The organism is Christiangramia sabulilitoris, from assembly GCF_007050985.1.
Taxonomy (GTDB): domain Bacteria; phylum Bacteroidota; class Bacteroidia; order Flavobacteriales; family Flavobacteriaceae; genus Christiangramia; species Christiangramia sabulilitoris.
In genome coordinates, this window is the sequence record NZ_VHSF01000002.1 from 691,744 (window position 1) to 749,414 (window position 57,671).

Annotated in this window: 60 protein-coding genes (2 of these 60 only partly in view); 16 read left to right on the top strand and 44 right to left on the bottom strand. The window is 39.4% G+C overall.

Annotated features, from left to right (window positions below; all coding sequences use genetic code 11):
* From rplQ to rpsL, 32 genes are all read right to left on the bottom strand, one after another.
* Positions 1–500 carry the 5' portion of a 50S ribosomal protein L17 gene (rplQ, locus tag FGM01_RS09710; protein ID WP_143410977.1) on the bottom strand. The gene continues 46 nt to the left of window position 1, outside the view, so the window shows 500 of its 546 coding nt (coding positions 1–500); its start codon is at positions 498–500; the stop codon falls past the left edge of the window.
* A gap of 104 nt (positions 501–604) precedes the next feature.
* Positions 605–1,597, bottom strand: coding sequence for a DNA-directed RNA polymerase subunit alpha (locus tag FGM01_RS09715; RefSeq protein ID WP_143410978.1), 993 nt, complete (start codon positions 1,595–1,597; stop codon positions 605–607).
* A 22-nt stretch (positions 1,598–1,619) separates the two neighbouring features.
* Entirely contained in the window at positions 1,620–2,225 is a 606-nt protein-coding gene (rpsD, locus tag FGM01_RS09720) for a 30S ribosomal protein S4 (protein WP_143410979.1), read from the bottom strand.
* An 82-nt stretch (positions 2,226–2,307) separates the two neighbouring features.
* Complete coding sequence (gene rpsK / locus FGM01_RS09725; RefSeq protein ID WP_143410980.1) at positions 2,308–2,712, bottom strand: 30S ribosomal protein S11; 405 nt, start codon at positions 2,710–2,712, stop codon at positions 2,308–2,310.
* 8 nt (positions 2,713–2,720) lie between these two features.
* On the bottom strand, positions 2,721–3,095 hold the full coding sequence (gene rpsM, locus FGM01_RS09730; RefSeq protein ID WP_089666516.1) for a 30S ribosomal protein S13: 375 nt from the start codon (positions 3,093–3,095) through the stop codon (positions 2,721–2,723).
* Between the two features lie 2 nt (positions 3,096–3,097).
* The gene (gene ykgO, locus FGM01_RS09735) at positions 3,098–3,214 is read right to left on the bottom strand and encodes a type B 50S ribosomal protein L36 (RefSeq protein ID WP_010519235.1); all 117 of its coding nucleotides are present in this window, start codon (positions 3,212–3,214) and stop codon (positions 3,098–3,100) included.
* Positions 3,215–3,330: 116 nt separating this feature from the next.
* Positions 3,331–3,546 (bottom strand): translation initiation factor IF-1, encoded by a 216-nt coding sequence (gene infA, locus FGM01_RS09740; RefSeq protein ID WP_011710675.1) that lies wholly within the window; start codon positions 3,544–3,546, stop codon positions 3,331–3,333.
* A gap of 2 nt (positions 3,547–3,548) precedes the next feature.
* Complete coding sequence (secY, locus tag FGM01_RS09745) at positions 3,549–4,886, bottom strand: preprotein translocase subunit SecY (RefSeq protein WP_143410981.1); 1,338 nt, start codon at positions 4,884–4,886, stop codon at positions 3,549–3,551.
* A gap of 11 nt (positions 4,887–4,897) precedes the next feature.
* Positions 4,898–5,350, bottom strand: coding sequence for a 50S ribosomal protein L15 (gene rplO, locus FGM01_RS09750; RefSeq protein WP_143410982.1), 453 nt, complete (start codon positions 5,348–5,350; stop codon positions 4,898–4,900).
* A 9-nt stretch (positions 5,351–5,359) separates the two neighbouring features.
* Positions 5,360–5,542: a 50S ribosomal protein L30 gene (rpmD, locus tag FGM01_RS09755; protein WP_208012724.1), complete on the bottom strand. Its 183-nt coding sequence runs from the start codon at positions 5,540–5,542 to the stop codon at positions 5,360–5,362.
* A gap of 13 nt (positions 5,543–5,555) precedes the next feature.
* Positions 5,556–6,080 carry a 30S ribosomal protein S5 gene (rpsE, locus tag FGM01_RS09760; protein ID WP_011710679.1) on the bottom strand — a complete coding sequence of 175 codons (525 nt, stop codon included), beginning with the start codon at positions 6,078–6,080 and terminating at the stop codon, positions 5,556–5,558.
* Positions 6,081–6,086: 6 nt separating this feature from the next.
* The gene (gene rplR / locus FGM01_RS09765; protein ID WP_143410984.1) at positions 6,087–6,443 is read right to left on the bottom strand and encodes a 50S ribosomal protein L18; all 357 of its coding nucleotides are present in this window, start codon (positions 6,441–6,443) and stop codon (positions 6,087–6,089) included.
* A gap of 12 nt (positions 6,444–6,455) precedes the next feature.
* Positions 6,456–6,998 carry a 50S ribosomal protein L6 gene (gene rplF / locus FGM01_RS09770; protein ID WP_143410985.1) on the bottom strand — a complete coding sequence of 181 codons (543 nt, stop codon included), beginning with the start codon at positions 6,996–6,998 and terminating at the stop codon, positions 6,456–6,458.
* Positions 6,999–7,017: 19 nt separating this feature from the next.
* Complete coding sequence (gene rpsH / locus FGM01_RS09775; RefSeq protein WP_143410986.1) at positions 7,018–7,416, bottom strand: 30S ribosomal protein S8; 399 nt, start codon at positions 7,414–7,416, stop codon at positions 7,018–7,020.
* Between the two features lie 57 nt (positions 7,417–7,473).
* The gene (gene rpsN / locus FGM01_RS09780; protein WP_143410987.1) at positions 7,474–7,743 is read right to left on the bottom strand and encodes a 30S ribosomal protein S14; all 270 of its coding nucleotides are present in this window, start codon (positions 7,741–7,743) and stop codon (positions 7,474–7,476) included.
* A gap of 2 nt (positions 7,744–7,745) precedes the next feature.
* Complete coding sequence (gene rplE / locus FGM01_RS09785; RefSeq protein ID WP_143410988.1) at positions 7,746–8,297, bottom strand: 50S ribosomal protein L5; 552 nt, start codon at positions 8,295–8,297, stop codon at positions 7,746–7,748.
* 2 nt (positions 8,298–8,299) lie between these two features.
* The gene (gene rplX, locus FGM01_RS09790) at positions 8,300–8,611 is read right to left on the bottom strand and encodes a 50S ribosomal protein L24 (RefSeq protein WP_026933551.1); all 312 of its coding nucleotides are present in this window, start codon (positions 8,609–8,611) and stop codon (positions 8,300–8,302) included.
* Between the two features lie 12 nt (positions 8,612–8,623).
* A complete protein-coding gene (rplN, locus tag FGM01_RS09795) occupies positions 8,624–8,992 on the bottom strand; it encodes a 50S ribosomal protein L14 (RefSeq protein ID WP_026933550.1) in 369 nt (122 codons plus the stop codon).
* Between the two features lie 2 nt (positions 8,993–8,994).
* Positions 8,995–9,252: a 30S ribosomal protein S17 gene (gene rpsQ, locus FGM01_RS09800; RefSeq protein WP_011710687.1), complete on the bottom strand. Its 258-nt coding sequence runs from the start codon at positions 9,250–9,252 to the stop codon at positions 8,995–8,997.
* 18 nt (positions 9,253–9,270) lie between these two features.
* Positions 9,271–9,462 carry a 50S ribosomal protein L29 gene (rpmC, locus tag FGM01_RS09805; protein ID WP_011710688.1) on the bottom strand — a complete coding sequence of 64 codons (192 nt, stop codon included), beginning with the start codon at positions 9,460–9,462 and terminating at the stop codon, positions 9,271–9,273.
* Positions 9,463–9,472: 10 nt separating this feature from the next.
* A complete protein-coding gene (rplP, locus tag FGM01_RS09810) occupies positions 9,473–9,892 on the bottom strand; it encodes a 50S ribosomal protein L16 (RefSeq protein ID WP_011710689.1) in 420 nt (139 codons plus the stop codon).
* A gap of 20 nt (positions 9,893–9,912) precedes the next feature.
* Complete coding sequence (rpsC, locus tag FGM01_RS09815; protein WP_011710690.1) at positions 9,913–10,632, bottom strand: 30S ribosomal protein S3; 720 nt, start codon at positions 10,630–10,632, stop codon at positions 9,913–9,915.
* An 8-nt stretch (positions 10,633–10,640) separates the two neighbouring features.
* Entirely contained in the window at positions 10,641–11,048 is a 408-nt protein-coding gene (gene rplV / locus FGM01_RS09820; protein WP_011710691.1) for a 50S ribosomal protein L22, read from the bottom strand.
* Positions 11,049–11,056: 8 nt separating this feature from the next.
* Positions 11,057–11,335 (bottom strand): 30S ribosomal protein S19, encoded by a 279-nt coding sequence (gene rpsS, locus FGM01_RS09825; RefSeq protein ID WP_011710692.1) that lies wholly within the window; start codon positions 11,333–11,335, stop codon positions 11,057–11,059.
* A gap of 6 nt (positions 11,336–11,341) precedes the next feature.
* Positions 11,342–12,178 carry a 50S ribosomal protein L2 gene (gene rplB / locus FGM01_RS09830; RefSeq protein ID WP_143410989.1) on the bottom strand — a complete coding sequence of 279 codons (837 nt, stop codon included), beginning with the start codon at positions 12,176–12,178 and terminating at the stop codon, positions 11,342–11,344.
* A gap of 9 nt (positions 12,179–12,187) precedes the next feature.
* Positions 12,188–12,478: a 50S ribosomal protein L23 gene (gene rplW, locus FGM01_RS09835; RefSeq protein WP_143410990.1), complete on the bottom strand. Its 291-nt coding sequence runs from the start codon at positions 12,476–12,478 to the stop codon at positions 12,188–12,190.
* Positions 12,479–12,487: 9 nt separating this feature from the next.
* A complete protein-coding gene (gene rplD / locus FGM01_RS09840) occupies positions 12,488–13,114 on the bottom strand; it encodes a 50S ribosomal protein L4 (RefSeq protein WP_143410991.1) in 627 nt (208 codons plus the stop codon).
* Complete coding sequence (gene rplC / locus FGM01_RS09845; protein ID WP_143410992.1) at positions 13,114–13,725, bottom strand: 50S ribosomal protein L3; 612 nt, start codon at positions 13,723–13,725, stop codon at positions 13,114–13,116. The genes rplD and rplC overlap by 1 nt, the downstream gene beginning before the upstream one ends.
* Positions 13,726–13,871: 146 nt before the next feature.
* Positions 13,872–14,177: a 30S ribosomal protein S10 gene (rpsJ, locus tag FGM01_RS09850; protein ID WP_026915146.1), complete on the bottom strand. Its 306-nt coding sequence runs from the start codon at positions 14,175–14,177 to the stop codon at positions 13,872–13,874.
* 10 nt (positions 14,178–14,187) lie between these two features.
* Positions 14,188–16,299, bottom strand: a complete 2,112-nt coding sequence (gene fusA / locus FGM01_RS09855) for an elongation factor G (protein WP_143410993.1) — start codon at positions 16,297–16,299, stop codon at positions 14,188–14,190.
* A 6-nt stretch (positions 16,300–16,305) separates the two neighbouring features.
* The gene (rpsG, locus tag FGM01_RS09860) at positions 16,306–16,782 is read right to left on the bottom strand and encodes a 30S ribosomal protein S7 (protein ID WP_026915144.1); all 477 of its coding nucleotides are present in this window, start codon (positions 16,780–16,782) and stop codon (positions 16,306–16,308) included.
* A 23-nt stretch (positions 16,783–16,805) separates the two neighbouring features.
* The gene (gene rpsL, locus FGM01_RS09865; protein WP_010230128.1) at positions 16,806–17,180 is read right to left on the bottom strand and encodes a 30S ribosomal protein S12; all 375 of its coding nucleotides are present in this window, start codon (positions 17,178–17,180) and stop codon (positions 16,806–16,808) included.
* Positions 17,181–17,614: 434 nt separating this feature from the next.
* On the opposite strand from rpsL, the gene FGM01_RS09870 reads away from it, so the two are divergent.
* The 9 genes from FGM01_RS09870 to FGM01_RS09910 all read left to right on the top strand — a co-directional run bounded on the left by FGM01_RS09870 (position 17,615) and on the right by FGM01_RS09910 (position 35,315).
* Positions 17,615–20,827: a SusC/RagA family TonB-linked outer membrane protein gene (locus tag FGM01_RS09870; protein WP_143410994.1), complete on the top strand. Its 3,213-nt coding sequence runs from the start codon at positions 17,615–17,617 to the stop codon at positions 20,825–20,827.
* Positions 20,828–20,832: 5 nt separating this feature from the next.
* Positions 20,833–22,422, top strand: a complete 1,590-nt coding sequence (locus FGM01_RS09875) for a SusD/RagB family nutrient-binding outer membrane lipoprotein (RefSeq protein ID WP_143410995.1) — start codon at positions 20,833–20,835, stop codon at positions 22,420–22,422.
* A 294-nt stretch (positions 22,423–22,716) separates the two neighbouring features.
* Positions 22,717–25,923: a SusC/RagA family TonB-linked outer membrane protein gene (locus tag FGM01_RS09880; RefSeq protein ID WP_143410996.1), complete on the top strand. Its 3,207-nt coding sequence runs from the start codon at positions 22,717–22,719 to the stop codon at positions 25,921–25,923.
* A gap of 36 nt (positions 25,924–25,959) precedes the next feature.
* The gene (locus FGM01_RS09885; protein WP_166435209.1) at positions 25,960–27,330 is read left to right on the top strand and encodes a SusD/RagB family nutrient-binding outer membrane lipoprotein; all 1,371 of its coding nucleotides are present in this window, start codon (positions 25,960–25,962) and stop codon (positions 27,328–27,330) included.
* Between the two features lie 18 nt (positions 27,331–27,348).
* The gene (locus FGM01_RS09890) at positions 27,349–28,197 is read left to right on the top strand and encodes a hypothetical protein (RefSeq protein ID WP_143410998.1); all 849 of its coding nucleotides are present in this window, start codon (positions 27,349–27,351) and stop codon (positions 28,195–28,197) included.
* A 164-nt stretch (positions 28,198–28,361) separates the two neighbouring features.
* Entirely contained in the window at positions 28,362–29,612 is a 1,251-nt protein-coding gene (locus tag FGM01_RS09895; protein ID WP_143410999.1) for an aryl-sulfate sulfotransferase, read from the top strand.
* A gap of 55 nt (positions 29,613–29,667) precedes the next feature.
* On the top strand, positions 29,668–30,402 hold the full coding sequence (rlmB, locus tag FGM01_RS09900; protein WP_143411000.1) for a 23S rRNA (guanosine(2251)-2'-O)-methyltransferase RlmB: 735 nt from the start codon (positions 29,668–29,670) through the stop codon (positions 30,400–30,402).
* A 320-nt stretch (positions 30,403–30,722) separates the two neighbouring features.
* Entirely contained in the window at positions 30,723–33,935 is a 3,213-nt protein-coding gene (locus tag FGM01_RS09905; RefSeq protein WP_143411001.1) for a SusC/RagA family TonB-linked outer membrane protein, read from the top strand.
* Between the two features lie 6 nt (positions 33,936–33,941).
* A complete protein-coding gene (locus FGM01_RS09910) occupies positions 33,942–35,315 on the top strand; it encodes a SusD/RagB family nutrient-binding outer membrane lipoprotein (RefSeq protein WP_143411002.1) in 1,374 nt (457 codons plus the stop codon).
* Positions 35,316–35,382: 67 nt separating this feature from the next.
* Here the strand turns inward: FGM01_RS09910 and FGM01_RS09915 are convergent, their stop codons facing one another.
* Positions 35,383–36,129, bottom strand: coding sequence for a rhomboid family intramembrane serine protease (locus FGM01_RS09915; protein ID WP_143411003.1), 747 nt, complete (start codon positions 36,127–36,129; stop codon positions 35,383–35,385).
* 79 nt (positions 36,130–36,208) lie between these two features.
* Between FGM01_RS09915 and FGM01_RS09920 the strand changes: the two genes are divergently transcribed.
* A complete protein-coding gene (locus tag FGM01_RS09920; RefSeq protein ID WP_143411004.1) occupies positions 36,209–37,483 on the top strand; it encodes a replication-associated recombination protein A in 1,275 nt (424 codons plus the stop codon).
* On the opposite strand, the gene FGM01_RS09925 is transcribed toward FGM01_RS09920, so the two are convergent.
* Genes FGM01_RS09925 through FGM01_RS09960 form a run of 8 tightly spaced genes read right to left on the bottom strand, consistent with a single transcriptional unit; the run spans position 37,480 to position 45,319 of the window.
* Positions 37,480–38,304 carry a hypothetical protein gene (locus tag FGM01_RS09925; RefSeq protein WP_143411005.1) on the bottom strand — a complete coding sequence of 275 codons (825 nt, stop codon included), beginning with the start codon at positions 38,302–38,304 and terminating at the stop codon, positions 37,480–37,482. The genes FGM01_RS09920 and FGM01_RS09925 overlap by 4 nt on opposite strands.
* A complete protein-coding gene (locus FGM01_RS09930; RefSeq protein ID WP_143411006.1) occupies positions 38,301–39,710 on the bottom strand; it encodes a DUF5723 family protein in 1,410 nt (469 codons plus the stop codon). Before FGM01_RS09930 ends, FGM01_RS09925 begins: the two co-directional genes overlap by 4 nt.
* Before the next feature lies 1 nt (position 39,711).
* On the bottom strand, positions 39,712–40,263 hold the full coding sequence (locus tag FGM01_RS09935) for a hypothetical protein (protein ID WP_143411007.1): 552 nt from the start codon (positions 40,261–40,263) through the stop codon (positions 39,712–39,714).
* A 39-nt stretch (positions 40,264–40,302) separates the two neighbouring features.
* On the bottom strand, positions 40,303–40,992 hold the full coding sequence (locus tag FGM01_RS09940) for a YjjG family noncanonical pyrimidine nucleotidase (RefSeq protein ID WP_143411008.1): 690 nt from the start codon (positions 40,990–40,992) through the stop codon (positions 40,303–40,305).
* Positions 40,979–42,268, bottom strand: a complete 1,290-nt coding sequence (locus FGM01_RS09945) for a polysaccharide deacetylase family protein (protein WP_143411009.1) — start codon at positions 42,266–42,268, stop codon at positions 40,979–40,981. Before FGM01_RS09945 ends, FGM01_RS09940 begins: the two co-directional genes overlap by 14 nt.
* A gap of 11 nt (positions 42,269–42,279) precedes the next feature.
* Complete coding sequence (radC, locus tag FGM01_RS09950; RefSeq protein ID WP_143411010.1) at positions 42,280–42,978, bottom strand: RadC family protein; 699 nt, start codon at positions 42,976–42,978, stop codon at positions 42,280–42,282.
* A 60-nt stretch (positions 42,979–43,038) separates the two neighbouring features.
* A complete protein-coding gene (locus FGM01_RS09955) occupies positions 43,039–44,391 on the bottom strand; it encodes a UDP-N-acetylmuramate--L-alanine ligase (RefSeq protein ID WP_143411011.1) in 1,353 nt (450 codons plus the stop codon).
* A gap of 49 nt (positions 44,392–44,440) precedes the next feature.
* On the bottom strand, positions 44,441–45,319 hold the full coding sequence (locus FGM01_RS09960) for a tetratricopeptide repeat protein (protein WP_143411012.1): 879 nt from the start codon (positions 45,317–45,319) through the stop codon (positions 44,441–44,443).
* 181 nt (positions 45,320–45,500) lie between these two features.
* Between FGM01_RS09960 and FGM01_RS09965 the strand changes: the two genes are divergently transcribed.
* Genes FGM01_RS09965 through FGM01_RS09975 form a run of 3 tightly spaced genes read left to right on the top strand, consistent with a single transcriptional unit; the run spans position 45,501 to position 52,677 of the window.
* Positions 45,501–50,045, top strand: coding sequence for a T9SS type B sorting domain-containing protein (locus tag FGM01_RS09965; protein ID WP_143411013.1), 4,545 nt, complete (start codon positions 45,501–45,503; stop codon positions 50,043–50,045).
* Positions 50,046–50,067: 22 nt separating this feature from the next.
* Positions 50,068–51,000: a PorP/SprF family type IX secretion system membrane protein gene (locus FGM01_RS09970; protein ID WP_143411014.1), complete on the top strand. Its 933-nt coding sequence runs from the start codon at positions 50,068–50,070 to the stop codon at positions 50,998–51,000.
* Positions 51,001–51,012: 12 nt separating this feature from the next.
* Positions 51,013–52,677, top strand: coding sequence for an OmpA family protein (locus FGM01_RS09975; protein WP_166435210.1), 1,665 nt, complete (start codon positions 51,013–51,015; stop codon positions 52,675–52,677).
* An 80-nt stretch (positions 52,678–52,757) separates the two neighbouring features.
* On the opposite strand, the gene FGM01_RS09980 is transcribed toward FGM01_RS09975, so the two are convergent.
* From FGM01_RS09980 to FGM01_RS09990, 3 genes are read right to left on the bottom strand one after another with little or no spacing between them, the layout of a single operon-like run.
* On the bottom strand, positions 52,758–53,279 hold the full coding sequence (locus FGM01_RS09980) for a DUF4136 domain-containing protein (protein ID WP_143411015.1): 522 nt from the start codon (positions 53,277–53,279) through the stop codon (positions 52,758–52,760).
* Positions 53,280–53,339: 60 nt separating this feature from the next.
* Entirely contained in the window at positions 53,340–54,347 is a 1,008-nt protein-coding gene (gene obgE, locus FGM01_RS09985; RefSeq protein ID WP_143411016.1) for a GTPase ObgE, read from the bottom strand.
* Positions 54,348–54,355: 8 nt separating this feature from the next.
* Complete coding sequence (locus FGM01_RS09990) at positions 54,356–55,468, bottom strand: adenylate kinase (protein WP_143411017.1); 1,113 nt, start codon at positions 55,466–55,468, stop codon at positions 54,356–54,358.
* Positions 55,469–55,590: 122 nt separating this feature from the next.
* On the opposite strand from FGM01_RS09990, the gene FGM01_RS09995 reads away from it, so the two are divergent.
* The 3 genes from FGM01_RS09995 to FGM01_RS10005 all read left to right on the top strand — a co-directional run.
* Complete coding sequence (locus FGM01_RS09995; protein ID WP_143411018.1) at positions 55,591–56,754, top strand: 5-(carboxyamino)imidazole ribonucleotide synthase; 1,164 nt, start codon at positions 55,591–55,593, stop codon at positions 56,752–56,754.
* 1 nt (position 56,755) lies between these two features.
* A complete protein-coding gene (gene purE / locus FGM01_RS10000; RefSeq protein WP_143411019.1) occupies positions 56,756–57,241 on the top strand; it encodes a 5-(carboxyamino)imidazole ribonucleotide mutase in 486 nt (161 codons plus the stop codon).
* Positions 57,242–57,467: 226 nt separating this feature from the next.
* A protein-coding gene (locus FGM01_RS10005; RefSeq protein ID WP_143411020.1) for a M3 family metallopeptidase crosses the window boundary here: on the top strand, positions 57,468–57,671 show its 5' portion. It continues 1,827 nt past the right edge of the window; 204 of the gene's 2,031 nt are visible here — the first part of the coding sequence; its start codon is at positions 57,468–57,470; the stop codon falls past the right edge of the window.

The window sequence follows — 57,671 nt, forward strand, 5'->3', positions numbered from 1 at the left end:
TCAGCCTTTGGCTCTTCTTTTTTAGTTTCTTTTGCAGAAGCATCTTTTGGCTGTGCAGTAGAAGCAGTATCATCTGCTTTCTTCTTACCAGCACGACGAGTAGACTTTTTCTTCTTAGGCTTCTCTCCAACATTGTAAGTTTCATTGAAATCTACAAGTTCTACAAGAGCCATTTCAGCAGCATCACCAAGACGACTACCAAGTTTAATAACCCTGGTATATCCTCCCGGACGATCTCCAACTTTAGGAGCTACCTCACGAAACAGTTCACTCACCGCTTCTTTGCTTCTTAGCTTACTAAACACAAGACGTCTGTTGTGAGTAGTATCGTTTTTACACTTAGTTACTAATGGCTCTACAAATACTTTAAGAGCTTTCGCTTTAGCAACCGTAGTGTTGATACGTTTATGCTCAATTAGGGAACATGCCATATTCGCAAGCATTGCCTTACGATGTGCAGTTTGTCTACCTAAATGGTTTATTTTCTTTCCGTGTCTCATGACATTTTAATTTTCGCCATCTTGCTGCGACTCTTTTTGAGGAGCAAATTATGGCTATTGTTATATTTTAAAATTCCAGTCGTGATTTAAAACTCACTCGATGACTAGTCTTTATCTAATTTATATTTTGAAAGGTCCATTCCAAAGTTCAAACCTTTATTGCTTACAAGCTCTTCAAGTTCAGTAAGTGATTTTTTACCGAAATTTCTGAATTTCATCAAGTCATTCTTGTTGTAAGAAACAAGGTCTCCAAGAGTGTCAACTTCAGCAGCTTTTAGACAGTTAAGAGCTCTAACTGATAGATCTAGATCTACCAACTTCGTTTTAAGAAGTTGTCTCATGTGAAGAGACTCCTCATCATAAGTTTCAGTTTGAGCGATCTCATCAGCCTCCAGAGTAATTCTCTCGTCAGAGAATAACATAAAGTGGTGAATCAATGTCTTGGCAGCCTCGGTTAAAGCATCTTTTGGATGAATAGAACCATCACTGATAATTTCGAATACCAGTTTTTCATAGTCAGTCTTCTGCTCCACACGATAATTCTCGATGCTATATTTTACATTCTTGATTGGAGTGTAAATAGAATCTGTGAATATCGTTCCAAGAGGAGCATTGGCTTTCTTGTTTTCTTCAGCCGGAACGTAACCTCTACCTTTCTCGATAGTAACTTCCATATTCAGACTTACTTTCTTATCCATGTGACAAATCACAAGATCTGGATTAAGAACCTGAAATCCTGAAATGAATTTCTGGAAGTGACCGGCAGTTAACTGCTCTTCTCCGGATACAGAAATGGTAACCGATTCGTTATCGATCTCATCGATCTGCCTTTTAAATCTGATCTGTTTCAGGTTAAGGATTATCTCGGTTACATCTTCCACTACTCCTGCGATGGTAGAGAATTCGTGATCTACACCTTCAATTCTAACTGAAGTGATCGCGAAACCTTCCAAAGAAGATAAAAGCACTCGTCTTAAAGCGTTACCAACGGTTAATCCATATCCAGGTTCCAAAGGGCGAAATTCAAATTTCCCTTCGAAATCGGTTGAATCAATCATTATAACTTTATCGGGCTTCTGAAAATTTAGTATTGCCATATTTCGACTTCTGTGTGAATTATTATTTCGAATATAATTCGACTATAAATTGTTCATTAATGTTTTCAGGAATCTGGACTCTTCCAGGTACTGCAACGAAAGTTCCTTCTTTCTTTTCAGAATTCCAGGTGATCCATTCATAAACACTGCTGTTGTTTGATAATGATTCCTGAATTACAGCAAGTGATTTAGATTTTTCTCTAACACCAACTACATCACCAGCTTTTAAGTGGTATGAAGGGATGTTTACTAATTCACCGTTAACGGTAATGTGACGGTGTCCTACTAATTGACGTGCAGCTCTTCTAGAAGGCGCTACACCCATACGGTACACTACATTATCCAGACGGGATTCACAAAGTTGAAGAAGCACCTCACCAGTAATTCCCTGGGCACGGGTTGCTTTTTCAAACATGTTGCGGAATTGACGCTCAAGAATACCGTAGGTATACTTAGCTTTTTGCTTCTCCATTAACTGGATAGCATATTCTGATTTTTTTCCACGACGACGGTTATTACCGTGCTGTCCTGGAGGATAATTTCTTTTTTCGAAAGATTTGTCGTCTCCAAAAATAGCTTCACCGAACTTACGGGCTATTTTAGTTTTTGGACCAGTATATCTTGCCATTACTATAGTTGTTTTAGAAAGGGATTATGAATTAAGGCATTAGTCCTTCGATAATCTAAATCCTCTCCTATTATTAAATTTATTAAACTCTACGTCTCTTTGGTGGACGACAACCATTGTGTGGAAGCGGAGTAACATCGATGATCTCAGTTACTTCTATACCATTATTATGGATAGATCTTATCGCTGATTCTCTTCCGTTTCCTGGACCTTTTACGTATACTTTCACTTTACGCAATCCAGCTTCGTGAGCTACTTTAGAAGCATCTTCAGCAGCTAGCTGTGCAGCGTAAGGAGTATTTTTTTTAGATCCTCTAAAACCCATTTTTCCTGCAGATGACCATGCAACAACATCTCCCTTTTTATTGGTAAGAGAAATAATGATGTTATTGAAGGAAGCAGTAACGTGTGCTTCACCGTTTGCTTCAACGATTACTTTACGTTTCTTCTGAGTTTTACCGGCTTTTTGATTTGCTTTCTTTGCCATACTACTTACTATTTAGTCGCTTTTTTCTTGTTAGCAACTGTTTTTCTTCTTCCTTTTCTGGTTCTGGAGTTGTTTTTAGTTCTCTGACCTCTTAAAGGTAATCCGGCTCTGTGACGAATACCTCTGTAACATCCAATATCCATTAGACGTTTAATGCTCATTTGAACCTCAGTACGTAATTCTCCTTCGATTGTAAATTGACCAACGGCTTCACGGATCTTTCCGATCTCGTCATCGTCCCAATCTGAGACTTTTTTACTCTCATCTACTTTAGCCTGTGCAAGTATCTCCTGAGCCCTGCTTCTGCCAATTCCGAAGATATAGGTCAATGCTATAACTCCTCGCTTTTGTTTGGGTATATCTACCCCTGCAATTCTTGCCATAATTAGCCTTGTCTTTGTTTAAATCTAGGATTCTTTTTGTTAATCACGTAAAGGCGCCCTTTTCTGCGAACGATCTTGCAGTCGGCACTTCTCTTTTTTATTGATGCTCTAACTTTCATCTTATCTCTTTTTAATTCTCCGGCAGAGGTTTAACCCTGCTGGTGAAATTTTAGCCGTCATAAATTTTTCAGAGTGCAAAAGTATAAAAAATTTATAAAAGGCTGAAAATTACTTTTTAGTATCTGTAAGTTATTCGAGCCTTAGTTAAATCGTAAGGACTCATTTCCAGTTTCACCTTATCTCCAGGTAACAGTTTAATGTAATGCATACGCATCTTCCCAGAGATGTGGGCCGTCACAACGTGACCGTTTTCAAGTTCTACACGAAACATTGCATTAGACAATGCTTCAATAATAGTTCCATCCTGTTCTATTGCTGCTTGCTTTGCCATAATTACGCTACTGCTTTTCTGTTTTTACCTGTTTTCATTAGTCCGTCATAGTGTCTATTCAACAAGTATGAATTTACCTGTTGCATAGTATCTATTGCAACTCCAACCATAATCAACAGCGAGGTACCACCAAAAAATAACGCCCAGCTTTGCTGTACACCCAGCAATGAAAACACTATAGCAGGGAACACTGCGATTAGCGCCAGGAATATAGATCCTGGAAGGGTTATCTGAGACATGATGCGGTCAAGATACTCGGCAGTTTCAGTCCCGGGACGAATCCCTGGAATAAATCCACCACTTCTCTTTAGATCATCTGCCATTTTATTTGTTGGAACGGTGATCGCCGTATAGAAATATGTAAATATGATGATCAATAAAGCGAACACCAGATTATACCAGAATCCGAAAATATTCTGAAATGCAGCAGTCACACCCTGAGCGGTATCTGAGTCTGAAAGACCAGCTACAGCCACAGGAATAAACATAATTGCCTGAGCAAAGATGATTGGCATAACTCCCGAAGCATTCAGTTTTAACGGAATGTATTGTCTTGAACCGAAAACATTCTTTTCATATCCACCTGAAGCAGATCTTCTGGCATACTGCACCGGAATTTGGCGCACTGCCATAACCAGCATAACTGACGCCATAATAATAGCGAACCAGATAACTAATTCTATCAGTATCATAACCAGACCACCATTCGATTCAAATACTCTTGAAGCAAATTCCTGAATGAAGGCTTGCGGCAGGGTGGCAATAATACCAACCATAATCAATAATGAAATACCGTTACCAATACCCTTATCTGTGATCTTCTCACCTAGCCACATCGCGAAAATAGTACCCGTAGTAAGGATGATCACCGATGAGATCACAAATGTTAGGTTATCCCCTAACAAGAACGCTTCTCCCGGTAATGTTGCAAACAGGTTATAAATATAACCCGGCCCCTGTACTAGAGTAATTGCGATGGTAAGCCAACGCGTGATTTGATTAATCTTCTTACGCCCGCTTTCTCCTTCCTTCTGCAATTTCTGAAGATAAGGAATTGCGATTCCCATCAATTGCACCACAATAGAAGCAGAGATATAAGGCATGATCCCTAATGCAAAAACAGAGGCGTTAGAAAACGCACCTCCGGTAAAGGCATTAAGCAAACCTAATAAACCGCTGTCTGTCTGGTTAGCCAGATTAGAAAGCTGAGCGGCATCGATTCCGGGAAGCACTACTTGCGCCCCGAAACGATATACCAAAAGCAAACCGAGGGTTACTAAAATTCTGTTTTTTAGCTCCTCGATTTTCCAAATATTTTTAATCGTATTGATGAATTTCATTTGATTATCTATTATAAAGTAACAACTTCACCTCCGGCAGCTTCGATAGCTTCTTTCGCTGAGGCTGTAAATTTATGAACAGATATTTTCAACTTAGCCTTTAATTCACCTCTACCTAATATCTTAACAAGCTCGTTTCTTCCGGCAAGACCGTTTTCAACCAGCACGTCCATATCTACTGTATCCTTAATTCTTCCTTCATCAACAAGTGACTGAAGAGTATCCAGGTTAATTCCCTGGTATACTTTACGGTTTCTGTTGGTGAATCCAAATTTAGGTACACGTCTTTGAAGTGGCATCTGCCCTCCTTCAAAACCGATCTTCTTGGAATAACCAGAACGTGACTTGGCTCCTTTGTGACCTCTGGTAGAAGTTCCACCTTTACCAGATCCTTCACCACGACCAATACGCTTGCTATTCTTTCTAACTGAACCTTCTGCAGGTTTTAAGTTACTTAAATCCATGAGAGATTATTATTTTGTTTCTTCGACAGAAACTAAGTGTTTAACTTTATTTACCATACCAAGGATGTTTGGCGTATCGTCATGCTCAACCGTCTGCCCGATTCTCTTAAGCCCTAAGGACTCAAGAACAAGCTTTTGATTCTTAGTGCGGTTGATAGCACTTTTTACTTTTGTGACTTTTATCTTTCCCATCTTATTCCTTGATTTATCCTTTAAAAACCTTTTCCAATGAAACACCTCTTTGTTTTGCAACAGTTTCGGCACTTCTTAATTGTAGTAAGGCATCAAAAGTAGCTTTTACAACGTTGTGAGGGTTCGAAGATCCCTGGTTCTTAGAAAGTACATCGTGTACTCCTACAGATTCCAATACCGCACGAATCGCACCACCAGCAATAATACCGGTACCGGCAGCAGCTGGAAGCAACATTACTCTTGCTCCACCATACTTACCTTTTTGTTCGTGAGGTAAAGTTCCCTTATGCAAAGGAATGCGTACCAGATTTTTCTTAGCGTCTTCTACCGCTTTAGAGATAGCGTCTGCAACCTCCTTGGATTTTCCAAGTCCCTGTCCAACGACACCATTCTCATCTCCTACTACAACTATAGCAGAGAATCCAAAGGCTCTACCACCTTTAGTAACCTTAGTAACACGTTGTACTCCAACCAAACGATCTTTCAATTCAAGACCTCCTGGTTTTACATGCTCTACGTTTTTATAATCTTGATACATAATTTTCTAGAATTTTAGTCCTCCTTCGCGAGCACCTTCTGCTAATGATTTAACTCTACCGTGATATAAATACCCACCTCTATCGAAAGAAATAGTATCTATTCCGGCTTTCTTCGCTTTCTCTGCGATGGCTTTACCCACCATCTGAGCCTGCTCTTTTCTATCTGCAGAAGCAGTAGCGATTTCCTTATCTCTTGAAGAAGCTGATGCTAAGGTCTTACCTTCTACGTCGTCGATGATCTGAGCATAAATTTCTTTATTACTTCTAAAAACAGATAATCTAGGACGGCTTGTTGTTCCAACGATATCCTTACGGATACGTTTTCTGATTTTATTTCTTCTATCTTGTTTTGACACTGCCATAACTAAACTTTATTAAGCTGATTTACCTGCTTTTCTTCTCAATTGCTCACCTACAAACTTAATACCTTTTCCTTTGTAAGGTTCAGGCTTTCTGAATGAACGGATTTTCGCCGCAACTTGTCCAACAAGTTGTTTGTCATGAGAAGTAAGCTTCACGATAGGATTCTTACCTTTTTCTGAGACAGTCTCCACTTTTACTTCCGGAGCCAAATCTATCACAATATTATGAGAAAAACCAACGGCCAGATCAAGCTTGTTTCCCTGGTTGCTGGCACGGTATCCAACACCTACAAGTTCAAGTTCTTTTGTGTAACCATTAGTAACACCTTCAATCATATTGTTTATCAAAGCACGGTATAAACCGTGTTTTGCTTTCTGATCACTTTTATCTGAAGAACGCTCGAAAGTAATTACATTATCCTCGATTTTCACGTCGATATCTTCTACCTTCTGTGTAAGCTCTCCTAATTTTCCTTTTACCGTCACAACACCATCTTTGTGCTCTACTGTCACACCATCTGGAATCGTTACCGGGCTTTTACCTATTCTTGACATTTCTTTAGTCTTTTAAGTATTAGTAAACGTAGCACAATACTTCACCACCAACTTTATTCGCTTTCGCCTGCTTCCCGGTCATTACCCCGTGAGAAGTAGAAACGATCGCAATTCCAAGACCATTAAGGATTCTTGGGATCTCAGTTGATCCGGCGTATTTACGTAAACCAGGTTTACTTATTCTTTGAATTTTCTTGATTACCGGCTCTTTAGTAAGTTTATCATACTTAAGAGCGATCTTGATAGTTCCCTGAGCGGTAGTATCCTCGAACTTGTAACTAAGAATATATCCCTGATCGAATAATATCTTTGTGATCTCTTTTTTAACATTGGAAGCAGGAATTTCCACTACTCTGTGGTTGGCCGCGTTAGCGTTCCTGATTCTTGTTAAGTAATCTGCAATAGGATCTGTATTCATTTATCTTTGTTTGCGGATGTGGTTTTCATTTTTAGAACCTTCATCCAATTTATAATATTACCAGCTTGCTTTCTTAACTCCCGGGATAAGACCTTTATTAGCCATTTCTCTGAACATTACACGAGAAAGACCAAATTGTCTCATATAACCCTTAGGTCTTCCGGTTAATTTACATCTGTTATGTAAACGAACTGGAGAAGAGTTCTTTGGTAATTTTTGTAAACCTTCCCAATCACCAGCTTCTTTAAGCGCAGCTCTTTTCTCGGCATACTTCTTTACCAATTTCTGTCTTTTTACCTCACGGGCTTTCATTGATTCTTTAGCCATAATTAGTTCTTTTTAAAAGGTAATCCTAGTTCAGTTAACAATGCTTTAGCTTCCTTATCGGTTTCAGCAGTCGTAACAAAAGTGATATCCATACCAGCAATTCTATTTACTGCATCAATATCGATCTCAGGGAAAATGATCTGCTCAGTGATCCCTAAGTTATAGTTACCTCTACCATCAAATCCGTTAGATTTGATTCCGTTGAAATCACGAACACGCGGTAAAGCGGAAGTGATTAGTCTGTCTAAGAATTCATACATTCTGTATCCACGTAAAGTAACTTTTGCACCAATTGGCATTCCTTTACGCAACTTGAACGATGCAACATCCTTCTTAGAAATAGTAGAAACGGCTTTTTGACCGCTAATAGCAGTAAGTTCGTCTACAGCATGGTCGATAAGCTTCTTATCTGCCACTGCTCCACCAACTCCACGGCTAATTACTATTTTCGTAAGTTTTGGCACCTCCATAATGTTGGAGTAGCTGAATTCTTCCTTAAGAGCATTCTTTACTCTCTCGTTATATTCCTGTCTAAGTCTTGGTACGTATGCCATAACTATATTACTTCATTAGATTTTTTAGAAAATCTCACCTTCTTTCCATCTTCTTCTCTGTACCCAACTCTCGTTGTCTCACCGTTCTTGTCGATAAGTGACAGATTAGAAATATGAATAGGAGCTTCCTTCTCCTTAATTCCACCTTGTGGATTAGAAGCACTAGGCTTCTCATGCTTAGAGATCATATTAACCCCTTCCACAATAGCTTTATTCTTCTCGATAAGTACCTTCTGCACTTTTCCTTCCTGACCTTTATGGTCTCCGGCAATAACGCGAACGGTATCTCCTGATTTTATTTTAAGCTTTGTCATCTTCTTAATGTATTAAAGCACCTCTGGTGCCAATGATACAATTTTCATGAATTGCTTATCACGAAGTTCACGAGCTACAGGTCCAAATACACGGGTTCCGCGCATTTCTCCCTGTGGGCCTAACAACACACAAGCATTGTCATCAAAACGAATATAAGATCCGTCTGGTCTGCGAACTTCTTTCCTGGTACGAACAACAACTGCTGTTGAAACTGCACCCTTCTTGATATTTCCGTTAGGTGTAGCTTCTTTTACACTGACAACTATCTTGTCTCCAACAGATGCGTATCTTTTCTTTGTACCTCCTAATACACGGATAGCTAAAACTTCTTTAGCTCCGGTATTATCTGCTACTTTTAGTCTGGACTCTTGTTGTACCATGGTTATTTAGCTCTTTCAATTATTTCTACTAGTCTCCAAGTCTTGGATTTACTTAAAGGTCGTGTTTCCATGATCTTTACAGTATCACCTTCGTTGCAGTCGTTATTTTCGTCGTGTGCTACGTACTTCTTCGTTTTCAAAACGAATTTTCCATACATAGGATGTTTTACCTTTTTCACTTCAGAAACCACGATAGATTTCTGCATTTTGTTACTTGTAACAACTCCTACACGCTCTTTTCTTAAATTTCTTTTTTCCATCTTTCAGCAGAATAACAATTATTGTTGTTCTCTTTTAGTTAACTCTGTAGCTAATCTCGCCACGTCTCTTCTTACAGTTCTTAACTGTATTGGATTCTCCAACGGCGAAACAGCGTGAGCCATTTTTAAATCTGAATAAGCTTTTCTAGACTTACCAAGCTCTTCTTGCAATTCTGCAACAGACAATTCTTTTACTTCTGATTGTTTCATAATTCCAATATTATTCTTGATAATCTCTAGCTACAACAAATTTAGTTCTCACAGGAAGCTTTTGAGCTGCAAGACGTAACGCCTCTTTAGCCACATCCATTGGTACACCACCAATTTCGAACATGATTCTTCCTGGTTTTACTACAGCTGCCCAATATTCTACAGCACCTTTACCTTTACCCATACGTACTTCAAGAGGTTTCTTTGTGATAGGCTTATCCGGGAAAATTTTGATCCAGATAGATCCTTCTCTTTTCATATAACGGGTAGCGGCGATACGAGCTGCTTCTATTTGACGTGCAGTAACAAAACTAGAATCCATTGATTTGATTCCAAAAGTACCATTAGAAAGTCTGTGTCCTCTCTGAGACAAGCCTTTCATACGGCCTTTTTGTTGCTTACGGTATTTCGTTCTTTTAGGTTGTAACATTTTTTCTTTCCTTTAAAAAATTACTTTCTACGACGTGATTTGTTTCCACCTCGTCCGGCACCGGATTTTTTACCTTGATTTTTCGCAAGACCAACAAGAGGCGAAAGCTCTCGTTTTCCGTATACCTCACCTTTCATGATCCATACTTTCACACCCAATCTACCATAGGTAGTATGAGCTTCAACTAAAGCATAGTCAATATCAGCCCTAAAAGTAGACAATGGAATTCTACCATCTTTGTATGATTCTGAACGTGCCATCTCAGCACCGTTTAAACGTCCGGAGATCTCAATCTTGATCCCTTCTGCATTCATTCTCATTGCAGCCGCGATAGCCATCTTGATTGCACGACGGTAAGAGATACGATTCTCAATTTGTCTGGCAACACTTGCTCCTACTAAATGAGCATCAAGTTCTGGCCTCTTAATCTCAAAGATGTTAATTTGAACTTCCTTGTCGGTAATCTTTTTAAGCTCTTCCTTAAGCTTGTCTACCTCTTGTCCACCTTTCCCGATAATGATACCAGGTCTGGCTGTAGTGATAGTAACGGTTACAAGCTTAAGCGTGCGCTCGATGATTACACGCGATACACTCGCTTTAGAAAGACGAGCATGGATATACTTTCTAATCTTATCGTCTTCGGCTAATTTATCACCGTAGTCATTACCTCCGTACCAGTTGGATTCCCAACCTCTAATGATACCAAGGCGATTTCCGATTGGATTTGTTTTTTGTCCCATACTATCTCTTAGCTTTGTGTATTATTGTTTGCTCCAAGCACTAATGTAACGTGATTGGATCTCTTTCTAATTCGGTGTGCACGACCCTGTGGAGCAGGACGAAGTCTTTTTAACATACTTCCTCCATCTACACGAATCTCTTTCACAAATAATTCAGCTTCTTCAAGATTTGCATCTTCGTTCTTAGCCTGCCAGTTGGCAATCGCAGAAACCAAAAGTTTCTCTAAACGGTTTGATGCTTCTTTCTTGCTGAATTTTAGAATATGAAGCGCTTTTTCTACTTTTTCACCTCTTACTAGATCCGCCATAAGACGCATTTTTCTTGGCGAAGTAGGGCAGTTATTTAACTTTGCAAAAGCTACCTGTTTCTTGGCTTCTTTTATCTGCTCTGCTCTTTCTCTTTTACGAACTCCCATAGCTTCAATTATTTTCTACCTTTATTTTTTGCACCTGCATGTCCTCTGAAAGAACGTGTTGGTGAAAATTCTCCTAGTTTATGACCTACCATGTTCTCAGTTACATAAACAGGAACAAATTGTTTCCCGTTATGCACTGCAATAGTTTGTCCTACGAAATCTGGAGTTATCATAGAAGCTCTAGACCAGGTTTTGATCACGGCTTTCTTTCCTGACTCAACATTCTGAGCCACTTTTTGTTCCAGTTTGTAGTGAACGAAAGGTCCTTTTTTTAATGAACGTGCCATATCTTATTATTTCTTTCTAGTCTTTCTACGTTCTACAATATATTTATTACTCGCTTTGGTTCTTGAGCGGGTCTTGTATCCTTTAGCCGGAAGACCTTTTCTAGAACGTGGGTGACCACCAGAAGCTCTACCTTCACCACCACCCATTGGGTGATCTACAGGGTTCATCGCTACTGGTCTTGTTCTTGGCCTGATTCCTAACCAACGGCTTCTACCGGCTTTACCACCGATTAATAGCTGATGATCACTATTAGAAACAGCTCCTATAGTTGCCATACATAAAGCAAGAACTCTTCTGATCTCACCTGAAGGCAATTTAATAGTTGCATACTTTCCTTCTCTAGCCAATAACTGAGCAAAAGCTCCCGCACTACGCGCCATTACAGCACCCTGTCCAGGTCTTAGCTCGATACAAGAGATCACTGTACCCAGAGGAATGTTAGCCAAAGGCATAGCATTTCCAATCTCAGGACTCACAGCTTCAGTATTTGAAACTACGTTTTGACCTACTTGCAACCCGTTTTGAGCAATAATATACCTTTTCTCTCCATCCTGATAATTCAGTAATGCGATAAAGGCCGTTCTGTTTGGATCGTATTCTATACTAGCAACAGTTGCAGGAATACCCTGCTTGTCACGTTTAAAATCGATAATTCGGTAACGTTTTTTGTGACCACCACCTTTGTAGCGCATGGTCATCTTACCCTGACTGTTTCTACCACCTGATTTTTTTATCGGCGCCAATAGGCTTTTCTCCGGCTTATCAGTAGTAATGGCGTCATACCCATTTACTACTCTAAAACGCTGACCAGGTGTAATTGGTTTTAATTTTCTAACTGACATTGTTTAATCTTAAAGATTACTGTATAAATCAATTGTTTCACCTTCCGCCACCTGTACTACTGCTTTTTTGTAAGCATTAGTTTTACCAGTGATCATACCAGACTTAGTGTACTTGGTTTTGCGATCCGGGCGGACATTCATAGTTCGAACTTTAGTAACAGACACGCCATAAGCAGATTCGATCGCGTCTTTGATCTGAATCTTATTTGCCTTGTTACTTACCACGAAAGTGAAGCGATTATTCATCTCACTATCTGCAGTAGCTTTTTCTGTAATAACAGGTTTAATCAAGATGCTCATAACGGTTTATTAACTTAAATTCGACTCAATTCCTTCTAAAGAACCTTCTAAAAAGACAATGCTTTTCGCATTAAGTATTTTGTAAGTACTTAATTCTGAGCTATTTATCACTTCTGAGGTCTTTAAATTGCGCGACGACAAATATACATTTTTATTTGAGTCACCCAACACTATCAGAGATTTTTTACTTTCAATCCCCAGAGCCTTAAGAACTTCCATGAAGTTTTTAGTCTTTGGTGTATCGAATGAAAAATCTTCAACTACCATAATTGCCTTATCATTTGCTTTGATAGAAAGGGCAGATTTTCTGGCCAGACGCTTAAGGTTTTTATTTAATTTAAAACCGTAATTTCTTGGTCTTGGCCCAAAAACACGTCCACCGCCTTTGAAGATAGGAGACTTGATACTACCTGCTCTCGCAGTACCAGTACCTTTTTGTTTTTTGATCTTACGAGTAGAACCCGAGATCTCTGCTCTTTCCTTAGCTTTATGAGTACCCTGACGTTGGTTAGCCAGGTATTGTTTAACATCTAGATAAACAGCGTGCTCATTAGGCTCTATAGCGAAAACAGAATCAGAAAGCTGAGCTTTTCTGCCTGTTTCTTTTCCTTTTGTATCTAAAACTGCTACTTCCATTACTTACTAATGATTACGTATGAGTTTTTATGTCCTGGCACACATCCTTTTACTACTAAAAGGTTTTTATCTGCCACAACCTTCAAAACTTTAAGGTTTTCAACTTTTACTCTTTCGCCACCCATTCTTCCGGCCATCTTCATTCCCTTGAATACTCTCGCAGGATAAGAAGCTGCACCAATAGAACCAGGAGCTCTCAATCTGTTGTGCTGACCGTGTGTGGCCTGTCCAACTCCTCCAAACCCGTGTCTCTTAACTACACCCTGGAATCCTTTTCCTTTAGATGTACCTGCGATATCCACAAATTCACCTTCTTTGAAATGATCCACGGTAACAGAGTCACCTAATTTGTAATCTTCATTATAACCCTGGAATTCAACGACTTTACGTTTTGCAACGGTTCCTGCTTTTTTAGCGTGCCCTTCAGCAGCTTTATTTACAGTCTTTTTGTCATCGAAACCAAGTTGAAGTGCTTCATACCCGTCAACCTCTTTGGTTCTGACTTGGGTAACCACGCATGGTCCAGCTTCGATCACGGTACATGGGACATTTTTCCCATTCTCGTCGAAGATGCTGGTCATACCGATCTTTTTTCCTATTAACCCAGACATATTTAATTAATTATTAATTGTTTACTTATTTAAAAAACTAAGGGCTGAAAAACACATTCAGCCCTGAATTGTATCTTTCACCGTTTTTCCTTTGCGAAACGCGCCGGACATGTAAACCGCGCACCGAAGTGCGCGGAACTGTTTTATCACACTTTGATCTCTACTTCTACACCACTTGGCAATTCAAGCTTCATCAACGCATCGATCGTCTTTGAAGAAGAGCTATAGATATCAAGTAACCTCTTGTAAGAGCTTAATTGAAACTGCTCTCTGGACTTCTTGTTCACGTGAGGTGAACGAAGAACAGTAAAGATTTTTTTGTTTGTTGGTAACGGAATTGGTCCGGTAACAACAGCTCCCGTAGTCTTTACGGTTTTTACAATCTTTTCTGCAGACTTGTCTACCAGGTTATGATCGTAAGATTTTAGTTTTATTCTGATTTTTTGACTCATTTCCTTAAGATTATTCGTTTGCTGCTCCTTTAGCTGCTTTGATCACTTCTTCAGAAATATTAGAAGGAGTTTCAGCATAGTGAGAGAATTCCATAGTTGAAGTTGCTCTACCAGATGAAAGTGTTCTTAATGTAGTTACATAACCGAACATTTCAGAAAGTGGCACTTCAGCTTTGATTACTTTCGCTCCAGATCTGTCTGACATGTTGTTTACCTGACCTCTTCTTCTGTTAAGGTCACCAACGATATCACCCATGTTTTCTTCTGGAGTTACAACTTCTACCTTCATGATTGGCTCAAGGATAACCGCTCCTGCTTTCTTAGCAGATTCTTTATATCCCATCTTAGCAGCCAATTCGAAAGAAAGTTGATCTGAATCCACAGGGTGGAAAGATCCATCCTTAAGAACAACTTTAAGGCTGTCCATTGTAAATCCTGCAAGAGGACCATTCTTCATAGCCTCTTCAAATCCTTTCTGTACTGAAGGAACAAATTCTTTAGGAATACGTCCACCTTTGATCTCATCTACGAACTGAAGACCAGTTCCTTCGAAATCTTCATCTACAGGTCCTAATTCGAATACGATATCTGCGAATTTACCACGACCACCAGATTGCTTTTTGTAAACCTCTCTGTGATCTGCAGGTCTTCTTACCGCTTCTTTGTACTCTACCTGAGGCTCACCAACGTTTACTTCAACTTTGAATTCACGCTTCATACGATCAATAATGATCTCTAAGTGAAGCTCACCCATACCAGAAATAATAGTCTGACCTGAGTTCTCATCAGTTTTTACTGTAAAAGTTGGATCCTCTTCAGCCAATTTACCAAGAGCCATTCCCATTTTCTCAACATCAGCCTTAGTTTTAGGCTCTACTGCGATACCGATTACCGGTGCAGGGAAAGACATAGATTCAAGGACAATTGGGTGTTTAAGATCTGTAAGAGTATCACCGGTTTTAATATCTTTAAAACCAACAGCAGCTCCAATATCTCCAGCCTCGATACTATCGATAGGCTCTTGTTTGTTAGAGTGCATTTGATATATTCTTGAGATACGCTCTTTCTTACCAGAACGTACGTTCAATACGTAAGAACCAGCATCAAGAGTACCTGAATAAGCACGGAAGAATGCTAAACGACCTACGAAAGGATCGGTAGCAATTTTAAATGCAAGCGCAGAAAATGGAGAATCCACATTTGGCTTACGGCTTTCTTCTTCACCTGTATCAGGGTTAGTACCTACAATCGCATCTACATCTACTGGAGATGGAAGGTAACGCATAACAGCGTCAAGCATTGCCTGAACACCTTTATTCTTAAATGCAGAACCACACATCATCGGGATGATGCTCATATCTATAGTAGCAGCTCTCAAGGCAGCGATGATCTCATCTTCTGTAATTGAAGATTCATCTTCGAAGAATTTCTCCATCAAAGCTTCATCATATTCTGCAACCGCTTCTACTAATTCTGCACGGTATTTATTTACATCTGCTTCTAATTCAGCAGGAATATCGATAGTATCATAGGTCATCCCGTGATCTTCGTCATTCCAGATAATTGCTTTCTTAGAAATAAGATCCACCACACCTTTGAAGTCGATTTCATCACCGATTGGAACCTGAAGAGGCACCGGGTTACCACCAAGCATTTCTCTTACCTGGCGACATACGTTAAAGAAATCTGCTCCCTGACGGTCCATTTTGTTAACGAACCCAAGACGTGGAACTCTATATTTATCTGCCTGTCTCCAAACAGTCTCAGACTGAGGCTCAACCCCGTCTACTGCAGAGAACAATGCAACAACACCATCAAGTACACGTAAAGAACGCTCTACTTCTACCGTAAAGTCAACGTGACCTGGGGTATCGATAATGTTAACTGTATATTCCTGATCTCTATAAGGCCACTTACAGTGAGTCGCTGCAGAAGTAATGGTAATACCACGTTCCTGCTCCTGCTCCATCCAGTCCATAGTAGCTGCGCCATCATGAACTTCACCAATTTTGTGACTTATACCTGTATAATAAAGGATACGCTCTGTTGTCGTGGTTTTACCCGCGTCAATGTGAGCTGCAATTCCAATATTTCTAGTAAATTTTAAATCTCTTTGTGCCATGTTGTTTTAGAATCTAAAGTGAGAGAATGCTTTGTTAGCTTCAGCCATCTTATGCGTATCTACTCTTTTCTTAACAGCAGCTCCTTCTTCTTTTGCAGCCGCAAGAATTTCAGCAGAAAGCTTTCCAGCCATCGACTTCTCGTTTCTCTTGCGCGCAAAGCTTATTAACCACTTCATAGCAGTAGACACCTTACGGTCTGGTCTTATCTGCATTGGGATTTGAAAAGTAGCACCTCCAACACGTCTGCTTCTCACTTCTACGTGAGGCATAACATTAGAAAGAGCATCCTTCCAGATCTCTAATCCAGATTTCTCTTCGTCTTGTTTCTTTTCTTCCACGATCGCGATAGCGTCATAGAAAATTTTAAAGGCAACCGATTTCTTACCATCCCACATCATCATGTTCACAAAACGTGTCACAAGCTGATCATTAAATTTTGGATCTGGTAAAAGAGGTCGTTTTTTCGCCTGTCTTTTTCTCATTTCTTTACATTAAAAGTTTTTAATTACTTCTTAGGGCGTTTAGCTCCGTACTTAGATCTACGCTGAGTTCTACCTTCAACACCGGCAGTATCTAGCGCACCACGAACAATGTGATATCTAACACCAGGCAAATCTTTTACCCTTCCACCTCTAACCAATACTATCGAGTGCTCCTGTAGATTGTGTCCTTCTCCCGGAATGTAGGCATTCACCTCTTTTCCGTTAGTCAACCTTACCCTGGCTACTTTTCTCATAGCCGAGTTTGGTTTCTTAGGAGTTGTTGTGTACACACGTGTACAAACACCTCTCCTTTGAGGGCACGAATCCAAAGCAGCCGATTTACTCTTCTTGGTTATTTTGGCTCTTCCTTTTCGTACTAATTGTGAAATTGTTGGCATAATTTCCTATACACTAATTATTAATAAAATTTACTCCCCTGTTTTTTTAGGGTCTGCAAAGGTAGAAATAAAAAAATACTATTCAAATATCGAATCGTTTATTTTTCAGAAAATTAGAGTTTTATAGGTAGAAAGCTTAAATGTAAGAGAACTGCGATTACTTAATTTTTCGATTCATTATCAGTTTTTAACTTAATAAAGGAATTATTAACACTAAAAAATATCCCGGTCTCGCCTAACAATTATAAATACATCATTTTTTTAACTTTTAAAGGGTATTTATACCCACTGCTGCACCCCAATGTTAAACTCTTTCGCTACTACTCTAAATAACAGATTATTAAAGTGTTAAGGCTTTTTGAAGCTGATTATTAGCTTGGAAAGCACCTTATTTCTAACCAAATTTGGCGCTGGCTAATTCAAATAATTTAAAAATGAAAACAAGGTTTAGTAGTATTTTAACGCTATTGCTGGCGTTCGTGGTGCAAGTAACGTTTGCACAACAACAAACGGTCTCCGGAACGGTGACAGACGATGATGGTCTGCCACTACCAGGAGTAAATGTCATCGTAAAAGGAACTTCTACCGGAGTTCAAACAGACTTCGACGGTAACTATTCTATTGAAGCAGCACAGACAGATGTACTGGTTTTTTCCTTTATAGGAATGAAAACTGCAGAATATCCCGTTAGCAGCACAAATATTGTTGACGTAGTTCTTGAAACAGATACTGCGCAGCTGGATGAAGTTGTAGTAACCGCTTTAGGTATTACAAGGGAGAAAAAATCATTGGGATATGCCTCGCAACAACTTGATGGAGAAGAATTAACGAGATCCAGAAACAGCAATGCTCTTAATTCACTATCTGGTCAGGTAGCTGGTGTGCAAATCACCAATAACAGCGGACAGCTTGGTGGTTCAACCCGAATTGTTCTGCGTGGGGTAGGTTCTATCACCCAGGGAAACAAGCCACTCATCGTGGTTGACGGAATTCCACTGGATAACTCAAACTATAATTCCAACAGCGCCCAGACTGGTAGCGGTGGTTACGATTTTGGTGATACAGGATTTGATATCAACCCTGATGATATCGCCAGCATGAACGTACTTAAAGGTGGTGCGGCAGCAGCATTATATGGTAACCGTGCCAACAATGGTGCAATTATTATTACCACCAAATCTGGTAAAAAAGGTAAAGCTGAAATTACAGTGAATTCTGGCGTTAGCTTTGAAAGCATTAACATTATCCCTCAAGTACAGAAACTGTATGGAGGAGGTGGAGGAGACAACTCTACAATTGGGCAATCTACATTTGACCAGGCTACTATTGACGGTACTACTTATAATATAGTACAATATGGAGTAGATGAGTCATGGGGTCCAAGATACGATCCTAATGCACAGGTACTTCACTGGGATGCTTTTGATCCTGAATTTCCAGATCAATATTTAAATCCAAGACCTTGGGTTTATCCTGAAAATGATAAAGAAGACTTTTTCGATACAGGTGTTAGTGTTAATAACGGGGTAGCCTTTTCGCTTGGTTCAGAGAAATCGACCATGAGATTATCTTTAAATAATACTCAATCTAAAGGTATTGTTCCACAGAGTGAACTTGATAAAACAAGTTTAAACTTCAATGGAAAAACTGAACTTTCAGACAGATTATCTGTAGATGCAGGTATCAACCTTACCGTTACTGACGGATACAACCGTCCTGCTTTTGGATACAGCGGGAACAGTGTTATCCTGCAATTCTTTCAATTTGGTCAAACTCAATTAGACTACGAAAGATTAAAAGATTACAAATTACCTGATGGTACCCAGAGAACATGGAACAGAATTTCTGTAGAAAATGGTACTCCCAGATATACAGATAATCCATACTGGATCATCAATGAGAATTATGCTGAAGACAAAAGAACCAGATGGTTTGGTAATGTTGGAGCAAAATATGATTTCACAGACAATTTTTATGCAACAGCAAAAATGTATGTGGATCAATATGATTTTAGAGTAGCTACAAGAATCGCTGAAGGTTCACAGTCTCAGTCTCAGTATTACGAGGCAGACAGAGATTTCACAGAAATCAACTATGAAGCTATTCTGCACTACGACAAAAGCTTTTTTGATGATAAATTAGATCTTAATGCATTTGCCGGAGGTAACAAGAGAGACACTAAATTCAGAGCACTTATTGGTCAGACTCAGGGTGGACTTGTGGTACCAAACATCTATAACCTGAATAACTCTGTAGCAAACCCACTAATCGATGATTATGATGAAAACAAACAAATTGAATCTGTTTTCGGTTCTGCATCATTTGGTTATGACGATATGCTATATTTAACAGTAACCGGTAGAAATGACTGGTCCTCTACTCTGCCAGAAGGAAACAATTCATTTTTCTATCCTTCGATCAATGGTAGTTTTGTGTTTTCCCAGGTACTTGATGCAGATTGGTTAAGCTTCGGTAAAGTTCGTGGTGGTTATGCAGAAGTAGGATCTGATACAGATCCATACCAGCTAAGGAACACCTACAACAGCCGTGTACCATTTTTCGGAAGCATTAGATACAATCAGCCAGACCAGAACAATAACCCTAACCTGAAACCTGAAAGGAAAAACACCTGGGAAGTAGGATTGGAAATGGGCTTCCTTAAAAACAGATTAAGATTTGATGTAACTTATTACGACGAAATAACTGAAGATCTTATTACTCCGGTACAGGTTGATCCAAGTACAGGCTATAATTCTACAGTAGCCAATGCCGGTAAGCTTTCAAATAAAGGTATCGAGGCTTTAGTGAATATCTCTCCAATTAGAACAGATGATTTTGACTGGAACATTACCTGGAACTTTGCCAAGAATGAGAACGAATTACTGGAATTACTACCAGGTGTAAATTCCCTTGAACTTGCCAGGTTCCCTTTTAACGGGGTAACGCTTAATGCAATCGTTGGGCAGCCATATGGTGTAATACGTGGTACCAACTATGTATTTGACGATTCTGGGAACAGAGTGGTTGGAGATAATGGTTTATACCTTGAGACTCCAAACGTTGAAAATCTTGGTTCTGTTTTACCAGATTACAACATGGGCTTTAGAAACTCATTCAGATATAAGAATTTCGATCTTGGATTCCTTATTGATATGCAGAAAGGTGGCGTTTACCGTTCCCTTACTAATATCTGGGGCCACTATTCTGGTATCCTTGAATCTACTGCTGCCAATAACATTCGTGAAGACGGTGTAGTAGTATCTGGTGTTACAGGTGATGTTAGTTTTAATGATGATGGCACATATACCGTTACCAATACAGCTGAAAACACTACCGTTGTGCCGGCACAAAGATGGGGACAGGACTTTTTCTTCGGAAATGACAATCAAAACGTTTTTGCCGCAGATTACTGGAAATTACGTGAGGTTACTTTTGGGTATACTTTACCACAGGAATGGTTAGGAAAAACCGGGGTTAATTCTGTAAGATTTAGCGCCTTTGGAAGAAACCTATTGGTTTGGGGATTAGATAACGACAATTTTGATCCTGAAGTAGCAACCGGAGGAAGTGGAAACATCCAGGGTTCTGAAGGTGGATCACTACCAAGCACAAGAACTTACGGTCTTAATGTTGAAATTAAATTATAAGAAAAATGAAAAACATAAATAAATATATAGGGCTTTTGTTTCTGGGACTCACCTTCGTCTCTTGCGGAGAGGATATTACAGATATCAATGAAAATCCCAATGCCCCTGAGGTAGTACCTACGAATACTATCTTTAATAGTGCAACCAAAGAATTTACAGACGTTTCCAGAAGCTCCTTTAATAATGGACGACTGGTTCTAAACTGGATGGAATACTGGGGACAGAACTCATATGCTGATGAAGACCGTTACCTTTATCGCGAAACAAGTGCTGAAGGCTTATATACCAGTACTTACGAGATAGCTACAGATCTTCAGCAAATTCTAATTCTGAATACAGATCCAGATACGGCAGAAGAAATTTCTGCAGTTGGCGCCAATGAAAACCAAATCGCCGCTGCCAGAATTATGCTGGCATATATGTTCCACCAATTGACCAATACCTTTGGAGATGTGCCATATTACTCTTATGGTTCAGATGATCCGGACTTCCAGGCACTAAATGTTTCTGAAGTTCTTTCTCCGGTATTCGCTTCACAGGAGAAAATATATGCAGACATCCTTAAGGAATTAAGAGAATCTGCTGATATGATCAACACTTCTGAACCAGTATTTACTTCGGGAGACAACATCTTTGATGGAGATCCATTAAAGTGGAAAAAATTCGCCAACTCCCTTATTTTAAGAGTAGCAACCAACATCAAAAATGTTGATCAATCTACTTACGAATCTGCTGTTGCTGAAGCACTGGCTGATGGGGTAATGGAATCTAATGCAGATAATGCCGTACAGGCATACGAATCTGCAGATCCAACAGCGTCTCCATGGTGGAGAGCATTCGTGGTTGGAGGTAGAACAGATTTCGCCGTAGCCGCACCATTTGTGAACCTTTTAAAAGGTGAAACTGGAGATTACGGCCCGGATGCGAGATTATTTGAAATGGCCGCTCCTTATGCTTTGAGCATCGAGCCAATAATTGCTGATTCTTACGAGAGAAGCGAAGACTATGATGATTATGAAGGAGTTCCTTTTGCTTATCAAAACGCAAACGATCTTCCATTTACAGTATATAGCTTCCCAAGCAGCAAGGTGCTTAGACCAGATTATGGTGAAGTACTTATGGAATATGCTGAAGTAGCATTTTTGATCTCTGAATATAATGACTGGGATCAAACCAGTTATGAGAACGGAGTTAGAGCTTCTATGGAAAAATGGGGCGTAGCTTCAGATGAGATCGATTCATTTGTAGCTTCACTTCCTGCTGCGAACGAGGAGAACGTAATTACTCAAAAATATGTTGCTCTTTATATGCAGGCTCACCAGGCTTATGCAGAATACAGAAGAACAGGATTCCCTGATAGTGACATCCTGCTTCTTCCAGGTGAATCTTATACTTTACCTCCTGTGCAAGCTGCAGAGACAGAAAATGACACCTATACTTTTATCGCAGGTGTTTCTGGCGCAGAAGATCTTCCGGCAAGATTAAGATACCCGGTAGTTTTGCAGACGCTTAATGGCGAGAACAGAGCCAGTGCCGTATCTGGATTAGATAATGGTGATACAATTTTTAGTAAACTATTCTGGGATGTTGATTAATTAAATGATTAACTCCATATTTTCAAAAGCCACCCTACCGGGGTGGCTTTTTTTTGCCCTAGAAATTCAAAATTAACAGATGTTCACCCGGAAGTGTATTTATAAAATATAAGTTTTTAACAATATTTATAGCAATAAAACTTTCCTGTGTATTGAAAGTCAGCTAAATAACATCTGCCCATTGCATTTTTCAATAATTTTCCTACAAATTTCATAATTTATTTAACAAATTTTAGATTGCTGGTTAACATATTTTTGGCATTTTTGGCGTTGGCTAATTCAAACAAATTAAAAATGAAAGCAAAATTTAGTAGTATTTTGACGCTATTGCTGGCGTTTGTTGTGCAAATAACCTTTGCGCAAGACCAAACGATTACCGGTACGGTGACCGATGAAGACGGTTTACCTCTACCCGGTGTAAACATCGTAATTAAGGGCACCTCAACCGGAGTCCAAACTGATTTTGATGGAAATTATACCATATCGGCCGTTCAGGGCGATGTGCTTGTTTTCTCCTTTATCGGTTTAAAAACTGCCGACTATGTAGTAGGCAACAACAATGTACTAGATGTAGTGATGACTGCAGATTCAGCTCAACTGGATGAAGTTGTTGTGACCGCCATCGGTATAACCCGAGACGAAAAAGAACTCGGTTATAATGTACAAACCGTGGATGCAGAAACAATTACAACTCAGCCAAATGCCGATGTTGTAAACTCTTTGGCAGGACAAACTTCTGGTGTTCAAATTGTAAGTTCTTCAGGTGAAGCAGGTGCTTCAACTTTTATGACCATTCGTGGTTCTGCTTCTATTACCGGTAACAACCAGCCGCTTTTCGTAATCAACGGAATGCCAATTATTTCCGGTGGTGGAAATAGTGGAACAGGTGGAGTGAATACTTCCAGTCGTTCTATTGACATTAACCCAGATGATATCGCATCTATATCTGTATTAAAAGGTGGTGCAGCTACTGCTCTTTATGGTGTACGTGCTGCGAATGGTGCAGTTATCATTACTACCAAAAGCGGTAGAAATTTAACGAAAAGAAAAATTGAGGTTCATAGCTCGATCGCGATTGACCGTGTATCACAATTACCGGCCAGACAGGATGAATTCGCACAAGGTAATGCTGGTAACTGGATTGGAGGATACTTCGCTTCTTGGGGCCCAAGGATTTCAGATTTAGAATATGATGGAGATTCAGATTACAAATGGGATCCATTTGGAAGACTGGTTCCAGAAGGAACTGGTAACGGTATGCCAGCTCGTGCATATGATGCATATGACTTTTTTCAAACTGGTGTAACTTCTACAAACAGGTTTAGCATTAGTAATGGTAACGACCAGGGTAATTATTTCTTCTCTATGTCTAACCTGGACCAGGAAGGAATTATTCCTCAGGATACTTATGGCAGAACTACCATGAGATTAAACGCTTCAACTAAAATTTCTGAAGCAATTAATTTTGGAGCAGATTTCGCTTATACAAATTCAAGAGCGAATAATATCCAAAAAGGTTCTAACGTATCTGGTATTATGCTGGGACTTCTTAGAACTCCGCCTTCTTTTGATAACAGTGCGGGATATGAATTCGCTGATGGTTCTCAAAGAAACTATAGAAATGGTGGAGGTTACGATAACCCTTACTGGACAGCGAACAATATTGCCTTTATGGAAGATGTAAATAGATTTACAGGTAATATTAATTTTAGCGCTAAAGTAGCAGACTGGTTCAACATTAACTATAATGGTGGTGTAGACTGGTACAATAGAAGATATGTTGATCAGTTCAAGATTGGATCAAGAGGTAACCCTACTGGTTACCTGGGAGAATTCCAGTCTTACAATGGTATCTTCAACTCAGACCTTTTATTGAACTTCAACCACGATTTCAGCGATAATTTTACTGCTGAATTAACTGTAGGTAACAACCTTTACAGATCTTACTCTAAATTTTTATTCGGAGATGCAACCGGCCTGGAAATTCCAGATTTTTACCAGCTAAGTAACTCTAGTAACAACACTACTAGTAGTGGAGTAAGTGAGTTTAAAACAGCAGCTGTTTTTGCAGACCTTAGATTATCTTTATACGACATGTTATTCCTAGGTTTCACAGGTCGTAATGACTGGTCTACCACGATGCCAGAGAGCAACCAGTCAGCATTCTATCCTTCAGCTAGTTTAGGATTTATCTTTACAGAACTTGAAGGACTTAAAGGTAATTCTGTATTAAGTTTTGGTAAATTAAGAGGTTCGGTGGCAAGAACTGCGAACATCGCTTCTCCTTACAATACTTCGAACTACTTCTTCGCTTCTGCAACTGCAGATGGATGGACAAATGGAGTTAATTTCCCATACCAGGGACAAACTGCATTCTCTGTAGGTTCAGGTTTAGGTAACCCAGATCTTACACATGAAAACCAGGATACCTGGGAAGTTGGTGCAGACTTAAGATTCTTTAACAACAGATTAGGTTTAGATCTTACCTATTTTGAGAATGAAAACTCAGATCTTCTTCTTGATGTGCCAATTGCAGCATCTTCAGGATTTACCTCTACTTTCCTAAACGCTGCGACTATGGAGTCTAAAGGTGTAGAGATCAGTATGAACGCCAGTATTATCGATGCTAAAGATTTTAACTGGAATGTAAACGCTAACTTCACTAAGATCACGAATAAAGTAACTCAATTGGCAGACGGTGTGGACAACGTATTCCTTGGTGGATTTACTGTACCTCAGGTTCGTGCAGTTGTTGGAGCTGAGTACCGTAGTATTTTTGGATTTGACTGGTACCGTGACGAACAGGGACGTGTATTGATCAACGATGATCCAACAGATAACTTCAGAGATGGATACCCAATGGCAGACAACAGAGAAATGGTGCCAATTGGTGACTTTAACCCTGACTGGACTGCAAACATTACAAATGCCTTTACTTATAAGAATGCAAGATTATCTTTCCTTCTTGATATAAAACAAGGTGGTATGCTTTATAACGGTACAGCCTTTGCAATGAATTTCTTTGGAACACACGAAAGAACTGCTAATAGAGAAGTAGTTTACACAGATGCTGGTACCATAGATTTCTCTCAAACTCCGGCAGAAAACATCGTTGTATTTGATGGTGTTTACGGTAGAGTTGACGCAAATGGAAACCCAGTTGCAACAAATGTAGAAAACGTTACTCCCGTTGTTGAAGACCAGGCTTGGTTCCAGGGACAAGGTAGTAACTTTGGTGGTGGACCTTCTGTAGCTGCAATGGAGCCAGCAGACTGGGTAAGACTTCGTGACGTAACTTTATCTTACGATTTCCCTGAATTAGTAAACGGGATTGATAATGTACAGGTGTATGCTACCGGAAAGAATCTTTGGTTGCACACTCCTTATACCGGGGTAGATCCAGAAACAAACTTAGGTGGAGCTACCAATGCTCAGGGTATGGATTACTTTAACAGTCCTGGAACCAAAACCTATTTAATGGGTGTTAAAGTTACTTTTTAAACAAAATCTTAAGTTATTATAGATATGAAAAACAAGATGAATAAAATTAAAGGATTGGCGCTGGCTTTATTTGCTATGCTGATTTCTTTGACAAGCTGTGAAGGCGAATGGATCGATAGCGAGCTAAACATAGATCCAGATGCACCCTCAGATGTACCTATGAATTTACTTTTACCAGGAATTCAGCAATCAATGGGTTACAACCTAATGGGGAACAACTCTGTGAGAACCAATAACATCTGGATGCAGATTTTTGACGGTGTTTCTCGTCAGTCTTTTACTGAAGCCAGATACCAGTTAACTCCGGCAGATGTAAACAACCTTTGGATCAATACGTATACTGAAATGATGATGAACACAACTATTCTTGTACAGAAGTCAAGAATGGAAGGTAGCGAATCACCACACTATACTGGTATTGGCCAGGTAATGCAGGCAACCACGCTTGGAATTACAACAGATTTATTTGGAGATGTACCTTTTAGTGATGCTTTCGAAGGATCTCGAGGTAACTTAACTCCTGTGTATGATGAGCAACAAAAGGTTTATGACACTATCTTTACTTTATTAGATAACGCTGTACCTAACCTAAATAGTTCCGAAAATACATTTGCAGTTTCTGGAGATGTGATCTATGGAGGAAACTTAGCTAAATGGGAGAAGGCTGCTAATTCAATAAAAGCACGTCACTACCTGCAATTATCTAACGTTCTAGGAAATGAAGCTTACACTAAGGCTTTAGCTGCAGCTCAGGATGGTTTTGAATCCAATGCTGATGACTACCTGGTTCCCTTTGAAGATTCTAACAGAAACCCTATTTTCCAGTTTATGGAGCAAAGAGGTGATATTAGAATGGGTGCAACTTTAGTTGACCTGTTAGTGAGTAATGATGATCCAAGATTGGAATTTTATGTTGAAGCTAATGGTGACGGTGAATTCGTAGGAAGCGAAATTGGCAGCCAGAATGAATCTGCTTCTGCGCCGGGACCTGCTATTGCCGGAACAGATCAAGCAGTAAAATTAATGACTTATTCAGAACTTAAGTTTATTGAAGCTGAAGCACATTTCAGACTGGGTCAAACCACTGAAGCACAAGCTGCTTATGAAGCTGCTGTTGCTGCCTCTTTATTGAGAGTAACTGGAGAAGACCAGTCAGACTGGATTGCAAGCAATTTACCAGGAATGACCTTAGAAAGCATTCTTACGCAAAAGTATATTGACGGGGTTGGTACTAACCAACCATATGCAGATTGGAGAAGAACAGGCTTACCAAGTCTAGAATTAGCACCTGGTGCAGTAACTTCATCAATTCCAACAAGGTTCCCTTATGCCCAGAATGAACTGGATTATAACAGGGCTAACGTACCAACTGTGACTATCACAGATAAAGTTTGGTGGGATCAATAATCTAAATATTATATAAAAATGAAAAAATTTATAATAAACGCTGCATTATTATTGGCTGTTGGAATAGGCTTCACCTCTTGTGACTATGACGAGACCAATTTTGCAGACCTTACAAATGAGTATACAGGTAATTCTACTTTTTACCTTCAATTTAGTGATGCCGCTCAAAATTTTGAGACATCATTCGACGCCAATGGTCAGCCGGTTGATATCACTACCTCAGTAGCGATAAAATTGATCGGGCCGCCAAGAACAGAGGATCTGGCTGTAAACTTAAGTTTAGATGCTGCTTCAGATTTTACAAGCGACATGTATGAAATAGGTTCTACATCCTTAGTAATCCCGGCTGGAGAAACTTCAGCCTCTACTACTCTGACCTTTTTCGTAAACACTTTACCAGTTGATGAAACTTCAGCATTTATTTTAAATATAGATGCAGGAGAAAATACTGCAACTGCCGGAGACGTTTTAACCTACAATGTGTTCAGAACTCCGCCATGTATTCCAATTCCTGGTGTTTACACCATTGAAATGACCGATTCTTACGGAGATGGATGGCAGACTGTAGGAGACGGTGGACCAGGTATTACCATTGAAGTTGATGGTGTGATTATAGATGAAGTAGGTCTATGTTCACCTTACGAGGCACAGAGCCACGATTGTATCGCTGAAGATTCAGCCGGAGTAGACACGGTAGAAATTCCGGAAGGAAGTCTTTTTGCTAAGTGGGTATTCCCAGGTGATACTTATGGAGAAATAGGATATAAAATCTTTGATCCAAACGGCGTTCTTGTAGCTTCTGCAAATGCAGGAGATGCCACTGCAGGAACCATTGATGTTCAAGCTTGCGTTGAGGAAGTAGAATAATCAAAATCCTTTTAATCTTTTGAGGCTGCCTAAATTTTAGGCAGCCTTTTTTTATGCCCTTCGCTCAAATTGCTCCCAATTACCAGCGTAAACAGAGAAACAAATAATTTCTTCCTAACTTAATGGTTCGTCTAAGTTTAAAAAATCTAGGCTAAAAAATAAATATGATGAATAATAAAATCTACAATGTTTTTCTTATTCTGTTTCTTATATCGGGCTGCAGTAATGATAACCGGGAGGATATATTAACCACCGAAGAAAATACACAAATCAGCAAGGCCATTGAAGACCATTATTTTCTCATAAATGATGCAGGAGCAAACAGGGTTTACTTAATAAACAAAGCCAAAGAGAATATCTTTGAATGGGAATTGGAAGCAGGAATAGGCAACGATTGCTATTTACTGGATAATGGTCAGTTACTTGCCATTTTACAGGCTGAAGATCCATATATCGATTTTGGGGGTTATGGAGGAAAGATTCAGCTAATCAACCCTGATTTTTCTGTAGCATGGGAATTCATATTATCCAGCCAGAACCAAATAGCACATCATGATATTGAAATGTTACCCAATGGAAATATCCTGGCAATAGTCTGGGTTAGGAAAAGCACGGAAGAATCAAAAGCAGTAGGATTTAAAGGGGATTATCCGGTATTTCCGGAGCGACTAATCGAAATAAACCCTGATACCAATGAAATTGTATGGCAGTGGGATTCCTGGGACCACCTTATTCAGGACCATGATCGTTCTAAACCTAATTATGGAATTGTTAGTGACCATCCAGGTAAAATCGATATTAACTACAGTATGGTACCCAATGGCGACATTATGCATGCCAATGGTTTGGATTATGATCCTGAAAATGACCTTATATATCTTAGTGTTAATTTCTTCAGCGAAATTTGGGTAATAGATCATAGCACGAGTACTGCCCAGGCCAAAACAGAACGTGGTGGAAATTTTGATAAAGGCGGTGAGTTAATCTACCGGTTTGGGAACCCCGAAGCTTATCAAAATCAAGCGGGAAGCAGATTATTTTACAATGTTCACTTCCCAAACTTTATTACCGAAAACGGCCAGAATAAAATGCTGGTATTCATGAATGGATCTAATACCGAGCAATCCTACGTTTACGAATTTAAATTAGACTACCCACCGGTTTTAATACCTGCTAATAACAATGAACCTGAATTATTATGGGAATATACCCAACCGGGTATTTATTCAGGCAAGGTCTCTGGCGCAGAATTGCTTGCCAATGGAAACATTTTAATCACTGTAGGCAATTATGGACTGATCGAAGTAGATAGAATGGGTGAAATATTATGGGAAATGAAAGAAAGTGGATTTTTCTGGCGCACCTATTCATATCACAAAGACTCTCCGGCGATTAAAAATTTGAATATTGAATAGGCTTAATCTAAATGATAAATATTAGCTTTGGCCCAAATATCTTTTCGGAATAAACATGAAAGAAACTACCCGTATTTTTGGAATTAGAACAGTAATTGAAGCTATTGAAAGTGGAAAAGCAATAGAAAAGATCTTTATCCAGAAAGGCCTTTCAGGTTCGTTATTCCAAGAATTAAATCGTCATTTAAGAAAGGGTAATTTTACGGTTTCCTATGTTCCCGTGGAAAAATTAAACAAGTTAAGCAAAGGTAATCACCAGGGCGTAGTAGCAAATATTTCTCCGGTAAGCTTCGTAAGCCTTGAGAAACTGGTGGAAGATTCTCAAACTTCCTCCACTACCCCGTTGTTTTTGCTTTTAGACGGACTTACCGACGTGCGCAATTTTGGTGCTATTATAAGGACAGCTGAATGCTGTGGTGTAACCGGAATTATAATTCCGGAGAAAGGCTCTGCTCCTATCAATGCAGATACGGTCAAAACATCTGCCGGGGCGGTATTTAAAATTCCTATTTGCAAGGTAAACCATATCAAGGATGCTTTATTCCATCTGCAGACCTATGGCATCAAGCTGGTAGCTGCTACTGAAAAGACAGATAATTTAATTTATGATCTTGATCTTAAGCAACCCTTGGCAATTATAATGGGTAATGAAGAAAAGGGAGTTTCTAATTCAATTTTAAAATCTGCAGATTTTAAAGCTAAACTGCCCATGCTTGGAAGTATTGCTTCTTTAAATGTATCTGTCGCATGTGGTGCCTTTCTGTATGAAACGGTAAGACAGCGATCTTAAATTGTAAACCCATAAAATCTACATAAGTTCTATCCTGATTTTTGATAATATTCCATGCCGGAGGTAGAATAGATTTTAAAAAAAATTGTATTTCTCTAATATTTCTTTAAATCGGTTATTTTCATAAACCGCTGACTATCAGTTTTTTCCTGTTAAATAATCAGTTAATTACACAATTATCACCTTTTATCATAATTTTTTCACATTTTATAGTTTATATATGTTTTAGTTAAACATATCTTTAAAGATTTAACGTTTTTTCCACTTATAATTAACGTTTTTTTGACAATTTTATACCTGAAACAATAAATTCATCCAAAATGGAAAAAAAATTACCACGCTTAATTACGGTATTGTTTATGTTCCTTGGCCTACTTGTTTATGGCCAGGCGAATATTATATCAGGTACCGTAACCGGGGAAGATGGCTTACCTCTTCCTGGTGTGAACGTATTTGTTAAGGGTTCCACCACCGGTACGCAAACAGACTTTGACGGACAATACTCCGTCACTGCCAGCCCGGGAGAAGTATTGGTTTTCTCCTTTGTGGGAAAAGAAACTCAGGAAATCACGGTTGGCAACCAAACAACAATTAATGTGGTTTTAGCTTCAGATGCCGCTGAATTAGAAGAAGTTGTGATCACAGCCCAGGGAATACGTGCAAAACCCAGATCCCTTAGTTATGCTCTGGAATCTGTAGATGCAGATGATGTAGAGAGATCCCGGGAAACTAACCTGGTATCTGCCTTGAGTTCAAAAGCCTCGGGGGTACAGGTAACTTCATCTTCAGGATCTGTAGGTGCTTCCGCAAATATCAGGGTTAGAGGTAACACTTCTATTACCAGGTCTAATTCACCCTTATTTGTTGTAGATGGGGTTCCTATAGACAACTCTTCATTTGCAGAGGATCCTACCCAAACTGCCGCCAACTCCAGTTTAAGTGGTAGTGATTTCTCTAACCGGGCTATAGACATTAACTCTAATGATATCGCTTCGATCTCCATTTTAAAAGGAATTGCCGCACAAACCCTTTATGGTCTGCGTGCTGCCAACGGGGTGGTTTTGATCACCACTAAGAAAGGACAGGCGGGTACTACGAAAGTCACCGTAAATTCTACGCTATCTTTCGCAGAATTCAATCAGGTACCGGCGTTACAAAAAGAATATGCCCAGGGACGACATTTTGAAGGAGCTTTACAGTACAGAGGACCTGAAACAGGGGAAGGTGATTCCTGGGGACCACTCATTTCTGACCTGGAATATGATGGCGCAACAGATTATCCTTTTGACAGAAACGGTCGTTTAGTACCGCGAGGAACGGGTAATGGGATACCCGCAATGGCTTTCGACAATTACGACTTCTTTAAGACCGGCCAAACTACCGATCTAAGTGTTGGTATTAGTGGCGGATCTGAAAAAGTAAATTATCGGGCTTCCATTGGCAAGCTAAATCAGGAGGGAATTTCTCCTAATGAGATTTTTGAAAGAAAAACTTTCAGGGTAGACCTTAGAGCCAATCTCAATGATGACCTCGTACTCGACGCTTCAGGTCAATACACAAATTCCGGAGGTAACCGTGTACAAAGGGGGTCAAATATCTCTGGTATAATGCTGGGGCTACTTCGTAACACACCCACCTTTGACATGGGTAACGGTAAAGAAGGACAGGCTGCTGCAGACGATCCGGATACTTACTTTTATGATATCCCGGGAGCAGAATTACCCGGACAAAGGTCCTACAGGGATGGTATTTATAACAGCCCGTATTTTACAGTGGCCAGAAACATAAACCTGGATGATGTAAACAGGACTATTGGAAGATTGGCTTTAGCTTATAATATCACCGACTGGCTAAGCTTTAAAACATCGGGATCTATTGATAGGTACACTGATACCAGAAAAATCGGTTTTGATATTATTGATGCCTCCTTCGGAAATGGACGAGTAATTAATGATGTAATTGCAAACCAGGATGTTAACTGGAATGCGATCTTTAACATATTATATAATGCCAGCGATAAATTTGGAGTAGATGCCAATATCGGTTATGACGGCTACTATAATAAAACCAACCGGCAAACGGTTATTGGAGATGGAATGACTATTCCTGGATTCTTCAATCTTTCCAATGTTAGTACAACCCAGGCGCAGGAACTTTCCAGCAGAAGAGAACTGATTGGTGTTTTTGCCACCGCTACTCTTAGCTATGACAATTTACTTTTCTTAACTCCTTCCTTCAGAAATGACTGGTCTTCTACCCTACCGGTAGGTGATAACACTTTCCAGTCCTATTCTTTAGGTGGAAGTTTTGTATTTACAGAATTACTTGACAGTAATTTTCTGAATTACGGTAAACTTCGTGCAGCCTGGGGACAGGCGGGTAATGATGCACCTGTCTATGCAACGCTCACAAATTTTGGGGGTACCTCGGTAAGTGGAGATGGATTTATACAGAATGTTATTTTCCCGGCATATGATGCCACCTCATATGAGCGCTCCTCAAGAGCAGGTAACCCTTTCTTAACACCTGAAAAAACTACAGAATTCGAGGTAGGTATTGAATTATCCATGCTCGACAGTAGATTAAAATTTGATTTCGCTTATTACGATAAAGAAACGGAAGATCAGATTATATTCGTGGATGCAGCTCCATCCTCTGGTTTTGTAGACAGGTTTGCAAACGTAGGTTTGGTAACTAACACGGGGTATGAAGTTAGTTTGAGCGGTACTCCTATTAGAACTGAAGATTTTGAATGGAACATCAGTACCAACTGGACTACTTATGAAAATGTGGTTGAAGAACTGGTTGAAGGCGTAGAATCGGTTACCTTAAATGGTTTTTCAGGAACAAGTTCACGTGCCGTTGCCGGAGAATCTTATGGCGCTATTTTCGGGAACAGATTTGCCAGAAATGATGCCGGACAGATATTGATTGATGACGATGGTTATCCCCTTTTAGCAGAAACTGACGGGGTAATAGGAGATCCTATTCCAGACTGGCTTGCTGGTATTAGCAGTAATATCCAGTATAAGAATATTGGGTTATCCTTCTTACTCGACATTCGACAGGGAGGTGATATATGGTGTGGCACCTGTGGAATTCTAGACTATTTTGGAGTTTCCACAGAATCCTTATTGAGGGATCAAACGACCGTTTTTGAGGGAGTTGTTCAGTCCACCGGACAGCCAAACACTCAGGTTGTACCATATTCAGACCCGACCATAAGTGAAAATAATAACTACTGGAGACGATATGGGTTTGGAGATGTAGACGAAGGAAATGTATATGATGGTTCGTGGGTAAGACTTAGGGAGGTAACTCTTTCTTATTCTCTACCGGAAAAGTGGATAGAAGATACATTTATTGACGGTGTTTCACTCTCTGCTTTCGGCCGAAACCTCTGGGTAGAAACCGATTATCCGGGTGTTGACCCTGAAACCAACCTAACAGGAGATAGTAACGGTATGGGACTGGACTATTTTAACCAGCCCAACACTAAGAGTTACGGTTTGAACGTTCAATTAAATTTTTAGAAAAACATGAAAACTATAAAAATATTAATCTGGATAGCTTTAATCAGCGTTTCTGTTTCCTGTGAGATCACAGATGCAAATGTAGATCCAGATAACCCATCAGCAGAATTGGTAAATGCAGGTGCCATTTACCCGGGGATGATCGCCCAGACACACAGAAATTCAGTCGCCCTCGGGGGCAGGATTGCGGGAATCCTGGTTCAACATTTTGACGGGCTGGATGCCCAGCAAATTGCTTATGACCAGTACAATATCGGTGAAAGTGATATTGATGACCTATGGGATTTCGGATTGTATGGTGGAGGAGCTATGAAAGATGCTTTTGTTATCATTCAGAATAATGAAGGCGAAATTAGTGCCCTGGCCAAATTGTATATGGCTGCTAATTTAGGAGTTGCCACCAGCGCATGGGGAGATATTCCTTATACTGAAGCCTTTGTAGGGGACCAGGGAAATTTGAACCCAAGTTATGATTCCCAGGAGTTTATCTATGGAGAGATCCAGGACCTTCTTACGGAAGCAATTGACGAGGGGGTAGCCTCAGGAGTCGGTGCCTTTGCCGGTGCAGGGAGCGCAGATAATGTTGACTGGGAAGGCGTAGCTCACGCCTTGAAAGCCAGGTATTATCTACATTTAACTTCAGTAAATGGAGCAAGTGCAGCTCAAAATGCTTTGACAGAGATTCAGCAGGCTTTTACGAGCACCGCAGCTCAGCCAGATTTTGTTTACAGTACTCCCGCGCAGAATGCCAACCCATGGTTCTTATTTGATAATGACAGGCCAAGTACATTAGGCATTTCAGAAGTTCTTTTTGATGAAATGAATAGTAATGATGACCCAAGATTACCATTTTATACTACTGATGGTGAATCTTTTGCCGGTATAGATGGATTATTCTGGGGTCAGGCAAGTTCACCAACTCCATTGATTTCGTATTGGGAAGTGAAATTTATTGAAGCTGAAGCCATCGTAAGAACCGGTGGTTCAGACGATGATGCGCTGGATGCTTTAAAAGAAGCGGTTTCCTCCAATATGCTATATATAGGGGTAGAGCAAAGTGAAGTAGACTCCTATGTAGATGGTCTTTCCTTATCAGGCTCAGAAGATGATAAAATTCAAACTATAATCAATGAGAAATGGATTGCACTTTATGGCAATGCTCCCTTAGAAGCCTGGGTAGACTTCAGAAGAACCGGATATCCAGAATTAACACCTAATCCAGATGCGGTTCCTAGTTTCAATCCCTCAGGAGTGATCCCAAGAAGATTTTTATATCCTCTTTCTGAACGCCAGGCCAATTTAGCAAATTATGAAGCAGCCATACAGGCACAAGGCGGTCACCTGTTAGACGATGATCTTTGGGCTTTCCCAAGTAATTAGAATTAGCCAAAATTTGAAAAACCACCTTCGGGTGGTTTTTTTATTAGTCTTATCTGCAAAAAAGTGACTAGTGATCGTTATTTTTTTTAGGATCTCCTTTGTAAATATAATTATAGTCACTCTCCTCTGCTGTATCAAGATCTTCTTCCGGCAGCTTCTCGATAAAATTTCCGTTCTCGTCAAAATGCTTCATAAAAGGGTCATCGTCTTCAGAATAATCCGGTTGCTCCCATTGATATTTCGGAGGTTCTGCGATATTTTTTTTGAACACCAGAGCCAGACCAAATCCGCTTAATAATCCAGATAAATGACCCTCCCACGATATCGAAGGATCTATAGGAGTGACATACCAGACCAGCCCGCCGTAAATGAATACTACGATAAGGGATAAGGCGACAAGCCGGTAATATTTAGAAAAAATACCTTTGAAGAATAAAAATGAGGCAAGTAAATAAATAATCCCGCTGGCGCCTATATGATTCGAAGGTCTGCCAATTAGCCATGTAAGTAATCCCGAGGCTAAGAGACCAATGAGCAGAACTTTCCAGCTAATAGGGCGATAGAAGTAAAAAAGTGCCAGCGATAGAATGAAGAGTGGAATAGTATTATTAAACAAATGCTCAATATCTGAATGAATGAACGGAGAAAATATTACACCTCTTAGCCCTAAGAGTTCACCGGGCCTTACCCCGTAACTATTCAGGCTAATCCCAAATCGAACTTCCACCCAAAAAACTATCCAGATAAGCAGCACAAATAATAATGGATAACCAATGGTTCCGGTAGTAAAAACAAATGGAGATGATGCTTTCAAATTATCTTCAATTTTATTTAATATTACAAAAAAGCATCCAAACTGAATTGGATGTAAATATGTCACCTAACTAACTGTTATGAATCAACCTCTTGCGGAGAGATTAAGACCAAAAACCCTGGATGACTACCTTAGTCAATCACATTTAATTGGGGAAAACGGTGCCTTGCGGCAGCAGATAAAACAGGGCATTATTCCATCGATGATCTTTTGGGGACCTCCAGGTGTAGGCAAAACGACTTTGGCAAATATCATTGCAGCAGAATCTGGCAGACCTTTTTTTACCCTGAGCGCCATTAGCAGTGGCGTAAAGGACGTAAGAGAAGTTATTGACAAAGCTAAAAAAAGCGATGGCCTTTTTACAACTAAGAGTCCTATTCTGTTTATAGACGAGATCCATAGATTTAGTAAATCCCAGCAGGATTCTTTGCTAGGTGCAGTTGAAAAAGGCTGGGTTACCCTAATTGGTGCTACCACAGAAAATCCCAGTTTCGAAGTGATCTCTGCACTCCTCTCCAGATGCCAGGTATATATCTTAAAACCCTTTGCTAAAGATGACCTTGTTGCTCTACTAAAAAGAGCAATGCAAGAGGATAAGATCATAGCAGCCAAAAATGTAAAGCTTACCGAAACCGAGGCCCTGCTTAGATTAAGCGGAGGAGATGCCCGGAAGCTTCTCAATATTTTTGAACTTTTGGTTACCTCAGAAGAGAAAAATGTAGAGATCACTAATAAGCTGGTTCTATCCAAAGTTCAGCAGAATACTGTTCTCTACGATAAAACGGGGGAACAGCATTATGATATCATTTCAGCATTTATAAAATCCATCCGCGGAAGTGATCCAAATGCAGCTGTTTATTGGCTTGCCAGGATGATTGAGGGAGGTGAGGATGTGAAATTCATTGCGAGAAGGCTTTTGATCCTGGCCAGTGAAGATATTGGCAATGCTAACCCTACTGCGCTGGTAATCGCCAATAATTCATTCCAGGCGGTAACTACGATTGGTTATCCTGAAGCCAGGATAATTTTAAGCCAATGTGTTACCTACTTAGCAACCTCTCCTAAAAGTAATGCCTCCTACAAGGCGATTAATGAGGCTCAGCAACTGGTAAAGAAAACTGGTAATCTTTCTGTACCCCTTTCTATTCGAAATGCTCCTACCAAATTAATGAAAGATATTGGCTACGGTCAGAATTATAAATATGCCCATAATCATGAGGGGAATTTCGTGGAAGCAGAATTCCTGCCAGATGAGATAAAGAATACTACTTTATATAACCCCGGGAATAACCAGAGAGAAAATGCCCAAAGGGAATTTCTCAAAAAAAGATGGAAAACCAAATATGACTATTAATCCAGGCGTGTATATTTCAAGCTAATCTTTTTGCCCGAAGATTGATCCAGATACTCCACGACCAGATCATTATCACTGTCGAAATAAGCAATGCCCTGTTTAGTTAGTGAATTATAAATAAAACTATCTTCCTTAGCGGTTCTAGTTAATATGGCAATAGGCTCTGTGGCATCTTGCTGAAACAAATTGAAACCTTCAGCCGTCTCTACTAACAAAAACTTTTTACCCTCAAAATTGAAGTTCAAATCTTTATTTGTCGGTTGGGCAGTAGCAGAAACCTGAGCAGCGTTTTGGGTTTCACCGGCTTTGCTTTCTTCGGTTTTAGGGATACCGGTTATAATAACTTCTGCCGGCTTATTTTCTTTGACTTCTGTCTCTGCCGTTAGATCTGAGGCTTCGTAATGATACTCTAATTTTTTCACAGAGTTGAATGCATCTCTTAAAGCCTCCTTATAAGCCGCCTTATATTCTTTTTCACGGCTTCTTCCCTCCTCGCTTCGAAATACAACCTGCCCCTTGCAGTTCGTTAGCTCTATTACCAGTTTTGTAACGAACATACCAGAATTGTTCCTTACCCCCGCGTTTAATCCAAGACAGGGGTCGAGGTTTAAATCCTGTGGCTCACGCTCATTTCTCATTAGAGTATTAAAGCCTTCCTGCTCCAATAGAAATTTCAACATAGAATTTAATTGATACTCATTTACCTCATTGGTAAACTCAAAGATCTCCGGCACCAGTACATATTTATACTGATTAATATTTTGAGCTGAAGAAAACATCAGTCCTCCAAAAATTAAAATAATGGTTAAAAGCTTTTTCATAAGTCTTTGAAAATAAATTGCATTCCTAATTGCAGCGAAGCACTGTTCGCTTTTGCTAAATTGGTATATCCAAGAATATCATTTGCTGCAAGATAAATATTAAAATTTTTAATTCTTGAAGACATCATAAATCCTAACTTGGTAAGGCTAAATTCATCCACGGCATAAGCAACTCTGAATCTCAATCTGTCAGTCACCTTTCGATCCCAGTAAGCTGTAACGCCATAAGTAGGCCCCTTAGGTCGGTTAACCCCGGAAAATAACATTCCGAAAATATTCATGAAACGGGGCTTTTTACTTATTAGGTAGTCACATGGCAGAATAGACATCCCGGTTCCAAACTGAAATGATGCATTATACTTGAGCGGCCTCCAGGTGGTATATTCATTATTGGTAGTTTCCTCATTAAGGTTACGATCCACCCTTTCCTCGAAAATATCCCAGTATGGAATAGTCGCTTCATTACCATCAAGTTCAGGAAACAAGGGAGTCAAACCATTTGTTTCAAAGCTTCCGAAGTAATTATAGTTCTCCACATCTTTCTGGTGAAACATTAAGCCCAGGTCCTGAATAGAAGCCCCTACAGATAACTGGTTGGTGACCCTGTAATTAAAACCGATATCTGCACCTACTCCAATATTCTGCCCTAAAAGAGATCTGCTCATAAGTTCAGCCACTGCTTCATCTACGGTCATACCCTCCTCATCTCTCAAAGAGGCAAAGCCGGAAGTATTTACATTTACATTCAACCCCCTTACCTCATGTCTGTAAAAATTAGGTCCACCGGGAGTGGAAACGGTCCTGAACACCCCTTCATTACCAGTACTTTCAGCATTGAAGATGCCGGAATATATTTTCAGCCTGCCCCCAACCGTAAGTTTAGCGTCGAATTTATAATTCAATCCGGCGTGATAAACGGCGAGTAATTCTCCCGTAAAACTAACATCTGAAAAGTTAAAATCCTGGTCGATATAATCTGCATTTCCTTCGAAAGCCAGTACCGCCGGATCTTTTGGGAAATAAGCAAACACATCTGCCTCCTGATAGATTCCTGCGGAGAAATAAATCCTGTCACTCAATTTCCACCCCATGGAAAGAATTTCGAGCTGCTGATTTACAGAAAAATAATCTCCGGCGGTTATATCGCGCATAACCCTGCGAACACGGTCATTAATATCTGTATTCTCATCGGCGAAAATATCATAAGCACTTACCCCAGTGGAGCCGGCAAAAAAATGAATTTGTGAAAAGAAGGGCACCCCGAAATGCCTTGTAAAATCTATGCGGGTACCTGGATTTTGCATTAAGGCCTGCGGAAGGTCATCTACACCATATAACAACGGTCTGTTCTGGCAGAAGCCATTGAGGGAAAACAGCAGAAATAAGATTGGGGCAAACTTCCACATTTTAAAACTCGAACCTGAACAATCCTTTGGACATAAATTTTAAATTACCCTGGAGTTTTTCGTCTCCACCTATCACCTCATGATCTATAACCATTTGAATAGATCTTCTCATTTTTTGTATTTCATCGCCCTCTAATACCCGCAGAGTGTCTATTACGGCAGGGGAACCTTCAAATCCCTCAGGAATGGTATAAATCACATTAAATTGATTTCGGCCATTTTTATCAAGGAAACGTATATTGGTGTTTATCTCGTAGGGAAAAACATTTTCGTGTTTAAATCTTAAAGCTGCATAGACCAGTCCATCCTGTATATAATCATCATCTAAAAACTCCAGTCTAACCGTATCACGAATTGCGGGGGTATAAGCACTTGTTTCTGAATCCAGAAAATCTAATTCGTTTAGCTTATAATAAAGAAGGTCGACTTCAAGATCTGGCTCCATGCTCAGATTTTCGGCCTGGCTAAAGTCCACATCCTTAAAGCAGGAAGTTAACAGGAAACTAAACAGAAATCCTGAAAAAATTAATTGTATGAACTTTTTATTATACACCTGGAAGTGATTTTTCGCGAAAATACCTATAATCTACTTCTATAAATAATTTAAAACTTCTTTTAACTTTTCAATTTTAGGATGTTGACCTTGAGAGGATTGCCCATAAGAATCAATATGGATTACCTTCAAACCATAATTATAAGCCCCAATGATATCTGCTTCGATATTATCTCCTATCATTACCGACTTCTCCACCAGTGCATTGCTCTTTTTCAGGGCCATCTCAAATATCTGTGGATGGGGTTTTTTCACCCCGGCTTCTTCAGAAGTGGTTATAGTCTGGAAAAATTCATGAATACCTGAAGCTTCCATTTTCTTTTGTTGAATTTCTTCGAAGCCATTGGTAATAATATGCAGTCTATATTTGTCCTTTAATTTCAATAACAGCTCCATGCTACCTTCAAGCAGATGATTATTTTTTGGTAAATACTCTATATATTTATCGGCTATTAAATTTATAGTAGAGTCAACCGTATTAAAATTTAGAACGTCAAAACTATCTTTTAGACGACCGTACCGCAAGGCTTCTTTACTAATTGCATTATTTCTGTAAAGCTCCCAGTATTTAAAATTAATAGGCAGATATACCTCGAGAAAATCATCAAGGTTCAAATTAAGATTCTCATCTTCAAATATTTCCTGAAAAGCAAGTGCTGAATTCTTATCAAAATCCCATAAGGTATGATCTAAATCAAAAAACACATGCTCTATATTATTCAATCTCATGTATCTGTTTTAAAAGCTTGTAATTATAATCTTTGTCTGAATATCTGGAAAAATCCTGATTTTCGAAAACTGCCCGGAACATACCCTTCACATCCTTTACCTCAGCCAGCATGCGGTGTAAATCCTCTTCCAGCTTATTTTTTGACATTTTCCCAATGGCATTAGAACTGAAAGCATATGGATGCACCTTCAATGGAGTGGTAACTTCCATATTAATATCATAGAACAGATAAGGCGTGCAGGTTCCCGATCTAAATCCAGGTACATCGGGATATCCCATCGAATGATCATTATTTATTTCCAGCTCGGTTAGATTATTATACTGGTCTGGTAAACGTAAATTATATTTAAAGTTCATCACATTTTCTACAGGGCTATGGATTATTTCCTCCATTCTTAGTTTTTCCTTACGTAAAGTCTGGATTTCCTCAGTAGCATAAAAGCCTAACAATAAACCTACTTTAGCGTAATCTGCCACAGATTTTATCACCGCCCTGTGCGGTATCCTGTTATGGCTTATATTCCGGTCATGTATTGAAAAGTCACTTAACTGAAACATAAAGAGCATATAGACCTTATGTTGTTTTATTAATTTGATAAGATCATCAAAGACATCATGAGGATCTTTTGTGAGCCTCATCCAGATCTTTAATCTATCTATAACCTTACCCAGATTTAAATGGAAAAAATCTGACATAAGCCCAATGAAGCTTCTTAAAAATCCCTTATTTCTAAAAATGAAAGTGTTTTCTGAAGCTATTATGGTTCCTGTTTTGAACCTTCTTTCCTTGTATTCCAGATTCGGAAATCTTGATAGTAAAATATCCCGGAATTTGATTGCCCATATATCCACGACCGGCTTATGCAAAAAGCTTTCCTGATAAGCGAGACTTTCGGCTGCAGGAAACCTACCCTCTGCATCTTTGACATGAGGCAAATATTCCTCATATCTGCTTAATAAGTAGAAAGAAGCGGCAAAAATATCGAAAGGTAGATCGCTGGCTTCGGGAAGCTGAAAAAAGCATATAGTATCTTCCCAGGGTTGTACCTTTATCTCCAATTCAGAAAACCCCTGTTCCATTAAGAGATCCACCTTTTGTATAAAGAACTCATTCCCCAGAGACTGCCGGCCGTAAGAAAGCTTGGCGCCATCGTGGGCGATAAATTCTTCAATTTTAGAGGTGAATTTAATTGGAATTCCTAAAATATGTGTACAAATATGCTTGAACACATAAACGATCCTTGGGGTGACTTTTTGAGTGTAGATCAATAACATTAAAAGCAATCTTAGAGCATACCTTCATCGGCAAAGCTAAGGTATGATTTTTCGGTAACAATAATATGATCAAGCACTTTGATATCGAGACTTTCAGCCGCAGTTTTTAGTTTATTAGTCAATTGTTTATCTGCCTCACTCGCCTTAAGATTCCCTGATGGATGATTATGTGCCAGAATTATTGAAACCGCGCCAACCTCGAGAGCTTTCTTTAAAGTTATCCTAACATCAACCAGTGTGCCGGTGATCCCACCTTTACTAATCTGGAATTTTTCGATCACCTTATTACTATTATTAAGATATATGATCCAGAATTCTTCATGTCCCAATTCGCCAATAATAGGCTGCATGATTTCAAAAACAGAATTACTGGAACTAATCTTTTTTTGCTCCAGGGCTTCTTCCAGTCTTCTTCTGCGGCCAAGTTCAAGTGCAGCGGCGATCGAGACAGCTTTTGCCGGCCCTATGCCCTTAAAAGTACATAATTGAGAAATGGAAAGTTTTCCGAGATCGCTCAAATTATTATTCGTAGATGACAGGATTCTTTTGGCAAGTTCTACGGCACTCTCATTTTTACTTCCAGACCCGAGAAGGATAGCAATTAATTCTGAATCACTTAAACTAAGTTTTCCTTTTTGAAGTAATTTTTCTCGTGGCCTGTCATCCTCGGCCCATTTTCTAATACTCAGGAAATTGTTTTCATTTTTCATCTTAAGCTAAAGATAAACAATGAAAACAGATATGCTTTATAATAATTGAAAATCAGTCGGTTAAATCAAATTTTTCAGCTCTTCAAAATTTAGCCCCCCATAATTACCACTGCTCATCATTAACAGGACAGAATTATCAAGATTCATTTCGTGAAGTTGGGCTTTAAATACGGCAGGGTTTACAAAAACCTTAAGGCCTTTTTTACCAAAAGCTTTTTCTATCTGCTCCTCAAAAATAGCATCCAGACCTTTACTGGCCAGTGCTTCTGGTGAATAAAATACCACAGCTTCATCTGCTTTTTCAAGACTATGTTTATATTCCTGTAGAAACTCAGAATTGAGACTACTGTAGGTATGAAGCTCTAAACATGCTATTAATTTTTTATGGCTGTATTGTTCCTTAACCGCGGCGGTAGTAGCTCTAACTTTGGAAGGGCTGTGGGCAAAATCCTTAAAAATAACCGTGGAATTTGATTCAGCTATTTTTTCAAGTCTCTTCGAGGCACCTTTAAAACTGGCAATTGCCTCATAAAAATCATCCTCATCTATTCCCATATGCTGGCATATCCATTTTGCCCCAGCCAGGTTGTTAAGATTATGCTTCCCGAAAATCTCCAGCGGAAGATCGCCTTCAGGAACTTCCAGAATCGTTTCTTCATTCTCTGTATGATAGTCTGGAGTACGATAAGGATGTTTTCTTATAGGATTTTCAGTAGCCTCAGCTAATTTTTTAACTTCAGGATCCTCCGCATTATAAACCAGAATCCCACCATTTACAATAGATTCAATAAAGATCCTGAATTGTTCAAGGTAATTTTCATAGGTTGGAAAAACGTTGATATGATCCCAGGCGATCCCACTTAACAAAGCAATATTCGGCTGGTATAAATGAAATTTAGGTCTTCGGTCAATCGGTGAAGAAAGATATTCATCCCCCTCAATTACAATGAAGTCATTTTCTTCGGTTAGGTGCACGGGGTTATCAATTCCTTCAAGGGAAGCTCCTACCATATAATCAATATCCTTTTCCTGATATTGCATTACGTGCAATATCATTGAAGTTATACTGGTCTTCCCATGAGAACCTCCTATTACTACCCGGGTCTTGTTCTTTGCCTGTTCAAACAAAAATTCAGGATAAGAATAGATCTTTATTCCCTTTTCCTGGGCGGCAAGAAGCTCAGGATTGTTAGCCCTGGCATGCATTCCCAGGATTACAGCATCGAGATCTTCCTTAATATTATCCTCATTCCAACCCATATTTTGAGGTAATAATCCATGTTGTTCCAATCTGCTTCTTGAAGGCTCAAAAATAGCATCATCACTGCCGGTTATTATATATCCTTTTTGAGCTAAAGCGATTGCTAAACTATGCATGGCGCTGCCACCAATAGCAATGAAATGGATCTTCATAGATTTATTTTTTTTGCAAATATAAGAGTTGGAGAAAGGATAAATTGAATTAAAGCCGTTGAATTCTCTGCTTTTCGATCAGCGCCTTGTCAAATTCAGGATCATACTCAAGAGATTTATTGATAAGAATTAGTGCCTTTTCCTCATTTTTCTGCATCCTTTCTATCTGAGCCAATCTGAAAAAAGCCCATGCCGGTGATTTGATGTCCAGATAGCTGTAATTATCAATATAATTTTTGAGAAATCTCGCTCCGTCCTCCAGCCTGATCTCATAAATCGCAGATGCTTCTCCCAGCTCATAATTTAAATAATTCCTGCTAATATGCTCTGGGTTCCTGGAGGCTACAGCAATGGCCTCTTCATATTTCAATTTTGCCAGATCTTCATATTCCTGAACCTTGTATATATAAGCATCAGCCAAATGTGCATCTACCTCATTCAATCTATCCAGGTCTGATGCATAGCTTTTTGCCATGGATTCGCTTCCTCCCAGGAAGCCCGGGATTTGCATATAGAATTCGACCAATGCCCTGCGTGCTTCAAGATGCCCAGCATCAAGATCTGCAGCGTTTCTTAAATATTTTTTTACATCACCCAAAACCATGGCCGCCTCAATTTTAGAACCATAGTAAGCTTTCATTCCAAGAGCTCCACCTAACTTGAAATTATACATAGCATTATCAGGATCTATTTCCACCAAAGTTTTATAATTTTTAATTGCCTCTTCCCAGTTTTTATTAAAGCTGGCGATATCTCCAAGATATTCCAGCGCCTGGGGATTATCTTTATGTTGAACAAAAATTTCTCTGGCTTCCTCAATTTCCCCACTTCTGAGTAACTTTTCACCGTTATTTATGGTCTTTTGTGCCATAGTATTTGTGGCAATTAGACCGAAAATCACCAGCAACCTTTGAAAGTTTATTAACATAAATAAAAATTTTATAAATTTAGAATGCCCAAAGACTTGTTATTCAGGAAACTTAAGGCCCCCAGAGTTTAATGTTAAGATGTTTCTTAAAAGAACTCCGCATATTAAATATTATTTTAATATTTGTGCAACTTTTAAAGAGTTTTAACCTAATACTAATTTTGAATTTAACACCTAGCCTATGCAAAATTTTACTTTCGGGAGGAAGGGACATAACTGGTTCCTTTTTGCCTTTATTTTATTTGTAGGTAATTTATCGGCATCTTATGCCCAAAATTGCCCAACTTTAAGCTCGACAGGAGACAACTTCTGTTACCTGGACCGAGTTTCTGACCTTAATCCTTATGTATCTGCTAATGGAGATGGAGTAAGATGGTACAGAACAGCAACCTCAAATACTCCCATTCCAAATGATGAAATTCTACAGGATGGATCTTACTTTGCAGGTAATAATTCTGGAAATTGTAGTTCCAGAGAAGAATTCTCTGTAACTGTAGATGACCTTGGACCCCCAACTTCCTCTTTTGGTAACTTCTACGAGCCTTGTGAATATAGCTCCTCAGACGTTACTACTGTGGGTGAATTAAAATCCCTGATAAATCCTTCATCACCGACTTATGACATTAATGTTTATGGTCAAAATGATGAATTTGGGACCAATGAGATCACCGACGATTCCACTCCTCTTGTAGAAGGTAATTCATATTTTATAGGCCAGGACGACCCATTGTCTTCCTGCCGTTATTCTTCAAGGATAGCCGTTAGATATAACCCAATTTTGGCAACTGCTCCTTCTGCAGATGCAAATCAAACTTTTTGCGAAGGATCTACAATAGCAGATTTAGAAGCCCAGGGCATTAATAGATGGTATAGCACTGCAACTTCTAACCCGTTCTTAGACCCTTCGACTCCAATACAGGATGGTGAGACATATTACGCCAGCAGAATTGTAAATAGAACAAATTCGTCTTTACCTCCTTGCGAAAGTCAGGATAGAACTCCTGTAACTGTAACTATTATTCCTGGACCAGATGCCGGAGAAGATCAGGTTGGTGTTGTTTGTCTACCAGAAGTAGAAGCAACTTTTCCTGATGATGAAGCAGTTGAGAATTTTTATTTAGCTCTTCTAGATTCAGGCGTTCCTACAAATGGAACATTTCAACCAACTATCAACCAGGTAATCAGTGCTTACCAGGCAGATAGCGATGGATTAGGTGATTTTACAACGACTTACACTATTGGCTCTACAGATTGTGAGGATTCAGTAGATTTAACAATAAGAGTAATTGAAGAAACTCCTGCAAATGCTGGGACTTTTGATGATATTACAGATGTGGACACCAATGATGATAATATAGATTTAACTGCACTATCAAACAATGATCCAACGGCTACTCCGGGAGGAATCTTCACTGGAAATGGAGTTACCAACAATGAATTTGATCCCTCAACAGGAGCTGGAGATTACACTATAACATACACCGTAGATGAAAATTCTGCACCTTGTACTACCGATTCTGATTCAACTAATTTCACTATCACAGTTACTGAGGCTTGCCCTTCCCCTCCTAATGCAGGAGGAGACAATATTGGCACTGTATGTTTACCAGATGTTGAAGCAACATTTCCAAGCGATGATGAAACCCGCAAATATTTTTTAAATTTATTAGATGCAGGTGTTTCTAGAACAGGAACCTTCAGCCCTACAATATCACAACTAATCGATGAGTATAACGCCGATGCCGACGGTTTAGGTGATTTTACTACCACCTATACTATCGGGAGTTCTGGATGTAACGATTCGACAAACTTAACAGTAAGGGTTGTCGAAGTAGAGAAGGCTGAAGCTGGTAGTTTTGATGATATCACTAATGTTGATACCGATGAAGATAATATAGATTTGACTTCATTATCAAATAATGATCCTGATGCTACAACCGGAGGGACATTTTCGGGTACTGGAGTAACTAACAATCAATTTGACCCTTCTGTTGGAGAGGGCGAATATTTAATCACATATACGGTAGACGAAAATTCTGCGCCTTGTACTACTGACTCTGATTCTACGACATTTAATATTGTGGTAGAAAACAATTGTCCTAATCCTCCTAATGCAGGATCATCGAATGTTGGAATTATTTGTTTGCAAGATGTACAAGCTACCTTTCCAAGCGTTGATGAAACTCGTAAATATTTCTTACGCTTACTAGATTCGGGTGTTTCGAGAAACGGAACTTTCAATCCAACTATAAGACAATTAATCGAGGAATATAATCGTGATGAGGATGGTTTGGGTGATTTTTCAACTACTTATACTCTCGGAACATCAGACTGTAAAGATTCAACAATTCTAACTGTTAGTGTTGTAGAAGAGGAACCGGCAAACGCTGGTAGCTTTGATAATATTGAAAATGTTTGTACTAATGAGGACCCTATTGACTTAACAGACCTAACTAATAATGACTCAGATGCTTCAAAAGGAGGAGCATTTAGTGGCGACGGTGTTACAGATAATAGCTTTGACCCTTCTATTGGAGCAGGTACGTACACAATTACTTATACTGTAGACGGTACTACACCATGCACTACTGGTACCGATAATACAACTTTCACAATAGAGGTCGAAGATGCACCAGTAAGCGCCTCTGTTAACAGACAGTTATGTATTTCGGAAGCTCAATCTTTAATTACAGATTTTGATGCGGCAACTGTTTATATTTATAGCATTCTTAACGATGCAGGAATTTCAACAATAGATCCAGACGGATTTGATCTGGCAGACATTGCGGAAGGCCAAAGACTAGTAGATTATACTAATTCTCCAACTACAGATTCAGAAAGCTTTAATTTCTCTTATTTTAACCCATCCACTAGTATCTGTAACAATGGTCTTATTAATATTGCAATTACCATTTCAAACGAAAGAGATGCTGAAGCTGGAACCATAGAAGATCAAAGAGTATGTGAATCTAGCGGAATGATAGATCTAACCGAATTTTACGGAGAAAACACAGTACCTGGTGGCACTTTTTCAGGAATTGGAGTATCAGATAATATGTTTGATTCTTCAATTGGAACAAACGCAGATGGATATGAAATAACATACACCGTTGATGATTCAGCAAACTGTGTAGCAGCTGGCAGTAGTGATTCTACAACCTTCACTATCACCGTTGATAACACTGTTACAGCTGGAAACTCTAATAGTGATGAAGTTTGCAGGGCTAACGTTGATGAGCTTTTCCCAAATACCACTTCAGTTAGAAATTTTTATTTGAATCTTCTAGACAATGGTGTTGCGAGAAATGGTGCTTTCAACCCAACAATCCAGCAATTAATCAACGACTATAATTCTAATCCAGATCAAGACGAATTCACAACAGTATACACAATCTCTAACGGAGCTTGTAATGCAAGTGTATCGCTGACTATAAATGTATTTGATGCAATACCTGCTGAAATTGATGAGATTGAGGATCCAGATCCAATATGTCAGAATGCTGATGATGTGAATCTTTTTGATTTCCTTGCTGACGACGCAAACACTAATGGTAGATTTGAAGGTTATGAAAATGGTATTTTCAGTCCTTCATCTTTAGATCCTGGATCTTATACAATCACCTATGTACTTGATGAAACTTCAGAATGTACCGAAGGTGAAGCTTCAGAGGATTTTACCATAACAGTAACAGAATCTGCAAACGCAGGACAGGATAAAACTATTCCTGAAGCCTGTAAAAACAGCGCAGAAATAGATCTTTCTGTTTACACAACTGATGGAGACGCCGGGGGTGAGTATACTTTCCAGACTTCTGGAGATGTAATTGTAAACGGATTACTAGATCCATCTACCTTAACTGCCGGAGATTACGTAATCGTATACACCGTAGCTGCTATCAACGATTGTGGTGAGGATTCTGCAGAGCTTGCCTTGACTATTTCTGATGCACCAGATGCGCCAGCGGTAGCAGGTGATCCTTTTAGTTTTTGTGCTACAGATGGAGCAACGGGAGCAGATCTTTCTGCCACCGGTTCTAATCTAACGTTCTACTCAGATGCTGAACTTACCATGATGGTAATGGCAGAAGATGAATTGGTTTCAGGAACTTATTATGTTACTCAAAGAGAAGATGAAAATGGATGTGAATCTGATGCTACTGCCTTTAGTGTAAGCATTAATGATGCAGCAACACCAACCATCGATCAAACAACTCTTGAGTTTTGTGAATTTGATGATCCAATTATTGCAGACTTAACTGCTCAAATAAACGAATCAGGAACCATTACCTGGTATGATTCTACTGATGGCAATAACTCTCTATCTGAAGGAACAGCTCTTCAGGACGGAGTAACCTATTATGCGACTTTATTCAATGTTGATACTGGATGTGAAAGTTCAGTTAGACTTGGGGTAGAAGTAAATATAGGTGGAGAAGAATGTGAATTGTTTATTCCGGATGGTTTTTCTCCGAACGGTGATTCAATCAATGACACATTCGACCTTAAGAACATCAGAAATTTATATCCTAATTACACCATTGAAATTCGTAATAGATTTGGTGATGTGGTATTCAGAGGAAATGCAAATACCCCAGACTGGGACGGCTTTAGTACAGAAGGTTCGCTAGGAAGCAACCTGGTACCTGTAGGCGCTTATTTTTACTACCTGGATTTTAGAGATGGTACTACAGAGCCTATCAGAGGAACCGTATACTTAAGTAGATAATTAGGATAAATAAGACAACGAAATGAAAAAAATAATCACAAAATATTTATTATTCGCCGGCATTATCCTTTTTTCTATAAAAGGTATTGCCCAGCAAGATCCATTATTCACTCAGTATATGTATAACATGAGCATGGTAAACCCGGCTTATGCGACTGATGATCCTGGAATGCTAAATTTGGGAGGCATTTACAGAATGCAGTGGACAGATGTTGATGGTGCGCCACGCACCCTCAACTTCTTCGCTCACACTCCTATAAGTGAACGAGTAGAACTAGGATTAACCGTAGTGCATGATGAAATAGGTAATGTTGAAAAAACAAACAACATCACTGCAGATTTCGCTTACGTGATCCCGACCGGAGAGAATACAAACCTTTCTTTTGGAGCCAAAGCAGGTATCAACACCTTCGATGCAAATCTTGCCGGATTAGATTTAAATGATCCTAATGACCCTGCATTTGAAAATATCAGTGAAGTATTTCCTGTATTTGGCGTAGGTGCATTCTGGTTTGGTGACAAACACTACATTGGTATTTCAGCTCCTAACCTTTTAACATCAGAGTATCTTGACAATAGCCAGTCACTACGTGATCGTGGATCTGAAGAGATTCATTACTATTTGACCGGAGGATATGTTTTCGATATTGGGCAGAATGTTCGTTTAAAACCTTCTACCATGATTAGAGGAGTTGAAGGAGCACCACTTTCTGTAGATGTAAATGCCAACGTTTTATTATATGAAAGACTGGAAGCCGGTCTAGGTTATAGATTTGATGAAACTCTTACAGGTTTGATCAATTTTAGAGTAACTCCTGGCCTTAGAATAGGATACGCTTATGATTATCCCACCTATGACCTTAGTAATGACGGGTCACATGAGATCATGCTTTTATTTGATCTTGATCTCTTCGGACTTAAAAAAGGATACGACAAATCACCTAGATTCTTCTAAAACCAGAATAACATGAAAAATATATATAGTACACTTTTAATAATTTTTATAAGCATCACTGCTTTTGGACAAAAGTCTGATATCAGGGAAGGCAATAAGTTCTTTGCCCAGGCAGCGTATATTGATGCCGCTGATGCTTATGAGAATGTAAACAACAAAACCCAGGAGGTTCTACAAAACCTGGGAGATTCATATTTCTTTACGAACCAGATGCAGAATGCAGCTGAAGTTTATGAATTACTTTTCTTAAGACATGAAGGAGCGGTAGCACCTGAATACCAATTCAGATACGCCCATACTTTAATGGCTGCAGGTAATTATGTAAAAGCAAACGAGTTAATGAATGAGTTAACCGGTGAAAACTGGGATCATGAAAAATTTGTAAGTGAACTTGACACTATGGTTCCTCATAAATTCAAATATGACCAGGTGATGAACAACCAGTCATCTTCAGATTTCGGTATTGGATTTTACGGAGAGCGTGTTGCTTTTGCTTCAACCCGAAACCAGGAACGCCCGGTTTATCCATGGAATAAACTTCCAACCCTGGATCTTTACAGCGCTAAGATGAGCGATGAAGGTGAGATGACAGATATCGTACTTTTCTCTAATGTGATCAATACAGATGAGCATGAGAGTTCTGCTACCTTTAGCCAGGATGGTAAAGTGATGTTTTTTGACAGAACGAACGAGGACAGAGTAAAGAACGAAAATGATGTGCGTGTAGCACACATAAGTCTTTACCGTGCAGAGAATGTTGATGGAAACTGGACCAATGTTCAAAAACTACCATTTAGCAGCGACGAATATTCTGTGGAGCATCCAAGCCTTAGTGCAGATGGCTCGAAACTTTACTTTTCCAGCGATATGCCGGGAGGTAGCGGATCTTTCGATATCTACGTTGTAGACATCAATGAGGATGGTACTTATGGCGCGCCAAGAAATCTGGGGCCTGCTGTAAACACTGCGCACAGAGAGCAATTCCCTTTTATTAGTGATGAAAATGTACTTTACTTTACATCTGATGGTCACCAGGGATTTGGAAATCTTGATATCTTCAGAACCGAAGGAGATTTTTCTGAAATTGAAAATCTAGGGGCATCTATCAACAGCGGAAGCGACGACTTTGCCTTTGTGATCAAAGAAAAGGACGAAATGGGATTCTTTGCTTCAAACAGAAGAGGAACAGATAATCTTTATCAATTTACCCGTGAAGAGAACGAGATCATCAAAGCTCCAACCGTGACTGACGAAACCAGCGGACAGGATGTGATCGCGATCGATGGTAGTAAAATTTACTTTGATTTCGACAAGGCGACTATCAAGCCGGAATCTAAACCTGTACTGGATTCAGTAGTAACCTACATGAACAAGTATGCAAATATCAATGTGAAAGTAGAATCTCATGCAGATGCAAGAGGATCTGATAAGTACAATATGGATCTTTCTAAGCGAAGAGCAGCTTCTACTGTAAACTATCTTGTTGAAAAAGGTATAGATAAGGGAAGATTAACTTCTGAAGGTTATGGCGAAAGCAGGCCGGTTAATGACTGCACCAAACCTAATATGTGTACAGAAGAGCAATATGCCAAAAACCGTAGAAGTGTTTTCGTAGTTTCCAATAGAAAAGAAACTATGAGCAACGACACTGATATGGAAGAGCAGGATGAAAATTAATAATATTAGTTCATCCAGCTAACCACTAATAAAAAGCCCCGCAAATAGCGGGGCTTTTTTTATTTCTAAAATTCTGACTTTTAATTTTCAGGCGGATACTTTTCTAAAGCTTTAGCTACAATTTTGTCGAAAAACATTTTTCTTTGCTCAGGTTTAGCATTGAGATCAAAAGGACCTTCTACTATCGCCTGCCATACCAGCTTATCGTTCTTGACGTCAATAAGATCGAAGGTAAGCCTTATGTATGTATCCATTTGACCTATAGGAACGCCACCTGATACACCAACCCCAACATTACCTCCACCACCACCTATACCAACTCCAAGCCTGTTTCGGTTATCCTGTTCAAATCTTTCTGTATATAGATTTAAAAAGAGGCCTGGTTGATCTGTAGACTCTAAACCTTTCTGCTGAAAGCCTGACCTAACACTTTCTAAAAGTCTGGATTCATCAAGCTGGCTTAAACCTGTTTGAAGTTCAGGAAAAATAGCATAGGTACTATATTGCTCAAAATTTACATTTTGATCATAGTCATATACTGCCCGTGGTGAATTACAAGCAGTAATGAATATAAATAAAATAAGATATCTGGAGAATTTCATAAACTGAGTTTTACTAAAAATAAGCAAAATCAGTTCGGAAATTTATAGGTTTAACAGGATTTAAACAGGCTCTTTATTCAGCATTTGCCACAACTTGTCTTTAAGTTCTGTAATCCCCATCTGGGCTACAGAAGAAATAAAAATATATGGCAGCTCAAACTCTTTATCGAGTTCCTGTTTCATTTCTGCTCTAAGTTCCTCATCTAAGAGATCGCTTTTTGAGATCGCAATAAGCCGGTCCTTATCCATTAGTTCAGGATTATATCGTTTCAATTCATCCAGAAGGATGTCATATTGCTTTTTAATATCTTTCGCATCTGCAGGAATAAGGAACAGTAAAGTAGAGTTTCGTTCTATATGCCGCAGGAATCTGTGCCCAAGACCTTTACCCTCTGCTGCACCTTCTATTATACCAGGAATATCTGCCACCACGAATGTTTTGAAATCACGATATTCCACGATGCCCAGATTAGGTTTCAGCGTAGTAAATTCATAGTTAGCGATCTTTGGTTTCGCAGCAGTAATTACCGAAAGTAATGTAGATTTCCCGGCATTGGGAAACCCAACCAAACCTACATCGGCTAGAACTTTTAATTCTAAAGTGATATCCACCTGCTGCCCATCTATACCCGGCTGGGCATAACGCGGGGTTTGATTGGTGGAACTTTTAAAATGCCAGTTCCCTAAGCCACCTTTACCACCTTCTGCAACGATGAATTCCTGCCCATCTTCGGTGATCTCCTTGATGATCTCGTTGGTTTCAGAATCACGAATTACCGTCCCTAAAGGAACTTCGATATACTCATCTGCTCCCTGAGACCCAGAACTTCTTTGCTTACTCCCGTTACCGCCATGTTCGGCTTTTACGTGGCGCTTGAACTTTAAATGAAATAATGTCCAAAGATTTTTGTTACCCTTTACAATTACATGGCCTCCACGGCCGCCATCTCCACCATCTGGTCCACCTTTTGTAATATATTTTTCCCGGTGTAGATGAGCAGAGCCCTTCCCTCCTTTTCCGGAAAAAACATGAATTTTCACATAGTCAACAAAATTCCCTTCAGTCATTTCTTAATTTATTTCATTAATTCGTCGATCACATCACTAAGTCGCTCTGTGATCTCCTTAATACTGCCAACACCATCAACCCCGTAATACTTATCCTGCTTTTGATAATAGTTCTTCAGGATGGCAGTTTCATTATAATATACTTTGATGCGGTTCCTAATTACCGTCTCATCTGCATCGTCTGGTCTTCCAGAGGTTTTACCTCTTTCCAGTAATCGTTCCACAAGGATCTCGTCTTCAACCTCGAGTGCGATCATAGCATGAACCTCAGTTCCTTTAGATTCAAGGTATTTACTTAAAGCCTCCGCCTGCGCCTCGGTTCTGGGAAATCCGTCAAAAATGAAACCATTAGCTCCTTCATTCTTTTCAACCTCAGCATTCAGCATATTGATAGTAACCTCATCTGGCACCAGCTGACCTTTATCTATATAGGATTTCGCACTTAAACCTAAAGGGGTTTGATTTTTAATATTGAACCTGAAGACATCTCCGGTGGAAATATGAATAAGATTATACTTGTCTTTGAGAATTGTTGCCTGAGTACCTTTGCCTGCGCCCGGAGGACCAAACAATACTAAGTTTGTCATTGTTTTTTCTTTGCGTTTATATACCTGCGTAAGATTACGGCCTAAACCATCATAGTCCAGTCCAAATCCCACAATAAATTTATTCGGAATTTCAATTCCTTTAATCTGGACCGGAATATCTTTTTTGTAAGCTTCAGGCTTATAAAATAAGGTAGCTACTTTATAGCCAGCCACTCCAGCTTTTCTTAAGATCTGGTCTATCTCAACCAATGTGTTCCCGGTATCCACGATATCTTCCAGTAAAACAACCTGCCTGCCCTTGAGATCCTGATTCAGTCCTACCAGCGTCTTTACATTGCCTGTAGTTTGAGTACCCTCATAGGAACCCATTTTCACAAAACTAACCTCGCAATCACTTTTAAATCTCTTGATGATTTCTGAAGCGAACATAAAAGAACCATTGAGCACGCCTATGAACACAGGCTTCTGGCCTGCATATTCTTCATTTAATTCTTCTGAAATTCTCTCTATCGCCCGAGTGATTTCCTCTTCAGAAATATATGGCTCGAATTCAAGATCATGTAGTTTTACCAAAATTGAGGAATTTTAAGTGGCAAAGATAAGGAATCTCTATAAGCCCAACAGCCCGATTTCTTACTGAATATGTATGGCAGGAATTCCGAATAAGTTATTTTTGCGAAAAGGCTATTGAATTTATGGTAAACTATTTCTCTTCAGACTTTAAACTTGCTATTCTTGGTGGCGGGCAATTAGGAAAAATGATGTTGTATGAAACCAGGAAATATGACATACAAACCCTGGTACTGGATCCCAGTGCTGAAGCTCCCAGTAAGATATCCTGCAATTATTTTGAACAGGGAGACCTGATGGATTATGATACTGTTCTGAATTTTGGCCGGAGGGCAAACGTGGTCACCTTTGAAATTGAAGGGGTAAATATTAAAGCGCTCAAGCAACTTGAAGCTGAAGGAATAAAAACTTACCCTGCTGCAAGTACCCTGGAAAAGATTCAGAATAAGGCTGTTCAAAAAAAATTCTACAGGCAACACAATTTACCCACGGCAGATTTTGAGGTATTTCAAAATTTAGAGGACCTCAAAACCGCGGTTTCAGCAGGAGCTGTAAAAATCCCTTTTGTCTGGAAAAGTGCAACCGGAGGATACGATGGGAAAGGGGTTTCGGTAATAAGGAAGGAAGGAGACCTAAATAAATTAAGCAATGGAGAATGTATCGCTGAGAAATTAATTCCTTTTAAGAATGAACTTGCAGTTATTGTAGCCAGAAATCCTTCAGGGGAAGTTAAAACCTACCCGGTTGTAGAAATGGAATTCCATCCTACTGCCAACCAGGTGGAATATGTAATTTGCCCCGCCAGGATAAATGAAGAGATCGCTGGAAAAGCAAGAAGCCTGGCAGAAAAGGTTTCCGAAGCTTTTCAGCACGTGGGATTACTTGCCGTTGAAATGTTCCAGACAGAAGACGATAAGATCCTTATCAACGAGGTAGCGCCAAGACCGCATAATAGTGGGCACTATAGTATAGAGGCCTCTTACACCAATCAATTCGAACAACAAATCAGGGCCATCCTGGATCTTCCCCTTGGTAACACAGACAGTAAAGTAGGCGGAATAATGGTAAATTTGGTTGGTGATAAAGATCACGAAGGAGAGGTATTATATGAGAATATTGAAGAAATCATGAAAATGGATGGAGTTACTCCACACATTTATGGAAAAAAGATCACCAGGCCTTTTAGAAAAATGGGACATGTGACTATTGTAGACAAGGATCTGGCCAGGGCTAGAAAAATCGCTGAAAAGGTTAAAAACAGTATTAAAGTAATAAGCAAAAATAAATAGCATGGGAAAAGTAGCTGTTATAATGGGAAGTACGAGTGATTTGCCAGTAATGCAGGAAGCTATCGAAATTCTTAAAGGATTTGATATTGAAGTGGAAGTAGATATAGTCTCGGCACATCGTACCCCTGAAAAACTTTTTGATTTTAGCAAAACAGCTCATGAAAAAGGCATCCAGGTAATAATTGCCGGTGCAGGTGGAGCTGCACATTTACCAGGAATGGTTGCTTCAATGTCTCCGCTTCCGGTTATTGGAGTTCCGGTGAAATCAAGAAATTCTATTGACGGCTGGGACTCTGTACTTTCTATTTTGCAAATGCCCGGAGGCGTCCCTGTAGCTACGGTCGCGCTGGATGGCGCTAAAAATGCTGGAATACTCGCGGCACAGATCATTGGCTCTTCAGACAAGTGCGTATTGGATAAAATACTTGTATATAAAGAAGGACTGAAGCAAAAAGTCATTGAAGGAGCTAAATCCCTGAAAAAGTAAAAAGGCCGCTGATGCGGCCTTAGAGTAGTAAACTTCGTTTATCTGTACTTATTATTTATTAACCATTCTAAATATAAAACCAGAACTTTGTAAACTACTTTCTTTTATTTTTTTGTGAATTATTAGTTAATTTTCTTATTAACACATCGGCAATTTAGTTAAAAAATCATTTAATCGTATATCTACGCTCATATTTTTTACCAATAGCGTTAATTGAAAACCTTATATGGAATCTCAGAATATATTATTAGCAGAGTTTGAATACGCTCCATTTTCAAAAATTAGAACCGCAGATTACAAACCTGCGATTCTAAAAGCAGTGGAGCTGGCGAAAGAGGAAATTGAGAATATTGTTAGTTCCAAAGAGAAACCTACGTTCTCCAATACGGTTGAGGCATTGGAATACTCAGGCAAAAAACTGGATAGGATC

Excerpts from the sequence above, each read along its gene's own strand:
- rplR (WP_143410984.1), bottom strand. The coding sequence starts at position 6,443 with ATGGCAGTGTCAAAACAAGATAGAAGAAATAAAATCAGAAAACGTATC.
- FGM01_RS09980 (WP_143411015.1), bottom strand. The coding sequence starts at position 53,279 with ATGAAATTCTCCAGATATCTTATTTTATTTATATTCATTACTGCTTGT.
- FGM01_RS09885 (WP_166435209.1), top strand. The coding sequence starts at position 25,960 with ATGAATAAAATTAAAGGATTGGCGCTGGCTTTATTTGCTATGCTGATT.
- rlmB (WP_143411000.1), top strand. The coding sequence starts at position 29,668 with ATGAAAGAAACTACCCGTATTTTTGGAATTAGAACAGTAATTGAAGCT.
- rpsG (WP_026915144.1), bottom strand. The coding sequence starts at position 16,782 with ATGAGAAAAAGACAGGCGAAAAAACGACCTCTTTTACCAGATCCAAAA.
- rplC (WP_143410992.1), bottom strand. The coding sequence starts at position 13,725 with ATGTCTGGGTTAATAGGAAAAAAGATCGGTATGACCAGCATCTTCGAC.
- FGM01_RS09930 (WP_143411006.1), bottom strand. The coding sequence starts at position 39,710 with ATGTGGAAGTTTGCCCCAATCTTATTTCTGCTGTTTTCCCTCAATGGC.
- rpsK (WP_143410980.1), bottom strand. The coding sequence starts at position 2,712 with ATGGCAAAGAAAGCAAATCAAAAAGCCGGTAAAACTCAGAAGAAACGT.
- rplW (WP_143410990.1), bottom strand. The coding sequence starts at position 12,478 with ATGAGCATCTTGATTAAACCTGTTATTACAGAAAAAGCTACTGCAGAT.
- FGM01_RS09955 (WP_143411011.1), bottom strand. The coding sequence starts at position 44,391 with ATGAAGATCCATTTCATTGCTATTGGTGGCAGCGCCATGCATAGTTTA.
- rpsC (WP_011710690.1), bottom strand. The coding sequence starts at position 10,632 with ATGGGACAAAAAACAAATCCAATCGGAAATCGCCTTGGTATCATTAGA.
- rplO (WP_143410982.1), bottom strand. The coding sequence starts at position 5,350 with ATGGATTTAAGTAACTTAAAACCTGCAGAAGGTTCAGTTAGAAAGAAT.
- rplN (WP_026933550.1), bottom strand. The coding sequence starts at position 8,992 with ATGGTACAACAAGAGTCCAGACTAAAAGTAGCAGATAATACCGGAGCT.
- rplF (WP_143410985.1), bottom strand. The coding sequence starts at position 6,998 with ATGTCAAGAATAGGTAAAAGCCCGGTAACGATTCCAGATGGTGTGACA.
- ykgO (WP_010519235.1), bottom strand. The coding sequence starts at position 3,214 with ATGAAAGTTAGAGCATCAATAAAAAAGAGAAGTGCCGACTGCAAGATC.
- rpsH (WP_143410986.1), bottom strand. The coding sequence starts at position 7,416 with ATGAATACAGATCCTATTGCAGATTACTTAACAAGAATCAGGAACGCT.
- rplP (WP_011710689.1), bottom strand. The coding sequence starts at position 9,892 with ATGTTACAACCTAAAAGAACGAAATACCGTAAGCAACAAAAAGGCCGT.
- rpsD (WP_143410979.1), bottom strand. The coding sequence starts at position 2,225 with ATGGCAAGATATACTGGTCCAAAAACTAAAATAGCCCGTAAGTTCGGT.
- rplV (WP_011710691.1), bottom strand. The coding sequence starts at position 11,048 with ATGGGAGTTCGTAAAAGAGAAAGAGCAGAGCAGATAAAAGAAGCCAAG.
- FGM01_RS09940 (WP_143411008.1), bottom strand. The coding sequence starts at position 40,992 with ATGAGATTGAATAATATAGAGCATGTGTTTTTTGATTTAGATCATACC.
- rpsL (WP_010230128.1), bottom strand. The coding sequence starts at position 17,180 with ATGCCAACAATTTCACAATTAGTACGAAAAGGAAGAGCCAAAATAACC.
- rpsM (WP_089666516.1), bottom strand. The coding sequence starts at position 3,095 with ATGGCAAGAATTGCAGGGGTAGATATACCCAAACAAAAGCGAGGAGTT.
- FGM01_RS09905 (WP_143411001.1), top strand. The coding sequence starts at position 30,723 with ATGGAAAAAAAATTACCACGCTTAATTACGGTATTGTTTATGTTCCTT.
- FGM01_RS09920 (WP_143411004.1), top strand. The coding sequence starts at position 36,209 with ATGAATCAACCTCTTGCGGAGAGATTAAGACCAAAAACCCTGGATGAC.
- purE (WP_143411019.1), top strand. The coding sequence starts at position 56,756 with ATGGGAAAAGTAGCTGTTATAATGGGAAGTACGAGTGATTTGCCAGTA.
- rplB (WP_143410989.1), bottom strand. The coding sequence starts at position 12,178 with ATGTCAGTTAGAAAATTAAAACCAATTACACCTGGTCAGCGTTTTAGA.
- FGM01_RS09870 (WP_143410994.1), top strand. The coding sequence starts at position 17,615 with ATGAAAACAAGGTTTAGTAGTATTTTAACGCTATTGCTGGCGTTCGTG.
- FGM01_RS09945 (WP_143411009.1), bottom strand. The coding sequence starts at position 42,268 with ATGTTATTGATCTACACTCAAAAAGTCACCCCAAGGATCGTTTATGTG.
- fusA (WP_143410993.1), bottom strand. The coding sequence starts at position 16,299 with ATGGCACAAAGAGATTTAAAATTTACTAGAAATATTGGAATTGCAGCT.
- FGM01_RS09715 (WP_143410978.1), bottom strand. The coding sequence starts at position 1,597 with ATGGCAATACTAAATTTTCAGAAGCCCGATAAAGTTATAATGATTGAT.
- FGM01_RS09970 (WP_143411014.1), top strand. The coding sequence starts at position 50,068 with ATGAAAAAAATAATCACAAAATATTTATTATTCGCCGGCATTATCCTT.
- rpsE (WP_011710679.1), bottom strand. The coding sequence starts at position 6,080 with ATGTATCAAGATTATAAAAACGTAGAGCATGTAAAACCAGGAGGTCTT.
- infA (WP_011710675.1), bottom strand. The coding sequence starts at position 3,546 with ATGGCAAAGCAAGCAGCAATAGAACAGGATGGAACTATTATTGAAGCA.
- obgE (WP_143411016.1), bottom strand. The coding sequence starts at position 54,347 with ATGACTGAAGGGAATTTTGTTGACTATGTGAAAATTCATGTTTTTTCC.
- FGM01_RS09890 (WP_143410998.1), top strand. The coding sequence starts at position 27,349 with ATGAAAAAATTTATAATAAACGCTGCATTATTATTGGCTGTTGGAATA.
- rplE (WP_143410988.1), bottom strand. The coding sequence starts at position 8,297 with ATGGCATACGTACCAAGACTTAGACAGGAATATAACGAGAGAGTAAAG.
- rplX (WP_026933551.1), bottom strand. The coding sequence starts at position 8,611 with ATGACAAAGCTTAAAATAAAATCAGGAGATACCGTTCGCGTTATTGCC.
- FGM01_RS09875 (WP_143410995.1), top strand. The coding sequence starts at position 20,833 with ATGAAAAACATAAATAAATATATAGGGCTTTTGTTTCTGGGACTCACC.
- radC (WP_143411010.1), bottom strand. The coding sequence starts at position 42,978 with ATGAAAAATGAAAACAATTTCCTGAGTATTAGAAAATGGGCCGAGGAT.
- FGM01_RS09895 (WP_143410999.1), top strand. The coding sequence starts at position 28,362 with ATGATGAATAATAAAATCTACAATGTTTTTCTTATTCTGTTTCTTATA.
- FGM01_RS09960 (WP_143411012.1), bottom strand. The coding sequence starts at position 45,319 with ATGTTAATAAACTTTCAAAGGTTGCTGGTGATTTTCGGTCTAATTGCC.
- FGM01_RS09965 (WP_143411013.1), top strand. The coding sequence starts at position 45,501 with ATGCAAAATTTTACTTTCGGGAGGAAGGGACATAACTGGTTCCTTTTT.
- secY (WP_143410981.1), bottom strand. The coding sequence starts at position 4,886 with ATGAAATTCATCAATACGATTAAAAATATTTGGAAAATCGAGGAGCTA.
- rpsJ (WP_026915146.1), bottom strand. The coding sequence starts at position 14,177 with ATGAGTCAAAAAATCAGAATAAAACTAAAATCTTACGATCATAACCTG.
- rpmD (WP_208012724.1), bottom strand. The coding sequence starts at position 5,542 with ATGGGAAAGATAAAAGTCACAAAAGTAAAAAGTGCTATCAACCGCACT.
- rpsQ (WP_011710687.1), bottom strand. The coding sequence starts at position 9,252 with ATGGAAAAAAGAAATTTAAGAAAAGAGCGTGTAGGAGTTGTTACAAGT.
- rpsS (WP_011710692.1), bottom strand. The coding sequence starts at position 11,335 with ATGGCACGTTCATTAAAAAAAGGACCTTTCGTTCACTACAAACTGGAA.
- rplD (WP_143410991.1), bottom strand. The coding sequence starts at position 13,114 with ATGGAAGTAGCAGTTTTAGATACAAAAGGAAAAGAAACAGGCAGAAAA.
- FGM01_RS09880 (WP_143410996.1), top strand. The coding sequence starts at position 22,717 with ATGAAAGCAAAATTTAGTAGTATTTTGACGCTATTGCTGGCGTTTGTT.
- FGM01_RS09975 (WP_166435210.1), top strand. The coding sequence starts at position 51,013 with ATGAAAAATATATATAGTACACTTTTAATAATTTTTATAAGCATCACT.
- FGM01_RS09995 (WP_143411018.1), top strand. The coding sequence starts at position 55,591 with ATGGTAAACTATTTCTCTTCAGACTTTAAACTTGCTATTCTTGGTGGC.
- FGM01_RS09925 (WP_143411005.1), bottom strand. The coding sequence starts at position 38,304 with ATGAAAAAGCTTTTAACCATTATTTTAATTTTTGGAGGACTGATGTTT.
- FGM01_RS09910 (WP_143411002.1), top strand. The coding sequence starts at position 33,942 with ATGAAAACTATAAAAATATTAATCTGGATAGCTTTAATCAGCGTTTCT.
- rpsN (WP_143410987.1), bottom strand. The coding sequence starts at position 7,743 with ATGGCTAAAGAATCAATGAAAGCCCGTGAGGTAAAAAGACAGAAATTG.
- rpmC (WP_011710688.1), bottom strand. The coding sequence starts at position 9,462 with ATGAAACAATCAGAAGTAAAAGAATTGTCTGTTGCAGAATTGCAAGAA.